The organism is Paenibacillus sp. MAH-35 (assembly GCF_058135425.1).
Genome location: NZ_JBYUPU010000031.1, coordinates 1 through 57,671 on the forward strand (window position 1 = coordinate 1; position 57,671 = coordinate 57,671).

The window sequence follows — 57,671 nt, forward strand, 5'->3', positions numbered from 1 at the left end:
CGGGGTTTGCCTTCGCTACCTCCGCACCCATCCTCACGGACTGAGCACTATGCGTCAGCTACTACTTCCGCCGCCACGCGGTGTAGAGGAGACTTTCACTCCTTAGTCGAAGCGCTGCCAAGCGCACAAAAAGCATCCGCAAAAACATCCGTTTTTGAAGATGCTCTATCCGAAGCCGGGGCAGCGTCACGAAACTCGTCTTGTGCATCCGGTCGTCTCATTGGCGGAAATGTTCACACAGACTCTTTACCGCGGACTCGGCAATGATTCGTTTGCCGTATTCGTCCAGAACTGCCGTCGTGACCGAAGTCGCTTCGCCGAATTCGGATAATATGGCGATAAGCGCCTGATCGCGCGACTCATCCGATTCGCTCGGAAGAATTTGCAGGATATACTTATCTTTATAGTGGTAGAGGGCACCGTCGGTAATCCCTATTCCAAATGCTATATGAGACGCCTTCAACAAGTGCTCGAAATCGTGAAACGCATACGAGATCACGTCGCTCTGCTCAAGCGTCACTTCCATCTCGTATACCTCTTCAGCCTCTTCCTCGTCGACCGCATCGGTGCTTTGTACCTTGCCCCGGGTCACGATGACGACCATACCCTGAGCGGGCAGCTGAAACACTTCTACGGCCAGAGGGCCTGAAGCGTCAAATCCGAGTTCCGTATAGGCTTGCTCCATCATTTCGCTAAACAGTTCATGGACTTTCGGAATTTCGCGCCACATATCTTCCTTCTGGATGCCGCGTTCCGTCAGATCGTCGAATGTCAGGAAAATCCTAATCTTATCTAAACTCAAGCGCTCAATTTTCATGACAGGACCTCCCCTTCCACTCCCACTTCCACTTCTGTGATAACAGAGTATGACGCCTTGCAACGAATGGTGAACCTCGAATGCTGGCTTGTATCATCATGTTACCATGTTTTCAAGGAGGATGCACTATAAAGTTGGCTTTATGCAATCGTTCCGGGCTTGCTGGAAGCCGTTTTCGGCTACTATCAATATAGTCGGAGACGGAGTAAAATAACCCCGTTTTTTACACTTTTCATCACCCTGAATAGAAGTTTTCTTATGTATATTGGAAAGAAGCGCTTACAGTTCCATCGGGTAACCGAATATAGCGAAAAATCCGGCTCCCTCTGGGACGCCGGACTTTTCTTCCGTTTGCTTTTGTATTTATAAAAGCAATGTGCCTGCCTGTCCGAAAGTGTTATTGGGTCATGTAGCTGCTCTCGGATTTGTTCAGAATTTCGTCCACTTGGCTTTTTACGGCCGCATCTTGCGCGATCAGTTCCTCCACCTGGCCGAGACCCGACTCGCTGCGGCTGGAATTGGACGAAGACGAAAACTTATCCGAATGACTGCTGCTTGAGGCAAATTTAACCGGCTTGGACGAGGTCGGTTTGCTGAACATGTCGCTCGTCTGGCTCGTAAGACCGGCAAACGACATATGTTTGCCCCGCATATAATAAACGACGGCTGCTGCCCCGACTACGCCGCCCAGCAGGAATGCGCCCATTCTCATTGCTGTCCCTCCCGTTGTTGTGATCAAGAATCGTTTATAGGTTGTCCGAACCGCTTCGCTGGCATCCGTGAAAAAATAGGAAGACCGCTCCGTTTAGGAACGAATCCGCTATGGTACAATAAGTCAGTACATCTGTATTCGACGTCCGGCCGGGCTTGTCCATGTTGTCTCAGGAAGGCTTGACGGGCGACGTTATGCTGCACAATCCAAAACAGGGAGTCGATGCGCACCATGACGATACGAATCTGGAGCAAACCACTGCTGGTTGCGGCCTTGTCCTCGCTTCTGCTGTCCACGGCCGCTTGCCGGCAGACGCCCGGGCCGGAACAACCGCCCTCAACCGCCCTGCCTGCGGACGGCACGGTTAAGGAAGACCGGGCGGGGCGACCGGCGGACGAACCTGCGTCCCCTCCTCCGGCAGCGCAACCGTCTTCAGGCGAGCCGGCTGGGGAAGCGGATACTTCTGTCGTACCAGCTCCCGACGCCGTCAGCAAAACGTATAAGATGAACAAAAATTACGATATCGTGCCCATCGGCCCTGACGGCAACAAAAAGGTCGTCCTGCTGACGTTTGACGACGGGCCGAAGGACAAAGATCAGCTGGAGAAGCTGCTGGGCGCGCTGGACAGCCATCACGCCAAAGCGATATTTTTCGTCAACGGTTACCGGGTGCAGAAAAATCCGGAGCTGTTGAAGCTGATTCACGAAAGAAGGCAAACGATCGGCAATCATTCGTGGGATCATATCGATTTGAAAAATGAACCGAAGGAACGGGTGAACAGCCAGATCGGAGACGTTCAGCGCATCGTAAAAGAGACGGTCGGGACGGTCCCTGCGTTTTTCCGCCCGCCGTTCGGTTCCGCGAACGATTACGTCAAGAAGCAGGCCGCCAAGGAAAATTTGCTGTTCATGACGTGGTCGAACGGCTCGGAAGACTGGCTCTCCACGAATCAGAAGCCGGAAGGCGTCATTAAGCGGGTTTTGGAGCAGCTGCATCCGGGAAGCAACATCCTAATGCACGAACTGCCTTGGACGGCCGATGCGCTGGGCGATCTTTTGACCGAGCTGGAGAAACGGGGCTATTCGTTTGTAGATCCGGCACAGATCGATACCGGACTGGAGCCGTAGGTTCATGTATGCGGCAATACGCATTTGGAAAAAACCTTCAAATTCCGTCCGGACGGAGCTTGAAGGTTTTCGTTTCATTTGGAATATTCGTCTTATTGGCCGTACATCTGATACCAGAAAATGATGCCGATAGTCAATAAAATTAACAGGATGACCAGACTGGCCTGAAATATTTTCGTTGCTTTGGCGTTGTCCGACGAATGGATCACACGTCTGGGCGGAAGCCGCATGTCGTCTTCATCAGGAAGCGAGTGCGTCGTGTCGTTTGAAGATTTAGCGTTCTCCATCTACCTCATCCTTCCGATAACGTATCATACACCCCATCACAAAATCGATTATAAAATGCGCGGCGATCGGAGCCCAGAGCGATCCGGTAAACAGGTACAAATGGCCCAGACCGTAGCTGATCAGAAAAACCATCCCCGTCATCAGCCAATGCCGCAAGTAACGGACATGGATCGCCGCGAACAGGATGCTGGTCCAATAAGGGCCGAAGGCATACTGAATCGCTCCGCGAAAGAGCAATTCCTCGCAAATTGCGACAATAAGCGATATAACGCCGATATGCCACAAAGGCCGATTGCCGAACAGTTTTTTGTTAATTCCCCCGTCGTCGGTCACGTCCTCCGGCACCCATCTGGCGATCAGCCAGTCAAATACGAGCACCGCTGCGGCAAAAACCGCGCCCCACCCCAGCACCGAGATCCCGCCCGGAAATTTCATCACCTGAAAAAGCGTCTGGGACTGAAAAAAAATGATCAATATGCCGATAAAGAGAGTAATGGCTTGGGTGATATACAAATTAACCAGGAGCATACGGTCGTCCAATTCGCTTGGGTCGACTTTACGGATGCGGATGTTTCTGAAGTTTATTTTTTTCATAGTTCCTCCGGCCTATGCAGTTCACAATTTGGGTACTTTCCCCTATACTTTAGGGAGGAAACTGGACAAGGAGTCGTGACATGAATAAGCGTCTAAACCGCTCGGACTACATTTTATCGCTCTTAATCGTCTTTTTACTTGTTTGCGTCTCAGGCGCCTTCTTCTTCGGCGTCAATATCGGAACCAGCCGTGCCGAAGCCCGGTTCGCCTCGCTCCTGGCGGGTCAGGAGGAAGCTTCCAAGAAACCCGGAGCGTATGATCAGCAGCATCTCGTATCGTTTTATCATACGATCTACTCCCCTTATCGCGAATTTACGAACCGCTGGTTCGATCAGTTGAAAGAGCTCGACCAGCCTTCGGTGGACGCCTCCGCGGTCATGAAGGAACTGGCCAAGGCGGCCGACGATAAATACGGCGAAATGGCCAAATCGACGACATCCGAGACGTCCCCTCTGCTCGGCGAAGCTCATCAGAACCTGATGAAAGGGCTGAAGCTGTTCGCCGACAGCGCGAAGAAATTTCAATCCAAGGCGAATTCGATGCACCCGAGCGTGCTGCTTACCGAGCTCGATAAGGATGCCTTCATCCGGGAAGCGAAGAAATTCTCGCTGCAAGGCCAGCAGCAATACTATACAGCCATCGTCAAGTGGAACGAAACCATCGATAAGCAGGTTAAAGGGGTCTCTCTGCTCGATCAGCCGGCCCTCACTCCGCAGGACTGGTCGCAGATGAGCCTGAACGTGAAGAACAGCTACATATCCTCGATCTTGTGGAAAGATATCCGTTTCATGCCGTTGTATCCGCAGGATCTTACAGTACGGATCGATGAGATAATCTCAAGCGGTCAGGTCAAAAAGCTGAACCTTAGCGACGTCCAGTCGATCGTCGATCTGCTCGGCGATACGAATGCGGCACGCAAAGGCGACTTCTTGTCCCGCAAGGATAGATGGTACGGCGGCGAGACGATGCCCCAGCTTCCATTCTTTTACGAAAACAAATAAGGCCGGTTCCACCCTTCCGCTGCCAGGTCAATCGCGATCTGGCAGTTCGTCTGCCCGCACGGATTGTCTCTACTAGAAGATAACGAAAAACACCGGCAAGTTCAAGGGATCGGGCGGTGAAAACCCTGTTTGCCAGTTGTGTCTATTTTATGTCGGCCTGCCTCTCCCGTCACAAATATGTCTCTAAATGATTGACACTCTCAGGCGGTCATGATACATTAGGAGCAATGAAATGATGGAACGACAATGACGGAGAATAGCATCTACGATCCCTTCAGAAAGCCGGTGGCCGCTGCGAACCGGTGGCGGTCGTGATGTGATCCACTCCCGAGTCGATGCGCGAAATGAGCCGTAACGAAGCGCAGCCGGGCGGACCCCGTTATCAATCCAGGTCAATCGACCAAGCAAGGCTGGGCGCGTGAGCGTCCGGCGAATTAGGGTGGCACCGCGAACCAGACTCTCGTCCCTATATACGGTTTCCGTATGTGGACGGGAGTTTTTTGCATTTCCTGCATCATCATTTGCAAGCAGACAGAGGGAGGAACCTGAACATGTACAAGGTGTTAGTATCCGATCCGATCAGCGATATGGGACTGCAGCAGTTGACGGACGCAAGCGATGTTGAAGTAGTAAAGAATACCGGATTAAGCGAGGACGAGCTCGTGGCGATCATCGGCCAGTTCGATGCGCTTCTCGTTCGTTCGCAGACGAAGGTGACCCGCCGGATTATGGAAGCCGGGACAAACCTGAAAGTAATCGGGCGCGCCGGCGTAGGTGTCGACAACATCGACCTGGAAGCGGCTACCAGCCTTGGCATCGTCGTCATCAATGCGCCTGACGGCAACACGATTACCACTTGCGAGCATGCGTTCGCAATGATGATGGCGCTCGCCCGCCATATCCCGCAAGCGTATATGAAAACCGTCACCGGCGAATGGGACCGCAAGTCGTTCGTCGGGGTCGAACTCCGCAACAAAACGTTCGGCGTCCTCGGACTCGGCCGCATCGGCACGGAAGTCGCCAAACGTGCGATCGCCTTCGGCATGAACGTCCTCGGGTACGATCCGTTCATGACGGAAGATCGTGCCGAGAAGCTCGGCATTAAGCTGGCATCGGTCGACGAGATCGTTCGCAGCGCCGACTTCATGACGGTTCATACGCCGCTGACGAAAGAAACCCATCATATGATCGCAAAACCTCAATTCGAGGTTATGAAAAAAGGGATGCGGATCGTGAACTGCGCCCGCGGCGGCATCATCGACGAGCTTGCGCTCGTAGAAGCGATCGACGAAGGGATCGTGGCCGGCGCCGCATTCGACGTATTCGAGCACGAACCGCCGAATCCGGACCATCCGTTCCTGAAGCATCCTAAAATTATTGTAACTCCGCACTTGGGCGCATCCACGATCGAAGCGCAGGAAAATGTGGCGATCGACGTGTCGGAACAAGTCATTAATATTTTGCGCAACGAGCCGTTCAAAAACGCGGTGAATATGCCGCCGATTCCGGCTGAACTGCTGAATAAGATCCAGCCTTACTTCAAGCTGTGCGAGAAGCTCGGCAGCTCGCTCGCCCAGATGACCGAAGGCGCCGTCCGCGAGATTACGATCAACTATTCCGGCGAGCTGGCGGATCTGGATACGAATCCGCTCACTCGTTACGTACTGAAGGGCATCTTGTCCCACCATCTCGGGGCCGAGCAGGTGAACGCCGTCAACTCGATGCATCTGGCCAAACAACGTGACGTCAACATCGTCATTCAGAAGTCGTCCGCAACCAAAGGTTTTACAAACCGGATCACGCTCAGCATGAAGACGAAAGCCGAGGAGCGCTGGGTGTCGGGTACGCTGCTAGCCGGATTCGGCGAACGGATCGTCCAGATCGGACCTTACCCGGTCGACGTGCCTACGGAAGGCCATCTGCTCCTTATCTCGCACTCGGATAAACCGGGAATCATCGGTCGCGTTGGCACGCTGCTCGGCAGCAACGATGTCAACATCGCTACGATGCAGGTTGGACGTACCGATATCGGCGGCTCGGCGATTATGGTGCTGACGATCGACAAGAAGGCGCCGAAGACCGTTCTCGAGCAATTGTCGAACTTGCCCGAAATTAAACGGGTGCGCGAGATCGGCCTCGTATAATCGCCGTATATTCGTGATTGTTTCACGTACAACAAGATTTGTCGCGGTCATTCAACACGTTCTACTGAAAAGCGCGGAAAGTCGGGTCCGCCGATTCGGTACGATTCGCCTCCGTTCGATCCATACCGCTTCACGCACAAAAGGCTATCCTCTTCACCGAGGATAGCCTTTTGTGCGTCTTATACGTGCTTATTGGGCAGTTTTATAGTAAAAGTCGTGCCCTCTCCAAGCTCGCTTTCGGCAGAAATCGTGCCCTGATGGGCGTCCACGATATTTTTGACGATCGCGAGACCGAGTCCCGTTCCGCCGGAAGGGCCGCGGGTTCTCGCTTTGTCGGCTTTGTAAAACCGCTCGAAAATGTAAGGCAAATCTTCGCGCGGAATGCCTTGCCCCCCGTCCTGGATCTCGATCTGCACGATCTCGTCCTTCCTACCGCCGGCCCGGGACACGCAGATAGCGATCCACGAGCCGGAAGGCGTATGGCGCACCGCATTGTCGAGCAAATTCGTCAAAACTTGTTCGAGTCTGTCTTCATCGGCGAGATAAAGCGTGATCGGCTCCGCCGGCATCTCCAGCTTCAAGGCGAGGCCCCGGTCTTTGCACAACGCGGAAAACTTGCGGTGTACCCGCTGGATCAGCGGCTCCAGCTCGAACTCCCGGAAGCTGAGCTCGATATGTCCCGCTTCCATTCGGGCGAGGTCGAGCAAATCTTTGACCAGCCGCCCCATCCGCAGCGACTCGTCATGAATGACCTGCGCCAGCTCGCGGCGTTCTTCCGGCGTCGCCGCGATATCGTCGAGCAGCGCTTCGCTGTAGCCCTGCAGCATCGACAGCGGCGTCCGCAGCTCATGCGATACATTCGCTACGAAATCTTTGCGCAGCTTGTCCAGCCGGTGCTCCTCCGTCACATTCCGCAATACCGCAACCGTTCCCCTTAACCCCTCCGGCGAATACAGGGGAGCCATAACGACGGAATACACGTTGTTGCGGACGTGAATATTGGAGATCATGTCCTTGTTGCCTTTAACCACTTCTTCGAACAGCGGCTGAAGCGGCTGCGGAACCGTCGCTCCTTCATCTCCCCCAGCCTGATCCCAGCCGATCTCGCTCCATTCGGCCACCAGCTTCTCGCCCTGCGGGTTGGCCAGCAGCAGCCGGCCGTCGGCATCCAGGGTGATAACGGCGTCGGTCATACTTCGCAGCACGCTCGACAGATGCTCTTTCTGATGATTCAACGCATGAATCGTCTCGTCCAGCCGGCCGGTCATATGATTGAAGGCGACCGCCAGCTCGCCGATCTCGTCGGAGGAAGTGACCGGCACCCGGTTTTTGTATTCGCCGAGCGTAATGAAATCCGCCGCCTTCTTCATCTGCAGCAGCGGCTGCGTAATTCGGCTCGACAGGAAAAAGGCGAACAGTGTCGTCAGCAGAAAACCGATTACGCCGGCGATGACGAACAGATTTTGAAAATACGCCTGCGTATAATCGAGCGCGATTTGGGCTTGGTACAAAATGATGACACCGTTAATCGTCTCGGTGTTTTTCTCGCGCTGCGGGACGGCTACGGCCAAAAATCGTTTGCCCGACTGCGGATCGTAATAAATGGAAGGAAACGTTCCTCCCTGCAAAACCTGCTCCAGCTTATCTTTGCCGAACAGGTCGAACGCCTGCAGCTTTGGAACCTGGGTGCCCGAAGCTGGCGGAAGGCTCTCCTCGAACCTGGAATTTAACGATAGCACCGCCGCATCCTGGGCGTCCAGCAGCTCCGCCACCGCCGTAATATAATGGATGTCTTCGCGATGCAGCGACAGGTCGGCCGATACTTTGTAAGCCATCTTCTGAAGGCTTCGTTCCTGATCCTTCGAGTTGGCGAAGTTGGTAGTGAGAAACTGCCCCATAAAAACGCCGTTGATCAAAAGAACAACGGCGACTAATCCGATAATGGTCATCCACAGCTTGCCGACGACGCTTTTCCACAGTTTCACTTTATTTCGGCACCTCGAGCTTGTAGCCTACGCCCCAGACCGTAGTAATCATCGAGGCCGCCTCCGGCGAAACTTTGTTCAGCTTCTCGCGCAGCCGCTTGACGTGGGTGTCGACGGTGCGGAGATCGCCGAAAAATTCGTAATTCCATACGTCTTTTAACAAATCTTCCCGCGAAAACACTTTGTCCGGCGAAGTCGCCAAGTAGTGAAGGAGCTCGTACTCCTTGGGCGTCAGCGCCACCTCTTGCCCGCCCGCCGTTACGCGGTGAGCGTCATGTTCGATCACGAGATGCGGGAATACGATGTTGTTGCTCGCATGAATCGCATCCTTGGCCAGATAAGCGGTCGCCGACGAACGGCGCAGAATCGCCTTCACCCGGTAGATCACTTCCCGCGGGCTGAACGGCTTGACGACATAGTCGTCCGCTCCGACCTCGAAGCCTTGAACCCGGTTGGCCTCTTCCCCTTTGGCCGTCAGCATGATGACAGGGGTCGCTTTCACTTGACGCAGTCTCGCGCACACCTCGGTCCCGTCGATGCCTGGCAGCATGACGTCCAGAAGGACCAGGTCGTAATCGCCCTCCAGCGCTTTCACGAGCGCCGACTCCCCGTCTTCCGCTTCGTCGATCGTGTACCCTTCCTTCTCCAAGTACATCCGCAGCAGTCTGCGAATCCGCTCCTCATCGTCAACTACCAGAATGCTCGCTTTCATATCCATCATGAACCGTTCACTCTCCTTTGGGAGCATCGATTGAAACCATTACACGCCTGCATACGAATGAAGACCGGCTATGATCAGATTAACGCCGATCAGCGTAAACATCACGACGACGAATCCGATAACCGCCATCCAGGCCGATTTGCGTCCCTGCCATCCGCGGGACAGACGGAAATGCAAGTAAGCGGTATAAAACAGCCAGGTGATCAGAGCCCATACTTCCTTCGGGTCCCAGCCCCAGAACCGGCCCCATGCCTCGTGCGCCCAGATCATGGCGAAGATAAGCGCGCCTAGCGTAAAGATCGGAAATCCGATCGCAATCGCCCTGTAGCTGATTTCATCCAAATCTTCAGCGTCCATTCCGCTCATGGCCGGATGAATCGCCGCACCGATCTGCTTGCGGAGAATAAGCCGGAGCAGCATGTATACGATGAATCCGGCCAGCAGCGCCCAGACGAACGTATTCAATTTCCTTCCCGCATTAACCCCGTTCATCCAGGACGGAGCCGTAAATAACGGTTCTTTCATGCCAAGGAACGGTTGCATGCTCTCGGTCGCACTGTTAAACGGCTTCACGATCGGCGGCAGCACATAATCGACCTTGTTCGTTTCCACATATTCCTTGCCGGTCTGGTCGACCTTCGTTACTTCCTGTATGAAGGACGCTTCGTAGTTGATTCCTTTAAACACATACACACTGACGATAAACGAAACGATCATCAAAACGACGAAGATGACGATTTCGACTCCCCGCCGCTCCCGGCGGTCCGACTTGGACTGCCCGGAATAATTGATGACACGGATCAGGTACATCAGACCGGCCGCAAAGCCGACCGCGAAGAACGCCTCTCCGAGCGCCGCTGTCGTCACGTGAATTTTCAGCCAGTAGCTCTGCAGAGCCGGAATGAGCGGCTGAATATCCGGAGGAAATACGAGCGCGTAGGAGAGGATGATCACGCCAACCGGCATGGCGAACATGCCGAGAACCGCTGTACGGTAGATCAGATAGACGATGATAAATGCAAGTACAATCATCATCGCCAAAAAGGTCATGAATTCAAACATGTTGCTCGTCGGAATATATCCGGCCGCATACCATCTTGTAATGAAGAAAACCAGCTGAGCGGCAAATCCGGTAATGGTGGTCGCTAAGCCGATCTTCCCCCATCGCTTCGTATGTCCCTCCGGGTCGCGCTCGCTCCACTTCTTCCCGATGACCGCGATGACGAAGCCGAAAAACGACAAGGTGTACAAGATTAGGGCGATCAATAAAAAAGTTCCGCTGACAGTTTCCATATTAAGCTTTGCTCACCTCATTGGCCAGCTGTTTGGGTTCGACGCCGATGCCCATCTGTTTGAGCATTCCCGCCGTTTCGCCGCGCAGTCCGTACCAGTTTTTATTCGTATGTGCGCCCAGCGTCAACCGGTTGCCTTCGTCAAATCGGAGCCAGATGCGCCGGTGCTGCCAATAGATGCCCATCACGACACCAATCATGAAGATAGCCGCTCCCGTAAAAATATAAGGCAGCGCAATGTCTTTGCGAATATTCAAATAGCTGGTGTAGGCGGCAATCTCGACGTCTTCCATCGAGTCAACCGAGATGTCCCAGCTTTCGGCGAAAGCGCCGTTAATTATGTCCTGGCTGAATTTCACCTTATCGATTTCCTTCGGGAAATAGAAGTAAGGCTGTCCGCTCTCCGGCAGTTGCGGCCCGGTAATCATAAACAAAAATGCCGGCGCATTCGGTTCGTTCGATACGGTAATCGGCATTCCTTTGTCATTAACGGAGAAGTCGGGGAAATACTCCTTCAGCTCCAGCTTGTAAGGACCAGCCTCGTAAGACATCGCGGGGTTTTTCATCCTTACTTCAAAAGGCCCGTACGATTCCCCGGTCTGTTTGTTTTTGAGCTTCGGATTCACAGCGAGCAGCTTGGGCGTCTCCGCGTAATCGAACTGGTAGACGAGCAGACCTTTGTAGGAAAGCGGATGGTTTACCGTAATATTTTGCCGCGACACTTCCTTGAGCTGAGGCGGCTTGTCCGGGCTGTCACAATCGCTTTCGCATTCGTACAGTACGGCTTTCGTTTCATACAGTTTGGCGACGATTTTGCCTTGCTCGCGGAACGATTCCGTCATCTCCGTCTCGTCATAAAACGACACGTTGAACTGTTCGTTCATTAAATAGTAGTTCGTCTTCGGTATTTTGGTAGGCTCGCCTTCCAGAAATTCGGAATACTGATCCAAATGCCAGCCCGGAAGCCCTCTCATCAGCAGCGCCAGCAAAAAAATAATCAGACCGATATGGTTGACGTACGGTCCCCAACGGCTGAACCGGTGCTTCTCGGCCAGCAGAGCCGAACCGTCGGTATGAACCTTGTAGCCCTTCTTCCGCAGCTTCTCGGCGCTGCCGGCGACCCAAGCCTCCGGATCGGAAGCGGCTTGCCCTTCCCCCATCGGAACGGTTCCTTCATAGACAACCCTTTGCCTGCGCAGGAAGCTCAGATGTTTGCGGATCTGCTGCTTGCTAAGCGCACGGTACAGCGGGAGCACGCGGTCGAGACTGCATATGACGAGCGACGTGCCGATCATCACCAGCAGGGCGATAAACCACCACGAGCCGTACGTGTCGGACAATCCGAGCTTATAGTACAGATCGCCGGACCAGCCGTACGTACTCTTGTAATATTTCGCCGGGTCGACGTTGACGAACGTGTTCTCCTGCGGGTAAATCGTGCCCAGCATCGAGCCGAGCAAGGTGGCCAGGATCAAATAAATCGCAATCTTGACCGAAGAGAAGAAATTCCACACTTTGTCGAGAATCGACGGATTCGCCTTCTGGGAACGCCTCGCTACTCCGTCGTACCGCATCTCTAACGGCTCATTGTCGGCGCCGTCCTCAAACAGCGGTTTCCCGCACGCCTCGCACAAGACAGTCCCCACATGATTTTGGTGACCGCACTCGCATTTTGTGTTCGCAATCACGGGGTTATCGCTCCTTTATTGCTTCAGCATCGGCTGGATCGTCTGTTCGATAAAATTGTCGTCCATCTCGATGGAGGCAATTTTCACGATCTTTCCTGCCGAGTCAACGAAAAATGTCGTCGGATACGAACGAACGGCATAGCGGTCCCGCATACGAAGCTCCTTGTCGAACAGGACGGGAAACGTCATGTTGTACTGACGGACGAAACTTTGCACCGTCACTTTGCTTTCATCCAGATTCAGAGCGAGCACGACGAGCCCTTTGTCTTTCCACTTGTCGTATTGCCGCTGGATCGCCGGCATTTCCCGAACGCACGGCTCGCACCAGGTCCCCCAAAAGTTGACCACGACCGGCTGACCCTTGAAATCGGATAGCGTGTACGATGTGCCGTCAAGCCCTGTTAACGTAAAATCAGGAGCAGCGCTCCCTTCCCGCGGAATCTCGTCCTCGGCGAACAGGCTGCTCCCGATCGTGTACCCGCCGATCAGTAGAACCGCGGTTAATATGATGGCCTGAATCCATCTCCTATGTTGTTTCATCGCGGATCACCTTCGCTTCGTATTGTCAATCCAACTACTCACATTATAGCGAAACTTGACGCTGAAAAAGGGGCGTCATGGCCGCCCTTTTTGAACATTATGTGACTGGAGCGCGGTTCTGCGAAGTTCCTCCACTTCCGCATTCGTCAGCTTCCTGTATTTCCCTCTCATCAATCCGTCCAGCTGAACGGAACCGAATTGAACCCGCTTCAACCGTTCCACCGGAAAATGAATCGCCTCGAACATCCGGCGCACTTGCCGGTTCCGGCCTTCATGGATCGTGATCGATACGATCGTCTCGTTTTTGTCGGGGTTGATATCTACATATTCGACTTCCGCCGGCGCCGTCATCCCGTCCTCCAGCTGAATGCCCTGGCGCAGCTTGTCCAGCGAGTCTCCGTGCGGCACGCCTTTGACGGTCGCATGGTACGTTTTCGCCACATGATGCCTCGGATGGGTGAGCAGGTTGGCCAGCTCCCCGTCGTTGGTCAGCAGCAGCACGCCTTCGCTGTCGTAGTCGAGCCTTCCGACCGGATAGATCCGCTCCTTCACGTCATGTATGTAATCGCTGACGACCTTGCGGCCTTCCGGATCGGAGGCGCTCGTAATGACGCCCTTCGGCTTGTTGAACAGCAAATACGTCATCTGCTGACGGTTGATCGGACGCCCGTCCACTTTTATGACATCGACGGCGGGGTCGACCTTCACCCCGAGCGTCGTTACCGTCTCGTCGTTCACTTCCACTCGACCCGCCGTAATGATCTCTTCGCACTTCCGGCGCGATGCTACGCCCGCTTGGGCCAGCACTTTTTGCAATCGTTCCATTATAATGGTCACCTCAAACCTAATGATAACCATCCTTTGGCGAAATCACAAGTTCGGACCATGGAAAAAACGAGCCGGGACAAACGTCGCTGTGCGACAGCGAATGGTTCGGATCGAACCCGAACGTTTCGGCGAGTCGGAGCACCAGCTTCTGCAGAACGAAAAACTGTTCCTCCATCAGTCCCGACATCGCTTCCTCCGGACGGGAGAAGTCCCCCTCTACGCAAATATGAATCATCGCCGGATCGGTCGCCTCGGATGCCGGGATAATCGTTCCGCGGCGCGTTATATAAAAGTCGTAGCCCTTTCCGTTAATCGCGGAGCAAACGGATTGATGAATCGTAATGCCGGTTGGCCGCATCCGGCCTCACCTCGCCTTCTCATGCTACCTTATTATATGTAGGCGGAAGGAAGGGGTGCGCAGATGCGCCCGGGACAGGGTGGATGAGGGAAACCTTTGTCTGCGAGGAGAATAACAGTCTCTAGCACCCTCTATTTTCTGCAGATGGAGTAGACAGAGACGAATAGAGGCGGTTTGGACCCCTTATTTCAGCCAACTCGTGCGGTCAACCCTCTTATCGCGGATTTTAGCAGCTTCAAACCGCTCCTATTCCGTATCCCGGCCGGTTTTCGCACAAAATAAAGGGTGCAAACCGCTCCTATTCGGTTTCCCTTACCCGCCCCATAACCAGACCCACACCAGATCGATCGAACGTCCACGTTGAACGCCTGCCCGCCCTCCATGTTGTCCGGATTGCCTGCAACTTCGGCGAAGAAATCAAAAGCCGGTGACTTCGATACCGCCCCTCCACCAAGCCGAGCAGAACGCGTTCAGCGGCTGAAACAAAACGTATACGTTACTAGAACTAAAAAAGCCCGCCGCCGAAACGGAAATCTCCGCTTCGCGACGAGCCCGGAATACTTCTGGTTACCCCGCTGTGCCGAAAATAATCAAACAGATGGCGACGGCCGCCACAAAACCGACCAGGTCGGAAAACAAACCGACCTTTAACGCATATCGCCCCTTCCGTATGCCTACGGCACCGAAGTAAACCGTTAGAACGTACAAGGTCGTATCGGTACTGCCCTGGATCGTCGATGCGATTCTGCCGATCATCGAGTCGGGCCCGTACTCGCCGATCAGGTCGGCTGTAAAGGCCAGAGAGCCGGAGCCGGTAATCGGACGCAGAATCGCGAGAGGCAGCACCTCCCCGGGAACCCCGATATATTGAAGCATCGGCTTCATCCAGTTGAGCATAACGTCCATAGCCCCGGAAGCGCGAAAGACGCCAATGGCCACCATCATCCCGACCAGATGCGGAATGATTTTGACCGCCGTATCGAAACCGTCCTTGGCCCCCTCGACGAACGATTCGTAGACGGGCACTTTTTTGTATACCGCATACAGCGGAATGAGTACGATTAATACCGGAATCGCCCAGGCGGACAATACGGAGACGAACGTGTACAAGCGCATTCACCCTTTCGGGACAGTTTTGGCGAGCAGCCGCCTTCGGCACCATCTGTCGGCGACGATCGCAGCCAGTGTGGCGACTGCCGTAGCGAGCAGCGTCGTCCCTACAATTTCGGCCGGATTGGCGGAATTGTAGTTCATCCGGATGGCGATCAAAGTAGTCGGAATGAGTGTTATGCTCGCCGTATTGAGCGCAAGCAGCGTGCACATGGCCGGGCTCGCCGTGTCCTTGTCCGGATTCAGCGTCTGCAGCTCCTGCATCGCTTTGATTCCCATCGGAGTCGCCGCATTACCCAGTCCCAACAGATTGGCGCTCATATTGGACATGATGTAGCCGACAGCCGGATGATCTTTAGGAACGTCCGGAAACAGCAGGCGCACGACTGGGCGCAGCAGCACGGCGATTTTGCGCAGCAGGCCGGAGTCTTCGGCGATCCGCATCATACCGAGCCAGAACACTAATATGCTGATCAGACCGAAGCTGATCGTCACTCCGCTTTTCGCCCCGTCAAATACCGCTTTCGTGACCGCCTCGACATTCCCCTGCGCTGCGGCAACGGCAAATCCGGCAGCTATAAAAAACAGCCATATCCAGTTAACGATACCGATCCCCTCCCAATAGAGACGGCCACCTTTATTCCGATAAGACGAACAGCCGACGCACCGTCTCCTTCAGCGTCTGCTGCCACAACCCAAGCCCGGTGACCCTGTACTTGTCGCTTTCCCGGAAGCTGAAGGCCGACCGGTCTTTCGCTTCCAGGCGCGGGCTGCCTTCCGCATACAGCGGAACCGATCCGATCGGCGTGCCCGACAAATAAAAGAACAACGTTCCGCGCTCTCCAAGCCGGTACTCAGACGCCGCCGGATCGAGCAATACCGCCTCTTTGCGGATCAAGCCGGACTCTTCCTCGTACAGCGGATAGGAGAACGTCCGGCCGACCGCCACAGGCAGATTCTCGATCTTATCCCCTCTGTGAACGAGATCGCGCAGAGGATAATTCGCAAATCCGTAGTCCAGCAGCTTCTTATGGTCGAGCCAATCGTTCGGATCGTTTAAGGTGACGACTGCAATCTGCTGGCCCTCGCGGGTAGCGGAGGAGACGAGACACCTTTTGGCCAGCTTCGTATACCCGGTCTTCACCCCGTCCGCGCCTTCATAAATCGACAGCATCTTGTTTTTGTTCATCCATGTATAGTCCCAATCCTCGTGCGGGTTCGGCGCCGATTTCGTTTTCGTTTTGACGATATCGCGAAATACGGGATTGCGGAGCGCATAAGCGGTCAGTTTGGCCATATCCGACGCTGTCGAGTAGTGGCCTTCCTCGTCCAGGCCGCTCGGATTTTTGAACTGCGACCGGGTCATACCGGCCAGCTCCGCTGTCTCGTTCATTAAATATACGAACCCTTCAAGCGACCCGCCGACATGTTCGGCAATCGCCGTAGCCGCATCGTTGCCCGAACGGAGCATAAGCCCGTACAGCATATTTTCCAGACTCATCTTCTCCCCGGCTCTCAGGTAGATCGACGAGCCCTCCTTGCCGGCGGCTCTGCCGCTGACCTCGACCTGATCGGACAACGTTCCGTGCTCGATCGCTACGATTGCCGTCATAATCTTCGTCAAGCTTGCGATCCGCATCTGCTTGTCACCGTTTTTGGATACGATCAACCGGCCCGACGTCACGTCAACCAGCGCCGCCGCTTCCGCACTCGTCTGCACGCCGGTCGGCGCGGCCATGGTCCAGTGCGGCCATATAAGCAGCAGCGCGAGCGACCCTAAGGCGAAACGCCGCAACATTTTGCGATACCCCTCCATCTTCCGTTTCTCACCCCGATCTTGGCGTTATCCGCCGGTTGGTACAAGTATATGCTTATCCGATTCGGATATGAACGGATTGTCCGGACAATCACGGGAAAGGAATGGTGAGACGGAGGCACACAACCGCCCGGCGCGGCTTATAATAGTTAAAATGAATCATGTCCCGGAGAAAAGACACCTTTCGAAACCGAAGTAAAAACGGTTCAATCGGGCTTGTTTATGCGTTATTACGGGCTTTCCGGCACGTTCCGACAGAGTATATTCTGTCAGATGAAAAATAATGGTTTCACATCCTTCTACTTATTGACTTTCCTCCCCAAACATGAATAAATAGTATGGTGACGACTTTACCGGAAAGTGGGAACCCCATTGAACATCATACGCATCGAACGCTCCGGGCCGTTAAGCGGCTCCGTCAAAATACAAGGCTCCAAAAACAGCTCTCTCGCCCTGATGGCCGCGTGCTGCTTATCCGACCAGCCGATTACTTTATCGGGCATTCCCGACATCTACGACATCCGAATCATTTGCGACATCGCCGGCGACATCGGGATGGGTGCGGCGCGGCTCGCGAACGGCGACATCCGGCTTCATCCCGGAACGATCCATAACGCCAACATCGACAAGGACAAAGCTTCGTCCTACCGGGCTTCCTATTACTTTGTCGGCGCGCTGCTCGCCAAGTTCGGCAAAGTAAGCATCGGGTTTCCCGGAGGCGACAATTTCGTCTCCCGCCCGATCGACCAGCATATTAAAGGCTTGAAAGCAATGGGCGCCGAGTTCTCGTTTCATGAAGATCATTACACCGTAGAAGCGAAGAAGCTGAAGGGCGCCGATATTTATTTCGATATGATCACATCCGGCGCCACGATTAACTGCATGCTCGCCGCCGTGCTTGCCGAAGGACGCACCGTGCTGCGCGGAGCGGCCAAAGATCCGGAAGTCGTAGATACGGCTATTCTCCTTAACGAGTTGGGCGCCAAAGTATCCGGAGCCGGCACGGATACGATCCGCATCGACGGGGTGCGGTCGCTCGAAGGCGGGCACCATACGGTCATTCCGGACCGGTTGATCGCCGGCGCTTTTCTCATGTCGGCGGGTGTCGCCGGCGGGTCGGTTACCGTCACCGACGTAATTCCGGACCATCTGGGCTCGTGCCTCGCCAAGCTGACGGAGATTGGCATGGAGATCGACTACCGGGATCAGAGCATTACCGTGAGTTCAGCCGGCAGGCTGAAGGCGGTTCGCGTGCGGACGGCCATGTACCCCGGCTTCGCCACCGACCTGCAGCAGCCTTTGACCGCCCTGCTTACCCAGGCTTCGGGCAGAAGCATCATCGCCGAGAAAATTTATCCGAAGCGGTTCCAGCACGTAGCTCAGCTGCGCCGGATGGGAGCCGACATCGACGTGCGCGGCAGCACGGCTTATATTCGCGGAGGCGCGCCGTTATCCGGCAGTTGGGTGCACGCTACCGACATCCGGGCCGGAACCTGCCTGCTGCTGGCCGGTATGGCCGCCGAAGGAACTACGTTCCTTACCGGTGTCGATCATATCGAGCGGGGTTATGAGGATGCGCTCACCGCGTTCCGCTCACTCGGCGCCCTTATGAGTCTGGAGCAAGTCGACGCCGCCCACGCCGAAGAGAAGCTCCGCATCGGCAATGCCAAGCTGTAACGCGATTCCTTTTTTCCGCTTCATACGAAATAAAGAACCTTCATGCTCCTTTCGGCTTCGAAAGGAACATGCAAGGTTCTTTTTGGGTTTCGCAGCGAACCGCTCAAGGCGGCCAGCCTATAGCAATTCCGTGCGTGCTATGTATTTGATTCGGATAAGGCCCGGCGCACGACATTTTCAACCTTAAGCAGGTGGGTCCGCATCGCCTCATGCGCCCGTGTCTCGTCCTGCTCCCGAACCGCCTCGAAAATATCGGAATGCTCTCTCAGCAGCCGGGTCGCCTCCGCCCGCTCCCCGTAAAACCACAGCTTTCTCGATTCTCTCATACTGTCGTGAAGACGCTGCGACAACGATTCCATCATCGGGATCAGCAGCGAATTGTGCGTAGCTTCCGCCAGCTTCAGATGAAACCGGACGTCCGCCTCTTCGCCTTTCGCTTCGTCGTTCAGGTACAGCTCCATCAGCTTCAGCTCGTGCCCGATCGCCTCCAAGTCCTCGGCGCTCCGGTTTCGAGCAGCTAGCGAAGCACAGCCGGTCTCCAATATTTTGCGGACCTCCAGCAGCTCCTGAATCGATTCCGCACTGGCAAATAAAGAGTTGCCTTCGCCCGGCGCCTGTTCCTTCGGAAGCTCGGCGCTGACGTACGTCCCCCCACCCTGGCGGATTTCCACAAGTCCCATCGCCTTCAAAGCGCTTAACGCTTCGCGGATCGTCGATCGACCGACCCCAAAGCTCGACGCCAGATCAACGACCGAAGACAGCTTCGTGCCGGGTGCGAATTCCCCGTTTCTAATTCTCGATTTGATTTGCTCCATAACGAGCTCATAACCTTTAAGCGGTTTTACCTGGTCAAATACCATCGGTCCGGTCCTCCTGTTCCTTTGACTATACGGCCCGTGTCCGGTTCGGAGTCAAAAGGGGAAACTTCCACATCTATTGGGCAATCGCTGCAAACAGTCTCGCAGGAACCGTTGCAAAGCGATACGGCGAAAAATTCGGTGTTTCCCTTCACTTCATGACGAAAAAGGATATACACACATTCTATAGTAAGCTATAATGAGAGAAAAGTCATCTGATGACCTGATCAATTTCACATTAATAGGAGGATTCGGGATGCTGAATCAATCAATCCGCGCCAAGCTTATCGAGATCGTCGGTGAATCGTGGTTTAAGGACGATATGGAAGCGCTGGTCAGCTATTCTTACGACGCTACGCCGATGCAGCAGGCGCTGCCGGACGGCGTTATTTTCCCTTCGACTACCGAGCAAGTATCCGGCATTCTGAAAGTTGCCAACGAGCATCACATTCCGATCGTGGGCCGCGGCGCGGGAAGCAACCTGTGCGCCGGCACCGTGCCGCTGGAGGGCGGGATCGTCATGGTGATGAACCGGATGAACAAGCTGATCGAGATCGATACCGAAAATTTGACGGCAACGTTCCAAGCCGGTCTTAATACGAAAATGTTCCATATGGAGGTCGAGAAGCTCGGCCTGTTCTACCCGCCCGATCCAAGCAGCATGATCATCTCGACGCTTGGCGGCAATATTATGGAGTGCGCCGGAGGGCTGCGCGGTCTGAAATACGGGACGACCAAAGATCACGTCATCGGCCTCGAGGCGGTTCTTCCGAACGGCGAGATTATCCGGACCGGCGGGAAGCTGTACAAGGACGTTGCGGGATACGACTTGACCAAGCTGCTGGTTGGCTCCGAAGGGACGCTTGCGATCGTCACCGAAGCGACGGTGAAGCTGATGCCTGCGCCCAAGTACCGGAAAACAATGGTCGCCATGTACAGCGACATTTATGCGGCCGCCCGCTCTGTATCGGCAATCGTCGGCAACCGGATCATCCCGGCTACGCTCGAATTTTTGGATAACGCCACGATCCGGGTCGTAGAAGGTTTTAACAAAATCGGACTGCCCATCGACATGGAAGCGATTCTGCTGATCGAGCAGGACGGCTTGGACGAAAACGTCGTCGAGAACGACATTAAGGAAATCGTAAGGATCTGCAAGGAGCAGGGAGCCGTAGAAGTGAAGATGGCGGCGGACGCAACCGAAGCCGAGAAGCTGATGCTGGCCCGCCGAAGCGCCTTGTCTACTTGTGCACGCATCCGCCCGACGACGATTTTGGAGGACGCCACCGTCCCTCGTTCCAAAATCGCCGACATGGTTATCGCGATTAACGAGATCGCCAAAAAATACAATGTGCAAATATGTACGTTCGGCCACGCCGGAGACGGCAATCTCCATCCGACCTGCACGACCGACGCTCGCGATACCGAGGAAATTCATCGCGTAGAGCAGGCGTTCGAAGAAATTTTCGAAGCTGCGATCCGGCTCGGCGGCACGATTACTGGAGAGCACGGTGTAGGCGTCGTTAAGGCGCCTTATCTCGAATGGAAGGTCGGCGCGGCAGGCATCGAGGTGATGAAGGCGATCAAGCATGCCTTCGACCCGAACAACATCATGAATCCAGGCAAAATATTCGCCAAACATACCCGGAAAAGAGTGGTGATTGACAATGGCAGCCGTTAAAGAACCCGCTAATCATTCCCATCATCCGACTCCGTCCGGTTCGACACTTGAGAAAAAGCCGTTAAACCCGCTTGCCCAAACGATGAAAATGCAGCTCAGCTATGACGAGCTGACCAACTGTATGCGCTGCGGCTTCTGCCAAGCGGCTTGTCCGACCTTTATCGAGACAGGGCTTGAGGCGGCTTCGCCGCGCGGCCGGATTGCGCTGATGAAGGCGGTCGTCGACGGCATAATGGAGCCGGATCAGAAGTTCCAGAATCAGATGGATCTGTGTCTCGGCTGCCGCGCCTGTGAGCCGGTATGTCCCGCCGACGTCAAATACGGCCATCTGCTGGAGGCGACGCGCGATTCGGTGGAGCAGCACGTCGAACACCGCTGGTTCATTAAGGCGGCACGCAAAGTTGCCTTCAAGCAAGTATTCCCGAAACAAAACCGGATGAAGCTGGTAGGCAAGCTGCTGCGGACGTACCAAACATCCGGTCTGCAAAAAGTCGCGCACGGCATCGGGGTCATGAAGCTGTTCCCGAAAAATATGAGAGAAATGGAGCCGATCTTGCCGGTAGCGTCCGGCCGCGGCGTATTCGAGACGTTCGGAACGCGCGTCCCTGCCAAAGGCGAGAAAATCGGCACTGTAGGCATGTTCCGCGGCTGTCTGATGGACGTGTTGTTCACGGAAACGAATCTGAACACCGTTCGTCTGCTGACCGAAGCCGGGTTCGAGGTCATTATTCCGGAGACGCAAAACTGCTGCGGCGCGCTTCACGCTCATGCCGGCGAGATGAGCCAGGCCAAGGAATTGGCGAAAAAAAACGTGCGCGCATTCCGCGAAGCGAACGTCGATTATATCGCGTCCAACGCGGGAGGCTGCGGTGCGCTGCTGGTCGAATACGATCACCTGCTGCATGACGAGCCTGAATATGCCGACGACGGCAAATGGTTTGCTTCGCGCGTGAAGGACATCAGTTTGCTCCTGCTCGGAAAAGGCCGTCTCCCTTCGTTCGAGGAACCCAAAGCGGCACAAGACGACGGCAAGCCGCTGACGATCACGTACCAGGATTCCTGCCATCTGCGCAACGTGATGCGGTCATCCGGAGCTCCCCGCAACCTGATGAACCGGGTCGCCAACGTCAAATTCGTCGAGCTCCAGGGCTCCGACCGCTGCTGCGGCTCCGCAGGCATCTATAACATTGTGCAGACCGAGATGGCCAACCAGATTCTGGAACACAAGATGGAGCATGTCAAGGAAACGAACGCTCATCTTATGATTACGAGCAATCCCGGCTGTCTGCTGCAAATGAAGCTCGGGATCGAACGCGAGAAGCTGTCGGATCAGATGGAAGCCGTTCATATCGTCGACTTTTTGTACGACCGGTTGAAATCGGATGACCGCTCTCCGGACTCCGCTTCAAAATAAACTAAAAAGCTGCCCCGTTGCGGGCAGCTTTTTGCTACTAATAGCCAAATTTACACGATCACGTTCGTCTCGTTGGAAATGATTCCGCTGTCGCTTGGCGGGATTACGCCGCTCATCGTGCTTTTGTTCGCTTTCAGCATGCTCTGGATTTTGTCGACGACGTGCGGAGCCGAATCGATCAGCCGTTCATACAGGTGAGTCTGGTTATCCAGCGGAACGACCTTCACTCCGTGCTTGCCGACGACAAGAAACGCGATTGGCGTAATCGATACGCCGCCGCCGCTGCCGCCGCCGAACGGAAGCGCCGGCTGCCCGTACGAATCGGTGCGGTGCTGCTGGCTTTGGCCGCCATTTTTGTGCTGTCCGCCTGCATGATGATGATCCTGGTTGTCGGTTGGTTCGACGGAAAACTCACTTCCGCCTGCGGCAAAGCCGAATCCAACCTTGCTGATCGGCATGATGACGCTGCCGTCGGGGGTTTCGACCGGATCGCCGACGATCGTATTCACGTCGACCATTTCTTTAATATTTTCCATCGCGGTCTTCATTAGACCTTGAATCGGATGTTCACTCATACGTATTCCTCCTCCGGTTGGCTCTATGCTGATGAATGACGACTTCTCATACAGGCATAGGTTACCCAAAGGAGTAACGGTTATGTACCCGGAAACCTTATTAATTCATTCCTCTTCCGACATTATGGCCAGACCGTGGCCTTCCTTCAAGACGGCTTGAACCAGATCTTCCTCCAAGTCCGCAGCCCGCCCTTAGCCCGCAGTATACGCACCAGCAGCCGGAATGCCGCATATACGGCATACAGCGCCTTCAGCTTGAATTTGCATACCGCCTCCGTCGAGAACATCGTCCGGTTGAACTGGGGCTGCACGTTTAACGACGGTCTGGCTTCGAGACGGACAAATCGCAGCAAATAGCCGAGTATCGACGTTTTGATTCCCCATACGACGCCGGTCGTCACGGCGGTATCCGCCGCGTCTCCGAGTCCGATCCGCGTCACCCAGCTTAGCTCGGTGCAGACGGTGCGGGACAATACGGATTTGGTCCATTCCACAAGCTCGGCGGTATGAGCCAGCAGCATTTTCGTTTTATGAAAAAATTGTTCGATTTTCTCCCGGGTAATAACGGTTTTGTGTTCGTCCAGCAGTTCGTTTAATTTGCGGTTCATTTGCTCCAAGCGCAGTCTGAAGCCTCTGCCTTCCCATTCGATCAGCGGGACTTTATAATGCAGCCGGAGCAGGCCGAACATTCCCCGGATATCGACGGCCAGCGTATCGTCGTTTTCCACCCTCGAATACCGGACTCGAATATGAATATCGCTGAAAACGAACAAGAGCATTCCCGCAACGAGAATGCCCGCGACAAGCCATATCCATAACATGGCGCCCGATCCCCCGTCATCCTAAAACTCTGGGCGTCAAATGCGCCCGTGTCAAAGTTTAGTATGACCTTTCCATCGGACCGTATGCGTCAAACGACGGATTGCCGGTACGGCGGGATCGGAGTTTGCTCCTCCTCGTCGTGCAGTAACAGACGGCCCGTTTACGATCAGCCGTTGCGTTCCACATCGTCGATCGTAAGCTGCTGATGATTGTCCAGCTTCTCGAACAGCATGCGCGTTTCTTCCTCGAGATCGTCCGGATTTTGGAACAGTGCCGCTTCCGGCAGCTCCTGAAGGCCGGCCAACCCGAAATAATCGAGAAACGACTTGGTCGTGCCATATAAAATCGGCCGGCCTACCGCATCGGCGCGACCGACTTCCATGATCAGATTTTTGGCTACAAGCGTCTGCAGCGCCCGATCCGCTTTCACCCCGCGGATTTCCTCCACCTCGATCCGGGTGAGCGGCTGCTTGTAGGCGACGATCGCAAGTGTCTCAAGCGCCGCCTGAGACAAGCTCGAACGGGTAGGCGATTGCGCCAATCGTTCGAAATACGGGGCGTGCGCAGGAAGCGTCGTCAGTTGGTAAGCTCCGGCAATCTCGACGATTTGCACGCCGCGCTCCTCGCGGCGGAAATCCTCGGTCATTTCCTTAAGCAAGCCGGACACCGCCTGAGGCTGCATCTCGACAACCTCGGCGATCTGCTTCACATCCAGTCCTTCGTCTCCTGCCGCGAACAGCAGCCCTTCAATAACCGATTTCATCTGACGGTAATTCAACCGCCGCCCCCTCCTCTTTCGCCTGGATCACAATGTCGTCGAACAGCCGGTTTTGAAAACATACGATCCGTTTGGTCTTCATCAGCTCGAGCAGCGCCAGAAACGTAACGACGATCTCTTCCCGCTCCGCGCTATGATCGAACAGTCTGGAGAACAACACTTTCCCTCCGCGATCGACGAGCAGCGTCAGCACCTCGCGCATCCGTTCCTTGACCGATACTTCGTCGCGCCTGATCTTGGCGACCGTGCTGCGGGACTTCGCCTTGCGCAGCGCACGCTGGAAGGCGATCACAAGATCGGCGATATCGAGCCCCTCCACCGGGTTCACTTCGACCTCCCGGACAAACGGGGTCAAATCCTCCGGCTCTCGCGTATAAACCAGGCTGCGTGCCAGCTCCTTATCCCGCAGTTCCTCGGCGATCGCTTTGTACTTGCGGTATTCGAGCAGCTTCTGCACGAGTTCAGCCCTCGGATCGTAGTTTTCGTCCTCGTAGAAGTCGTCCTCCAGCTCAAGAGGCGGCGGTTTGGGCAGCAGCATATGGCTTTTGATCGCAAGCAGCGTAGCGGCCATCACGAGAAATTCGCTCGTTACTTCCAGCTCCAGCTCTTGCATCGCAGCCAGCACTTCCAAGTATTGTTCGGTTATTTCGCTGATCGGAATGTTATATATATCGATCTCCGACTTGTCGATCAGATGGAGCAACAGGTCGAGGGGACCTTCGAACGTCTCCAATTTGTAATGCGGCTTCATTCCCGGGTCCACCTCATCTTGCGAATGCGAATCTCAGTCTAATACCAGCCGCCGGCTTCCGGAAGCGGTGTTATGCTCCTGCTTATGCTTCCAGCTGTTTCGTCAGGTTGGCCATCTCGATTGCAGTAACGGCAGACTCCCAGCCTTTATTGCCGGCCTTCGTTCCCGCACGCTCGATCGCCTGCTCGATCGAATCGGTCGTCAGCACACCGAATACCGTCGGTACGCCCGTTTTCAGTCCGATCGCGGCTACTCCCTTGGCGGCTTCGTTGCACACGTAATCGAAGTGGGGCGTCGAACCGCGGATGACGGCGCCGAGCGTGACTACGGCGTCGTATTTGCCGCTTGCGGCCATTTTCTGCGCGATCAGAGGGATTTCAAACGCTCCCGGAACCCATGCGATATCGATATCGTCTTCCGCCGCCCCGTGACGCTTAAACGCATCCAGCGCGCCTCCAAGCAGTTTGGACGTAATGAATTCGTTGAAACGGCCTACTACGATTCCGTATTTTAATCCTTGCGAGATTAAGTGTCCTTCAAAATGTGCCATGATCTGTAATCTCCTTTAAGTTAAGTTGGTCCGTTGGTAGAGTTCGGTTGTATGGTTCGGTATAGGCTGATCGATTAGATTCCGGCTCCGGTATCCTGCTGGATGTTCAGCATATGCCCGAGCTTCTCCTGTTTGGTCCGCAAATAGCGCCGGTTGTCCTCGTTGGCTTCCATCTGGATCGGGACGCGTTCGACAATTTCCATGCCGTAGCCTTCGAGCCCGCGGATTTTTCTCGGATTGTTCGTCAACAGGCGGATTTTCCGGACGCCCAAATCTTTCAAAATCTGTGCGCCGATTCCGTAATCGCGTAGGTCGGGGGCAAATCCTAATTGTATATTCGCCTCAACCGTGTCGAATCCCTGCTCCTGGAGCACATAAGCTTTTAATTTGTTGATCAGGCCGATGCCTCGTCCCTCTTGACGCAAGTACACGAGAACCCCGTTGCCTTCGTCGCTGATCTGCTGGAGAGCCGCGGCAAGCTGAGGACCGCAATCGCAGCGGTGCGAGTGGAAGACGTCGCCGGTTAAGCATTCGGAGTGCATCCTGACGAGGACAGGACGGTCTTGATCGATCGTTCCTTTCACCAGCGCCACATGCTCCTGGCCGTTCACTTCGTTGGAGTAAGCGATAGCGGCGAAATTGCCGAAGTCGGTCGGCAGCTTGATCTCAACCTCCCGCTTGACGAGCTTCTCCTTCTCGTTGCGGTAATGGATCAGATCTTTGATCGTGATCATCTTCAGCTCATGTTTTGCGGCAATATCGGCGAGATCGGGCACACGTGCCATTGTACCGTCTTCCTTGATCACTTCGCAAATGACCGCCGCCGGATAAGAACCGCACATCCGGGCGAGATCGACGGCCGCTTCCGTATGACCCGCCCGGCGCAGGACGCCGCCTTTTTTCGCGATCAGTGGGAAAATATGACCCGGACGCCGGAAATCGTCAGGTCCCGTCTGCGGATCGATCATCGCGCGGATCGTATGCGCCCGTTCAAAGGCGGATATCCCCGTCGACGTTCCGGCATGGTCGATCGATACGGTAAACGCCGTTCCGTGATAATCCGTATTTTTGGCGACCATCGGCGGCAGGTCAAGCTCCCCGGCACGCTCTTCGGTAATCGGAACGCAGACCAGCCCGCGGCCTTCCTTGATCATAAAATTGATCACATCGGGAGTCGCCTTATCGGCCAATGCGATAAAGTCGCCCTCGTTCTCGCGGTCCTCGTCGTCCACGACGATAATCACTTTCCCCATCATCAAATCATAGATCGCTTCTTCGATCGTATGCATCTTTACGGGTTGCTGCATCGCTTTCACCTCATTATATACATCGTAGTCTATAACACTCCGCTGTCTGTCCGCCTGTCCCTCACATAAACCCGTTCTTCGCCAAAAATTCCATCGTCATCCCGCCGCCGGTTTTTCCTTGAGGCGAACCGTCCGCTTCTTGACCACGGAACGACAGCAGACGGTCGATATATTTGCCCAGCAGATCGTATTCGATGTTGACCAGATCGCCCGGCTGTTTGTGCTGCATGACAGTTTGCGCGAGCGTATGCGGGATAATCGATACCGTAAACGAGCGATCGTCGACCCGGACTACAGTCAGGCTGATTCCGTCGAGCGTAATCGAGCCGTGCGGAATTACGAACTTCATCTGGTCCTGATCTTCCGGCTCCAACCGGAACACAACCGCATTTTCTTCGTTGTGACGAGATACGATCCGCCCCGGCGTATCGACATGGCCCTGCACGATATGTCCGCCGAACCGGCCGGTCGCCGGCATCGCTCTCTCCAGGTTAACGCTCGTTCCGGGCTGCATATGGCGCAGCGTCGTTTTCCGGAACGTCTCCGGCATGACATCGACGGTAAAGGAAGCCCCGTCAAAAGCGATGACGGTCAAACAAACGCCGTTAATCGCGATACTGTCCCCGAGATGAACGTCTTCCAGCACCTTGGACGCCTCAACCGTCAGCACCATCGCTTGCCCTTGTTTGCCGATCCGCCTCATCCGCCCGATCTCTTCTACAATTCCGGTGAACATTCGGTCTTCCTCCCTTCCGTCCGCTTCGGATATCCGGTAATACAACAATCATCGCCGAACCTTTCGATGCTTACACGCTCCAGCATGACGGCCTCCGACATCTTGGCAAAACCGTCCATGGAGAAGGCGCCGGGCGCATCGGCGCCGCCGACGATTTTCGGAGCCAGAAACAGCACGATCTTATCGATCAGTCCGGCTTCCAGCATCGCTCCGTTCAGCTTGCCACCGCCTTCGAGCAGCACCGATCCGATCTCCCGCTCGGCCAGCATACCCATCGCTTTACGCAAATCTACACGCGGCCCTTCCCCGCAGCGGATCACTTCCACACCGAAGGCGTTCAGCCGCATCATTTGCTCAATCGATGCCTGGTTCGTCGTGAATACGACGGTCTTCGCTTCCTTGTCCTGCACGACACGCGCCTCGAGCGGAAGGCGAAGCTTCGAATCGATGACGATCCGCACAGGCTGGATGGAAGGAACGTCGAGTCTGGCGGTGAGCTGCGGATCGTCTGCGATAACGGTATCCACGCCGACCATGATGCCTTGGTGACGGTGACGCAGCATATGCACGTACGAACGGGATTCCGTACCGCTAATCCATTTGCTGTCCCCGGTTTTGGTAGCGATTTTGCCGTCCAGGGTCGTCGCCGATTTCATTGTGACGAAAGGCAAGCGCGTCGAAATAAACGAATTAAACATTTCATTAAGCGCGCGCGCTTCCTGCTCCAGGACGCCAACGTCGACTTGAATCCCGTGGCTCCTCAGCTTCTCGATCCCTGTGCCGGCCACCTGAGGGTTCGGGTCCGTGCAGGCGACGACGACCCGCTTCACCTTCTCCGTCACGAGCCGGTCCGCGCAAGGAGGCGTCCGGCCGAAATGGCTGCACGGCTCCAGCGTTACATAAGCGGTACTGCCCTCGGCTTCCGCCCCGGCCATCAGCAGAGCATGCACCTCGGCATGATGGGAGCCCCGCTGAAGATGAGAGCCTAACCCGACGATCCGGCCGTCCTTGACGATGACGCAGCCTACGACAGGGTTGATCCCGGTCTGCCCCAATGATTTCTCCGCGAGCTGAAGCGCCAGCCGCATGTAATATTCGTCGTTCAACAGTTCCAACTCGATCTCACCGCCTATCCCGTTTCGTACGTGCATTCCAAACAAAAAGCCCCTCTACGCAAGCGTAAAGGGGCGGGAAGTCGGATAGTACGGGCGTAATGCGTCATGAAGACATGCGCAAACAGACGACCCAATCTCGTCTTTTCGGCGGACGTCGCGCACGAGCGCAAACAGGACGCGAAAGGAAGGCCGCAGCTTGTTCCAGCAACGGTCCATACGAAATGGGCGCAGCAAACCGGTGTCGATGTATGTGAAAAAATGCACATGTTAGCGACGCCAAATGCGGCAGTTCTGTTATTCCATTTGCCCGATTCCTTCTCCCATCCAGACTATACTGTCGGTCCCGGATTCACACCAGGTCCACCGGCCAAGCACGCGCTTTAGCACGGGTCACGGACTGATCCGCAAGCAGTCGATTATAACGCAATCGACGCGGAATCACCGCCGGTCGGGATTTTCACCCTGCCCCGAAGGAAAATCGATTCAGTTCCTAGTCTGCCGGTATGTTCTTACACCTTCAGCTCCTAAAGCTGAAAGCCTTTAAATTACACCCAGCATTGTATGAATAGTACCACATTGAAATTGATAAATGCAAGGATTTTCATGCTTTCTTCCGCTGAATCCGCTGTCCGTAATGTAAACTTACCCGGTCTTCCCGGTTCATCCGTGCACACGATCGGGAGTTTCCGTCCATCCGGCTTTGATAATTGGCAAGTTTTCCAGTACAATGGATAAAGCACTTGGACATGATAAGGGAGGAACATTAGACATGACAAAAAAAGGAAGCATCGAGCTCGAAAACGGCGAGAAAGTGTTGATCGATTTTTTTCCGGAGGAAGCGCCGAACACGGTAGCCAACTTCGAGAAGCTGGCAAACTCCGGATTCTACAACGGTTTGACGTTCCATCGCGTCATTAAGGGTTTCGTAGCTCAAGGCGGCTGCCCTAGCGGAACAGGCACCGGCGGACCTGGGTACACGATCGATTGCGAAACGGCCACGAACGTCAGCAAGCACGAGCGCGGCACGCTGTCGATGGCCCATGCCGGCCGGAATACAGGCGGCAGCCAGTTCTTCATCTGTTACCAGCCGCAGCCTCATCTGGACGGCGGACATACGGTATTCGGCAAAGTGGCCAAAGGGATGGAATTCATCGATGCGGTCAAGCCGGGCGACAAAATGAAAGAAGTGAAAGTTTGGGACGAGTAGAACCACAAGTTCAGGAAAGAGCCGGTTTTCCCGGCTCTTTCTTACCATAAAGGGGCGGTCCTAACCGTTTTTTATTTGTTTGAGCCCCGCTTCCCGTTTTCCATTAGTTAGAGCCCGCTTCAAACCATTTCTCTATAGAAAAAACCTCAACCTCCGCTTTACAGTGGAGTGGAAGTTGAGGTTTTTTCGTTTGCAAATTGGGCCGTTCCCGCATCAGGCGAACTTTATGGGGACAGCCCTTTATCGCGCTGTTGATCGATCGCATGCGAGGACGGGAGCTTCCTTGCCTTACAAATTATCGTTTATGTTGTAATCCGTCCGGCAAGAGATGGTTTTTGCAGGTGAGCGCCAATCAATCAGCTGTACCTGCTGTTCGATGATGAACTGCACCGTCTTGCGCCAGCTGCCGCAATGACCGGCTTCCCATACCGCCTGGGAAGCTCTTGCGGAAGTTTCATTTCCGTTATTTGTTGCTAGCAGCGGGAAATGGGCATAGAGCGGAAGTTCTTGTGCCGTTATTTCCAGCATTACCGCTTCTATCCTCTAAAAATCCAAAATAAAGGAAACCAATCTTCCGCTATCACACAAACATGACGTGCACGGCAGGAATAGAGGAAATGACTCTTCCGCTATGTCTACGGCTAACTCTGGATTTCTGACCATCCGCGTCTAACAAGCTTTGCAAATCTGCTTCCCAAGCAAGCAGCAAACCAGCTCAGCTCACACGCAGGAACCAAAAAAAAGCCTCCCGACCGCCGCTAAAACAGGCGGGGCAGGAGGCTTTTTTGCTTTCATTCCTTCTTATCCATCCAAACCGGCTCAGCTTTTGGCGACCGGCTGTTTTTGCATTCTTTCGGGAATGACGTCTTTACCGGCCACGTCCTCGAACGTCTCGCGGCGCACGACAAGATCGGCTTCGCCGTCATGTACGAATACGACCGCAGGGCGGCGCAGACGGTTGTAGTTGCTCGCCATCGAGTAGTTGTATGCGCCAGTGCAGGCGACGGCCAAAATATCGCCCGGAGCGGTCTTAGGCAGTTCCAAGTCGCGGATCAGCATATCACCGGTTTCGCAGCATTTGCCGGCGATTGATACGGTCTCTTCGTTCGGATCGTTGGCACGGTTGGCAAGAAACGCCTCATACTTCGCATCGTACAACGCAGGGCGCGGATTGTCGGTCATTCCGCCGTCGACGGCTACATATTTGCGTACGCCCGGGATGTCCTTCGACGATCCGATGGTGTACAGCGTCGTACCCGCGTCGCCGACGATGCTGCGGCCTGGCTCGATCCATATTTCCGGAAGCGGATAGTCGTGCTTGGCGAAGTTCGATTTGATGGAGTCGGTGATCGCCTGCACGTACTTGGCAAGCGGCAGCGGGGAATCTTCCTCCGTATACCGGATGCCGAAGCCGCCACCCAGATTAATGACCGAGAACGTAACGTCAAGCTCCAGCCGGACGTTCTGGGCGAATTCGGCTACCCGGTCGGCGGCGAGACGGAATCCGTCAACCTCGAATATTTGCGAGCCGATGTGCGAATGAACGCCCAAAATCTCGACATGCTCCAGTTCCTTCGCTTCGCGGATCGCGCGGAAGGCCGAGCCGTTGCCGATGTCGAAGCCGAACTTCGTATCCGTCTGCCCGGTCGAAATAAACTCGTGCGTATGCGCCTCGACGCCCGGTGTTACGCGGAACAAAATTTTAACTTTGACGCCCTTCTCCTTGGCGGTCTCGTTAAGCATATACAGCTCGGTAAAATTGTCGACGACGACACAGCCGATCTTGGCGTCGATCGCCATCTCCAGCTCCTCGAGTGTTTTGTTATTGCCGTGGAAGTGGATGCGCTCGGGCGGAAACCCGGCTCTCAGCGCCGTGTACAGCTCGCCGTCGGATACGACGTCCAGCGACATTCCTTCCTCCTCGGCGATCCGGCACATTGCCATGACGCAAAACGCTTTGCTGGCGTAGGCCACCTGGTACCGCATTCCGGTAGCCCGGAATGCCTCTACGAACTCCTTGCAGCGGCGTCGGATCAGCGCCTCGTCGAACACATAAAGCGGCGTACCGAATTTTGCGGCGAGCTCCGCGGTGTCGCATCCCCCGATTTCAAGTCGTCCGTCCGAATTGATTTGGCTAGTTCCGTGCAAATACATATCTGGTTCCTCTTTCCTTCTATCGATTGTGGATGTCTCAGGCTCGCTGGCTTTCTTCTAAATTACCACAGCTCCGAGCCGATGACAATACGCATGAACAGCCCCTCATGCACAGCAAAAGCCCATGAGTATCGCTCACGGGCTGCCTCTTTATCGTCAATCGACCGGTTGGCGCGTCTCATCGATCGGATTGGTAATGCTGGGACGAAACTTGTTGGCCAAAATCGGACGGCGGACGAGAATCGAGAATAACGCCTTCGCATGGAACGGGATGAACGGCCACATGTACGGAGTATTGTACGATCTTGTCACCGACAAGGCGATCAGCCACACGGTCACGCCCAGCACCAATCCGGGGATTTTAAAGGCGGCCACCAGAATGAGCAGTCCCATCCGGACAAGCCGGTTGGCCAGACCAAGCTCGTAGCTCGGCGTCGCGAACATCCCCACTGCGGCGATCGCCATATACATGATAACCTCGTTGATGAACAATCCCGTCTTCACCGCAATATCCCCGACAAGAATGGCGGCTACCAAGCCCATCGCGATCGATAAGGGAGAAGGGGTATGGACGGCGGCCATCCGCATCAGGTCGACCCCGACTTCAACGAGCAGAAACTGGATAAGCAGCGGAAGCTCGCCTTGCTTCTGGGGTCCGAGAAATTCGAGACCGGCCGGCTTCAGCTCCGGATTTTGCACGAGCAGGAACCACAAAGGCAGCAGGAACAACGAAGTCATAATTCCCAGAAACCGGACCCACCGCAAATAACTGCCGACAAACGGCGCTTGCCTGTACTCCTCCACATGCTGCACCAGATGGAAAAACGTAGTCGGCAAAATCATGACGCTCGGCGACGTATCGGCAAAAACGATCACATGCCCTTCAAGCATATGTGAGCTGACGACGTCAGGCCGTTCCGAGTAACGGACGGACGGATATGGATTCCAGCCTTTGCTGATGATCGCCTCCTCGAGCTGCTTGTCGCCGAGCGGAATCCCGTCGATGTTGACCTTGCTGATCTTGTCGCGCAACGATTCGACGAGCCGCGGATCGGCAATATCGCTTATGTAGCCGATGCATACGTCCGTCTTCGTCCGTTTCCCTACTCTCATAATCTCCAGCTTCAGTCTCGGGTCGCGGATGCGGCGTCTCACCAGCGTCACGTTGGTCATCAGCGTCTCGACGAAGCCGTCGCGGGAGCCCCGCACGACGCGTTCGAGGTCCGGCTCCTCTATCGAGCGGACCGGGAAGCTTTTGGAGTCTATGACAAGCGCGGCCCCGCTGTTTTCGACGAATAAGACAGTAGAGCCCATCAGCGCAAACTGGACGGCCTTGTCGAAATCGTCCTCGGTTTCAACCTGGATATGCGACACATACTTGTTCAGCAAGCTGCTTAACGTGTCCGGTACGAGCTGTTCCCGGTCAAGATGGGTGAGGCGGACGATAATATCGGTCAGCACCGTATCTTTGGCGAAACCGTTCGCGTAAAAAAACGCCGTCCGTTTCGTGCCGAATTCCATCACCCGGAAGACGAGATCGAAGCTGACGCCAAGCCCGACCTTTTCCTCCAGCGCCCGTTTGATCTCTTCCAGTTTGCCCGGAATTTCCTCCATCCGGATCAAGCCGATCTCTTCGTCGGTGAGCAGATCTCGGGCATCGATTCTGCCGTCGTTTCTGCCGTCTGCTCCTCCTCCGTCTTTCCGTCCGTGTCTTCGATCTCTTAAACCGGTACCCATCTATGCGTCCCTCCTGCCGAATATCGTTCATGTGCGGAAGATGATCCATTCAAAAAGCGAACCGGCTACTTTCCCGAGCACCATCGCCATCAGCAGCCAAATAATATAGGGGCCCAGACCGAGCCGTTTGGCCATGATCGGCAGCACGTTCAGCACTTCTGTCAAAGCTCCGGCCAGCATCCCGACGAAGCAGCCTGCGATAAAACCGACCACGGCGGTAACGACGGGAGCCAGCGTTATTTGCCAATCCATAAAGTCGGCCACCGTCCAGACCATAACCCCGGTCACGATCGCCCCTTCGAACGTATGCACGCGGTCGAACGCCCGTGTCATCTGCGCCAGCCTCGGCAAGATGTCCAGGACGACCAGAAACGCCACCATCCCGCCGCCAACCGCAATACCTCCGGACAATCCGACGATCACGACCGCAACGATGCCAAGGAAAACGCTCATGGCGAATCGCCGTCGTTTCGTTTCCCGGAAGAAGCCTGCCCGTCTCCGCCGCCTGCTTCCGCCTGCGCGGCCGGCAGCATCTTTTTGTACTCCTCAGTAATAACGTAATGATTCAGGCTTTCCTGATACGAGAACATCTCCACCTCGAGCGGGCTCGGCTCCTCGCTTAACCGTTTCTTGAACAGTTGGTTGAAAAAGACGACCATCCCTGCACCCAATCCGAACGAGTACGGGATCTGAAGCCAGTACGGATGTTCGGCGCGGCGCCCGGTAATCATCTCGTAGATGCGCTGATGGACTTCCATCATGCTGACGTCTTCATGAAAGTTCATGATCGCCATTCCCGAGCCGATGAACAGCAGCACCCAGACGACGGCAAGCGCCGCACGGTTCGGCGGCTTGGATCGGGTCTGAATATCGATCAGCACATGAGGTTCTCCGAAGTGCTCCACCTGAAGCCGCGGATACAGGGAACGGACCGCCGCTACGATCTGCATCATGTCGATCAGAACGACATGACCGTCGCGCTCGGAAGGCTTGCAGATCGGCAGCTCCAACAGCTTTTTCTCCATGTCCGGCTCCGTCATCAGATGGGCGACCTTGCCCAGCGTCACCGTTTCCCCCGGGGCGGCGGTCACCCGCTTGCGGAGCCGGATATACAAGATCGGCACGAACGAGCGGTTCACCTTGATCCCTCTCCTTCATCATCTTTCCTGTAGTATGCGATACGAAAAATCGCGGTAACCGCTCTATTTTTTGGCAAAAAGAAAAACCGCCCCCACCTCGTCAAGGCGGAAACGGTCTTAGCCTGAAGTCTTTCCTTTATTGAGCGATTTGCTCGCGGATCGACTGCAATATTTTTTTCTCCAGCCGGGAAACCTGCACCTGCGATATGCCAAGCCGGCTGGCCACCTCCGACTGGGTCTGATCCCGGAAGTACCGCAAGTACACAATCAGCCGTTCGCGCTCCGTCAACGTGCCGATCGCTTCGTTCAACGCCAGCTTGTCGAACCATTTCTCCTGCCCTTCGTCGGCGATCTGGTCCATCAGCGTAATCGGATCTCCGTCGTTCTCGAACACCGTCTCGTGAATCGACGAGGGGGGCTTGTTCGCTTCTTGCGCGAATACGACGTCCTCCGGCGTAATGCCGAGGTCTTCGGCCACTTCTTTAATCGTCGGCATCCGGCCGAGCCTTTTCGACAGCTCGTCTTTTTTCTTGCGCACTTTGTTCGCCAACTCTTTCAACGAGCGGCTCACTTTGACCGTACCGTCGTCCCGTAAAAAGCGCTGGATTTCCCCGATTATCATCGGCACCGCGTACGTGGAAAACTTCACGTCATAAGATAAATCGAACTTATCTACAGACTTCAACAGGCCGATGCACCCGATCTGAAATAAATCCTCCGGCTCGTAGCCGCGGTTTAAAAAGCGCTGAACGACGGACCAGACGAGACGAATGTTGCAGCTTACTAGCGTTTCCCGGGCGATCGTATCCCCGGATTGGCTGAGGGCAATAAGCCGCTTGACTTCGGTATCGTCCAGATACGTATGAGAGGCATGTTTCAACTCGCTATCCATATCGCAAAACCCCTAGTTAAACAGCGCTTTTTTGGATTCTATTCGTTTCACCATGACGACCTTCGTTCCTTCGCCCCGCCGGGTCACGATCTCGACCTCGTCCATAAAGTTTTCGATAATCGTAAAGCCCATGCCGGATCTTTCAAGTTCGGGCTTCGAGGTATACAGCGGCTGGCGAGCCAGCTCAACGTCCTCGATGCCTTTGCCTTGGTCCTCTACCGTTAAATAAAAGATGCTCTGCTCGATTTTGGCCGTTATCGTAATAACGCCGTCCGGGGAATTGTCATACCCGTGAATAATCGCATTGGTTACAGCTTCCGACACCACGGTTTTGATATCGGTCAGCTCGTCCATCGTCGGATCGAGTTGGGAGACGAAGGCCGCTACGGTTACACGGGCAAACGACTCGTTCTCGGAAATGCTGGCAAAGCGGAGCTCCATATGATTGTTGCGGCTCATGAAACCACCTCCAGACTGGAAAGGGCGAGTCTTTCATTGTCTTGAATCGATAGAATCTTGAACAGGCCCGACATTTCGAAAAGCCGGTACACCGCCGGATTGACGTCGCAAACGACCATTTTGCCGCCTCTGGACGTAATCAGCTTGTACCGCCCCAAAATGACTCCTAGACCCGAGCTGTCCATGAAGCTCAAATCTTTCATACTGAGCACGACATGATTAACGTCCCCTCTTAAAATCGCTTCTTCCATCTTTACTTTCACCGTATCGGCGGTATGATGGTCAAGCTCTCCCTTTAATCGGACAATCAGCGTTCTCCGTTGATGCTCCAATTCGATATGCAAACTCAAGTCTGGCTCACTCCCTTTCGCGTTGTGTCTACCATTTCTACGAAATGAATGGGAATTCCTGCAAGCCGACAAAACTAGAAGAAAACTGCCATAATAAGAACGTAGATGATATATTTCAACATAATATCCCCGGATTCGCGGGAATTTGCCGTTTGCCAATGTGTAATGAAGGTCCCCGGCACCGTTGTCGGTACGACCGGGGACGTGGTGCGGCGGATATTAGTCCGCCATGAACAGATGCATCGTGGTCCGCTTGAACAGCTTCCACCAGCCCGCCTTCTTCACTTCGACCGGAGATTCGATCGGGAATTCGGAGACGATCCGGTCGCCTTTGTAGACAACCAGCTTGCCAAGCGGCTGCCCTACGGCGATCGGCGCCTTCAAGTTCGGCTCCAGCTGCAGCTCGTGACGGATATCGTCGCCGGCATCGCCTCTTCTCATCAGTACGCTGTACGGGTGAGTCGCCGTAATTTCCAGCTGGGGCAATTCGCCCTTCTCGACGCGAATCGTACCGATCACGTCTCCGGCTTTGAAGATCGGCAAGCTTGTATATTGGGAAAATGCGTAGTCGAACATTTTCGTCACTTCGGCGTTGCGTGTTTTCGTATTCGGTTCGCCCAGCACGACCGCGATGACCCGCAGGTTGTCGCGTTTGGCCGTGGCTGACAAACAAAATTTCGCCTCGCTCGTATATCCGGTCTTCAGCCCGTCCGCCCCTGTATAAAACCGGACCAGCTTGTTCGTATTGACGAGCCAGAACGGCTTTTCCGTATCTTTGCGCAAATAATCCTGGTATTGCCCTGTATATTTCGTAATTTCCTGGTGCTTCAGCAGTTCACGCGACATAATCGCGATATCGTGGGCGGAGGTGTAATGATTGTCCGCCGGGAGACCGTTCACGTTGACGAAATGCGTATCTTTCATGCCAAGCTCCTTGGCCCGCGCATTCATCATACTGACGAACGCCTCTTCGGTTCCGGCGATTTTCTCCGCCATCGCCACGGACGCGTCGTTTCCGGACGCCATCGCGATCCCTTTCAGCATCTCGTCTACGGTCATTTCTTCACCCGGCTCGAGAAAGATTTGCGAGCCGCCCATCGATGCCGCGTATTCGCTCGTGCGCACTTTCTCGTCGGATTTGAGTTTGCCTTGAGCCATCGCCTCCATAATCAGCACCATCGTCATGATCTTCGTGATGCTGGCCGGAGGAAGCTTTTGATTTTTGTTTTTTTCGTACATGACTGTACCGGTGTCGGCATCCATCAGCACGGCAGATACGGCGTTAGGAGCCAGATCGACTTGCGGAGCCTGCTCCTGCGCCTTTTCCGTTTTCTCTTCGGCGTATGCGGCAGCCGGCATAACAAGCGCCAGTGCCAGCATGGCGCAAATGAAGCGCGTCAACCCTCGCTTGAACATAAGATTTAACCCCTCCTGGTCCATGGTGAACTGTTCCATTTCCAAATACGCTTCAAAGGATGGAATCGCTTCTAACCATTATTGACAGAAAAGGGGAAAATTAAACGGCCGGGAAGACCAAATAATGCGTATAAGGCTTTTGTTTTTTAGACTTCATTCGCGGGTTGTCGTACAATTAGAGAAAGAGAATCGATAGATAGAGGATAGGGACGTATTACCGGGGAGGACTGAGAAGTTATGCATACGACAACTAGTAGCAATCCGGCCGGAGAGCCGGGTAAAGAAGGACAAGATGAAGCGCTGCTTGCACGCCGCGCGGCGCTAAGGATGCGGGCGGAAACGATTCTAGCCGTTCCCGAAGGTTACGCGCTCACGATTGAAGAGTACGAGCCTTCTACCGGGCGGGACGGAGCGGCGGCGATGTTTGTCTGGACCTTGCCGGGTACCGATAACGGTATAACGGTCGAGCTTGGAGAACAGGGGGATTTGCTTCACTACTCCGATGATACGGGGAAACCGCTCGGCCTGGCGGAAGAAGTTCTGTCTTTCGAAGAGCTTCGCAGGCGGGCGCTTCGCTTCGTGACGGAGCTGTACCCGGATGCGCTGGACCGGTTCGTGCCGGTACGGGACAGTTCCCCTCCAGGCGGCGGCCAACTGTACGAATATGGGCAAATGGCGATGGACCTGCCCCTCCCCCGCTCCGGATTCCGGGTTCGAATCGCCGAAGACGGCACCGTGACCGGCTTCCGTTATTTTGGCAGCCAGCAGGAGCCGGCAGTTCCGGCGGAGCTGGTGCCGAAGGAAAAGCTGCTGCAGCGGCTTGCCGCCTCTACCGATTTGCGGTTGGAGCTGAGCCTCGTAACGGAGCACGCGGCGGCCCCTGTCCGAGAAAAGCTGCGGCTCGTCTACCGGCCGCATCCGTATGTATCCAGCTTCGAGGCGGATGCCCGGAAAGCCGGAGAAGCGGAGAGTCTGACCGAAGAGTCCGAACAGGAGGACGATATCGAAGCAGCATGGGAGGAAGTAGCCGTGCCGGCTGACGAGCCGGCGGCCGCCTCCGAACCGGATGTTCTTCGCTGGGCCGGTCACGATCCCGGGCAATACGAGCTGCTGCGTCAGGCGGAGATCGACGGCAAAACCGGCTTCGTCTGGCGAAGAACCGATTATACTCCCGCACCCGGCGTGCAGGACGCTCTGTCCATAAACTCGTTTTTCCATAACCGCAACGAGCAGACGATTAAAGCGATGCTCAATCCTGAGAGCGGAAGACTCGTTTCCTTTATGCGGTTCGACAAAGCCTCAGGTCCGTTATGTCTTTCGCGGGAGGAATGCCGGGATATCGCCGTCCGTCTCATAAACCGCGCCGCTCCCGGACTGTTGCCGTATTTGCGGTTGAAGACGGACGACAGCCGGGAGGATTGCGATACCGAGCTGTTTGAGTTTCGGCTGCAGATCGGCGGAGTCCAGCTGGAGACGGATAGAATCCGGATCTGCATCAACAAAACGACAGGTCAACCCGATCAGTTCATAGGGTTGTCTGTAGGGCCCGGGCAGCTGGCCGGTTTCGACCCCGCTCCTCGTGTTAGCGTTGCCGACGTAAAGAAAATTTACATGGATTCGGTCGATCTGCGGCCGGAATGGGCAACCGATTATTCCGACTCCGCTCCCGAGCGCCGCTATAAATTGACGTATCGGCTCGTTGATCGTTTAACCGGCCGGCAAGTGAGACTGATCGATGCCAACAGCGGCGAGCCCCTGTGCTTTTAAAGGAACATTATGCTTTGTAACGGATGTGCATTGCCTTGACGATGGATTACCGTTTAGTCAGATTGGGAGTGCCGCGCAGCTCGGACAAGTTTGCCGCACCGATGCCGAACATGGCGGCACGCAGCTCAAACGATATACGCTGCAGCGCTAGGTCGGTCTCCTCGAGCGAACCGACCGCCGGGCCTAGCAGCGAGCGGCCGAAGCCTGCGAGATCGGCGCCCAGCGCGATTGCTTTAGCAGCGTCCACACCGCTGGACAAACCGCCGCTCGCTATCAGGCTACAGCCCGGCGCGGCCTCATGCACCTCGACAACGCATTGCGCCGTCGGGATGCCCCAGCCGGCGAACGCTTCCGCAGCGGCGCGGCGTACCGGGTCTTGCAGCCGGTACTTCTCCACCTGGCTCCACGAAGTGCCCCCCGCTCCCGCGACATCGACAAACCGGACGCCGGCATCAGCGAGCAGCCTCGCCGTATCTCCGCCGATCCCCCAGCCGACTTCCTTGACGCCTACCGGTACCTGCAACGATCGGCATACGACCTCGATTTGCCGCAGCAAATCTTTAAAATTCGTATTCCCTTCCGGCTGAAACAGCTCCTGCATCGAATTCAGATGCAGCACAAGTCCGTCCGCTTCCGCCACATCGACCGCCCGTTTGCATTCTTCCGCGCCATAGCCGTAATTCAGCTGAACGGCGCCGATGTTGGCGATAACCGGAATCGTCGGAGCTGCGTCCCTGACCCGGAACGTATGGGCAACAGAAGGGCGCTCCACCGCGGCGCGCACCGATCCGACTCCCATCGCCCATCCTTGCCTCTGCGCCGCTTCGGCCAAGTTCCGGTTAATGCGCAGCGCTTCTTCCGTGCCGCCGGTCATCGAACTGATCAGCAGAGGTACGCTTACCGGTTTGCCGAGAAATTCGCAGGTCGTGTCGATTTCGGCAAAATCAATCTCCGGAAGCGCCCGATGCCTGAACCGGTAGTCGGCGAAGCCGCTTCCCGCAGTTGTGCTGCTCACATCTTCCTCTAGGCATATTCGGATATGCTCCGCCTTGCGCCGTTCCGTACTCAATCCAATTACCCCCTGTATTCCCGAATGAGTCTTTCCGCCACCAGTTGTCCACAAGCGGTCACGACCGGAGTACCGCCTCCCGGATGCGTAGTCCCTCCGACAAACCACAACCCGTCAATGTCCCGGCTGCGGTTGCCAGGCCGGAAAAAGGCTTGGCGGAACGAATTGGACGATATTCCATAGATCGCCCCCCGGTATGCTCCCGTGTCTTCGCGCAGCTGTTCGGGAGTATACACGAGACGAACTTCCATATCGGTCCGTATACCGCACAAACCGACTCTCTCCAGTTTCTCTGTCACTTGTTCGACATATGCCTCCCGTTTTTCCTGCCAATCCCACGCCGATTCGCATAAATAAGGCGCGTTAACAAGCACGAATAAAGCACTGCAGCTATCCGGGGCCGTAAGTTCTCCATCCGTCCCGTTCCAGCAAATATACAGAGCCGGGTCGCGAGGCGGAACTTTCCGCTCGAACAAGTCTATAAATTCTTCTTCGTAACGCTCAGGGAAAAAAACGGTATGATGGCTTAGCTGCTCATATTTTCGCTTTACTCCGAGCATCAGCACAAGACCGGAATGGGAAGGCTCGTAACCGGCTATTTTCCTGTCGGGCAGCGACGGCCGCTCCTCTTCGTCCAGCAGCGCACGTGTCATCGTCAGCAAGTCACCTCCGGCTACGACCACATCCGCCGCATAATCTCCGCAAGCTGTGGTAACCCCCGATACTTTCCCGGACGACGTTCGAATCTTGACAACCTCTTCCCCTAAATGGATCGATACACCCAGCTCCTCCGCCAGTCGACCGAACGCGCGAACAAGCTCATACGTTCCTCCCCGGATCCCGACAATTCCCTCGCCCGCCTCCACATGAGCGAGCATGGCAAATACGGCCGGAGTGCGGTACGGAGAGGAACCGATATAGGTGGCATAACGCCCCAGCATCATACGGGTGTTGGGATGCTCGAAGTATCGTGCCAGCAAGCGGTCCAGCGTCGTAAACGGCCGAACGGACAGCAGTCCGGCCAAAAGGCGGGGATCGGCCAGGTCAAGCGGGTCGGTCAAAAGCCGATTTAAAAATCGGCTGCGGGATATGGAGTATAAACGTTTCGCTTCCGCAAGGAACGTTTCGTATCGGGACGCGTCCTTGGCGCTGTAACGCGCAATCTGATCAGCTGTAGCTGCCGGGTCTCGGGTCAAATCGACCTGATGGCCGTCGGCAAACCGGTTGCGGGTATAAACCGGCAGCTTGTAAAAAGATACGTAATCTTCTATTCTTCTCCCTGCGGAGGTAAACACTCGTTCGAACATGGAGGTCATCGTAATCGTGCTCGGTCCCCTGTCGAATGAATACGGTCCGGCTTCCACCCGCTGCAGCTTGCCCCCCAGCGCCCGCTGACGCTCGATCAGCCTGACCTGGAAACCCGCAGTTGCCAGCCGGATGGCGCACGAAAGTCCGCCCAGCCCCCCTCCGATTACGATCACCCGTTTCATGTATACCGTCTCCCCTTCCACTCATAAGTGTTGCCTGTCGCCGCTATTGTCCAGGAAGCGACTCCGATCGCTATTAGCAGACATATGGCAGCCGGAAGCGTCCAGGCGTATTTTGGCGATACGCCGCTGGAGCGGTCCACAATCGCCTTCAATCCGAAACCCAGCGCCAAGGCCAGTATCGAGGGCAGAAACAGATCGGGATGTCCTATCGAGGAACATAGCGTCAACAGCGGAAACAGATATAGAAATGCATAGGAAAAAAGCACACCGAATAAAAGAAGTCCGTTGCGTCCCAGTCCCGGAAATACGTTCTTGGCGTACCCTTTCCAAACTTGTGCCGCGTTTTCGTACATCCGCATATACACAAACCGGTGTATGCTGGCGAGCCGAACGGGATGTCCCGCACGCTTAACTCTTCTAGCGAGCTCCATATCGTCGACAAGGTGGGAGCTGAACGCCGCATGTCCGCCGATCGTTTCGTACGTCATCCGGTGTATGCACATAAACGCTCCGTGAGCCGCAACGAATCGGGGATCGGCCGACCCGGCAACAAGACGGCAGGGCAGATGGCAGGCGACGGTAAACATCATCAGCGGCACGACGAGCCGTTCCATCCAGGTTTCTGTTTCCTGTCGGGGAAAGCCCGTAACCAGCCCCCAATCCCCCTGTGACGACAGCGTGTCGCGCAGCGCGCGGAGACACCCCTTTTCCAGTCTGGTGTCGGCGTCCAAGAACAGAAACCAATCACCGGAGGCACGGGACGCCAGCTGTCGGCAAGCGTGAGATTTGCCGATCCAGCCGGCGGGAAGCGGGGTACCGGCCAACAAACCGATACGTGAATCCCTTTGCCCCATACGCTCGACGACAGTAGCCGTTCCGTCATCCGATTCATCGTCTAGCACCCAGATTTCCACGCCGCAATCGTCCTCCGCCGCTGCGGAGACCGAGGCCAGACAGTCACCGATACGCCCCGCCTCGTTTCTCGCCGGAATCAGGACGGACAACCATATTCCGTTATTTTCGGTTTTCTGGCACGACACTGTTTTTGCCCCAGGCGAACTATAGCTTTTCCGTGAATCTCTGCTCCCCAGTGCCGGAAGCTGATTCAAATTCCACCTCGCGAAAACAATTTGCACAACCAGCAGCATTACGACGGTCCAAATGGCGATCGCCATAGCCCAACTCCTTTCGACTGTGAACCCCGCCCAATTCCTGCGAAACCTTCGGAGCTAAATAAAATGCGCCTCATTTGCCCCGTTTCCCGTTCCGTTTCATCAAGCAACCGTTCGCCCCGAATAATCCTCGCACGCTGCAATTCCAGCTGATCTTCGAGGCTGCGGTGCAGCATCGCGGCAATTCGCCTTCTCCCCATCTCCGGCCAGTCCATCTTCATCAACTTGCCGAATTCGAGCTCAGCCAGCAGCTTTTGGCGGTTTGACACCGAGTAGTACACGGTGACCGGTATGACGGCCGTTTGCGGACAACGGCATAACAGAGCGCCTACACCGCTTTGAAACGCAATCGGCCGTTTCTCCTGATGCTCGATGGCGCCTTGAGGGAACAACCAGACGGCTCGCCCCTGACGCATTAGCGAAGAAGCGTAGTCCAGCGAAGCGGTTATGCCGCCAAGAGACGATTTATCGATGGAGAAAGCGCCGAGCTTGCGAAAAAACGGATAATGTGCGAGCTGTTCCCGGTCCATCATCATATAATGATCGGCGAGCGAGCAGTTTTGGGTCGCATGATATACCAGCAGGCCGTCCCACCAGCTGCAATGATTCATGATGTACAGAACGGACGCACCCGGCTCCGCGTCGACCGCGCCAACAGCTTCAATCGAATGAAAAAAGCGCGGGAGCAGCCAATGCTTGTTGTACAAATAAAACAGCTTATTAAACCACTTTTGTTTGTCCGCGAGGATTAGCGTCCCTTCGCCCGCCGCCCTTAACCGCCTTTCTCCGGGCATCATACAGTCTCCCTTCCGCCGCCGCCGTGATCAGGACAGCCGCAAAGCCCGCTGCCGAAAGCCCCGCCTTCCATGCCAATATCCCGAACAATACAACAAGCGCCTGGTACAACCTGAAAGGAGCTGCGGAAATGCTCGGACCGCATGCCTTGTCGCTCCGTCGTGGCGGATACAGCAGCCAGGCCAGGACGAACGCAATCACGAACCAGGAGGCAAAGTTTTGCCAAGGTATCCCGTAATAATACCCAGAGTCGCTCCACTTCCAAAATCCGCTGGCTTCCGACGCAGGGTCGAGCACGATGTCAAAGCACATCGCCCACAATCCCGTTTGCACCGCGCTCCACAGACGGCTCGCCGACGCAGACATTGCCGAGCATACCGAAACGACCCCAACCCATGCAGCGCCAATTGCCAGCGGCACTCCCCATGCCGTTATACCGAGCACCGGCGTATAGTCGTAACGGCCGAACGGAATAGCTGTCGCGACTCCGTACGCTTCGATCAGCATGGTCGAAATGAAAACGACGGACGCCCTGACGTATAGATATAAAGCGGAGCCCGCCCCGCCCAGCCGGCTTTCCCTGATCTCCATCGATATAGCGTACATGGCAAAAAACAGCAGGAAAAGGCCGTTGGAAAATCCAAGAAAATCCGGCACCCGATAAAACACGAGCAGCCCAAAACCGACGGCATACCAGAACCAGAACAAGTATCCCATTTACGATACAGCCGTTTCTTCCGGAACTGGGGCAAGTCCGGTATATTTCACCCGTATGGCGGATGCCAGCGCCAGCTTGCGGGCGCCTCCGACAACGGCTCGTTTGGTAAACACATCGTAGCCGTTTTCTTTTACCTCATCCAATATCGCCTCGTAATAACGGGCCGCGATTTCGATACAGCAGGCGCTTTCCCGCGGATACGTTTCCAACCCATTCAGACCTCGGGCAAACCAGTCCCGGGCCAGCCGATCGAAAGCGCCGATCAGCCTGACGAACGATTCGTCGATTATGCCGCTATCCAGCCGCCCTTCGCAGTAACCCGCTCTGTCCATCCATTCCTTCGGAATGTACCGCCTTCCCCGTCGCCGGTCCTCGCCAACATCCCGGACGATATTGACGATTTGCATCGCTTTGCCAAGCATGATGCCGGCTTCCGTTACTTTCTCGTCCGGATCGTCATGGAGTACGGGGAGCAGCATCTCTCCTACAGTACCGGCAACCAGATAACAGTACCGGTCCAATTGTTCCATCGTTTCGTATTGAACAACATCCAGGTCGGTTTGCTGACCCTCCATCTGCCGGAAAAACGGCTCTTTGCCGAGCGCCGGAAACGTTTGAAACAGCCACCGCAGCGCCGGCCAGATGAAATGCCCGCCTGCCTGCTCGTACCGGTCGAACTGCTCCTTCAGTTCACCAAGCGTATAGGGAGACTGCTCCGGCTCGTCGACGGCATCGTCGATCATCCGGCAGAACGCGTAGATCACGTACACCGCCTGGCGGCGGGGGCTAGGCAGGGACCGGAACGCGCTGTAAAACGTCAGCGACCCTTTCGCAATCATCGCTTCACACTGCTTCAAGCATTCCATCAAGATCGCTCCTTCATCAATTGGTCGCATAACAGTTTGGCGCCGTGCATAACGATCGGAACGCCTCCCCCCGGATGGACGGAGGCCCCGAGCGCGTGCAGGCCTTCGATCGGATACGGCTTCTGCTGCGGACGGAACGGCCCGGATTGCAGCCATGTCGGAGCGATTCCGAAGCTGCCTCCCCCAAATAACCCTTCCGCCTCCGCATCCTCAGGTGTCTTCACAACCAGATGCCGGATCGAGGCCGTCAGACCGGGCGCCGCTCTTCGTTCGGTCTCCGACAGGACATAATCGACTATCGCCTGCTTCTCCTTCTGCCAATCCATGGTCGAGCCTGTTGGAACCGGCACGAGAAAATAAAGGACCGAGTGGCCCTCAGGGGCCGCCTCCGGCTCCAAGGCCGTAGGGGAAAATACATAAAAAGACGGGTTAGCGGGGACTTTCCGCTGCTCGAATAGTAGACGCCAATGGTCGGATAACGGAGTTGCCGGCAAAAAAAACTGATGACCGGCCAGCCGGGTCCACCTTTTGGCTGCAGTCGCGTACAGCAGCAGACAGCCGGATGAAGGGACGAACGCTGCGCGTTTGGACGGCTTCGCTCCCCCGGGAAGCAACGGAGACAGATGAGGGAAATCTCCGTTGAAGATGACTTGGTCGTGAGGAACGACGCTGCCGTCCGACAGCTTGACGCCGCTGCATCGCCCCTCGCCGATTTCCAGTCGGTTCACCTCGCTGTTCAGCTTGATCCGAACGCCTCTGGAGCGGAGGACGCGCTCGAGTTTCTCTACGAGCGTCGCGTAGCCTCCCGGCATATACCATACGCCGAACGCATGCTCCGCATAGGACACAAAGGAATAAAGGGAGGGCGTGGCGGAGGGAGATCCGCCGATGTACAGCGTTTGCAGGGAAAACGCATCGACGAGCTTATCGTTGGTAAAGTAGTCTGCGGCCAAGGAACGCGCACTCTTGTACGCCTTGACGGCGGCCAGCATCCGCAGCGTATCGGAATGAAGCAGATGCCGTTTGCGAAGCAGCCTTCGGTTCAGTATTTGCCTCTCCCCGATGGAGAACGCTCGATTCATATCGGACATGTACTTGAGAAACCCCCGCTCCGAGCCGGGTGCGAAGCTTTGCAGCTCCTCCAGCTGCCTGCCGGTATTCCGCCATTTGTTCAGAACGGTACCGTCTCCGTAATAAATCCGGTACATCGGGCTGCATTCCAGCAGCGGAACTTCAGAACGGTCGAGGCCCCCTTCTTCAAGTACCGACAGCAGCATTTCGGGAAGCAGCACGATCGTCGGCCCTTCGTCTATCCGACATCCGTCCTCCAGCCTGCGGAAAGCGAGTCTGCCGCCGAGCTTGCCGGCTTTCTCATAAATCGTGACCGCGATCCCCCGCTGTGACAAGAGTAGCGCCAGGGTCAATCCGCCGATTCCTCCGCCGACTATACCTACGTTCATGGGAACACCGCCTTTGCGTGAAGTATGTTTGCCCGGAACAGGGTCACGGGCGGAGTCCTTGAGCCGCTACGCTGGCGGACAGGCCGAACGGTTCCTTGCCGTCTCGAGCCGCCATCATCGATGCCGTAATGCGCGCCGATTCCCATATGGTGGGCAGCCCGCTTCCCGGATGCGTCCCTCCGCCTACAAGCCAGCAGCGATCGGCATCCTCGAACCGGTTGTGGGGCCGGAACGCCATCATCTGGCTGAGCCGGTGCGACAGATTAAAGGTGGCTCCCCTGTATACGTTAAGCTGCTGTTCCCAATCGCGGGGAGTGGCGATCAGCTCGGTTTCGATATCCCGGGTGATACCTGCGAGCTCCGGTTCCTGTTCGAGCTTGCGAAGCACGGACTCACGGAAGCTGCCTGTCGTCTCCTCGTTCCACTCCATAGCGCAGCCGGTGTTGGGTACGGGGACGAGCACATACAGCGAAGACTTGCCCGGCGGCGCCAGCGTAGGGTCCAATGCAGACGGGTTATGGACATAAAAGGAAAAATCGTCGGATACGACGCCGTACCTGCACACCTCCTCCGTATTGCGCCGATAGTCCCGGGCGAAATAAACGTTATGATGGGGCAGACGGACGGGACGGTTCACCCCCATATACAGCATGAACGCCGAGCATGAATAACGGAGACGAGAAACTTTGTCGGGCGAATATTTTCGCAGATCGCCCGGTGCGAACAACCGGCTTGCCGCCGTACCGAAATCGGCGTTGATGACAATATCGTCGAAGGCAAGCTCCTCCCCGTTCTCAAGCAGCAGCCCAACCGCTTTCCTCTCCCGCACCCGCACCTGCTTGACGCCGCAAGACGTATGCAGTTGACCGCCCAGTCCGCGAAATACGTCTGCCATTGCCTCGCAGGTCCGAAAAACGCCGCCCATTGGATGATATAAGCCGTACCGGTGCTCCATGAAGGACAGGATCGTAAAAGCGCCCGGACATTCCCACGGCGACATTCCCAAATATTTCGCCTGGAACGAAAAGGCGAACCGCAAACGTTCATCCTTGAAATAACGGGCCAGCCGGCTGTACACCGTGTCGCCGAGACTCAGCTTCGGCAGCGCGCGAAGGACATCGCGACGGGCATAGTCAAACACCCCGTTAAACGGCCTTCTAAGCAGCGGCTCGAGCATCTTGAACTTGTTCTCTTCCTCCAGCATAAACCGCAGGTAACCGTCGCCGTCCCCAGGGGAGAACGAGTCGATCCGCTCCTTCATCCGTGCGGGGCTCCGCGTCGCCAACAGCTCCTGTTCCCCGAACACTAACCGGTACATCGGGTCCAGCTCGACAAGGCGCAGCTGCTGATGCATATCGGCGCCGGCGTAAGCGAACAGTTCCTCGAGCAGATGGGGCATCATTAAAAAAGTCGGACCGCGATCGAATGTGTATTCGCCCAGTTCAAGTCTGGACGTACGCCCTCCCACCGAGTCATTTTTTTCGAACACCGATACATGGTACCCCCTGCTTGCGAGCAGCATGGCTACCGCCAGCCCTCCCGGTCCTGCACCTACAACGGCAACGGTCGATTTCTTCTTTTCCGGCAAAAGACGCTCACCTCCGAAATACAATTCCATTCACTTTATTTATACAAATACTATACAATACATATACAAAACTGTCACGATAAAAATGTACCGTCCGGAATATTTCTTTTGATCACCTCATTTTTCACAACCTGAAAAGGCCTTTTCGCATAAGCGAAAAGACCCGTTTTCTCCACGATTTGCAGCTTTATTTCCCTACCTGATCCTTAAACCAGCTTTCCCATTTGGCGGGATCGCCGCTTAACACGAATCCAGAGTACGGATGCCCGCCGCCGCTAAACGCACTGCCCCCCAGCACGAAACGGATATCCGGAAACTCGTCCGCTATATGTCGAAGCATCCCTAACGCGGCATTCAGATTGCAATCCCCGGTCAACGATACGCAAACGAAGCGGATCTGCTTGCTCTCGATCACATGCAATACGCCGTCCAGGGGCATGTCGGTCCCCAAATATACGACCTCCATCCCCTTTTTTCGCAAAAACAACACGAAGAGCAGCAAGCCGAGCTGGTGATGCTCACCCGACGGGCAAAAAGCGACCGCCTTCGGCATATTGGACTGGACCGGCAATACACGGAAGAAATAATGAAACCGTTGATACAACATATTGCTTGTGAAGTGCTCCTGGGCGACACTCACCTTGCCACTTTCCCATTCTTCTCCAATTCGATACAAAATCGGTACGAGCACATGATGAAACATATCCTCGTAGGCATACAACGCAAAACCCATATCGATCAAGCTGTTTGCTTCCTCGGTCCGGTACTGGATCAGAGTATCGTATAACGAAGCCTGTAGCTTGTCGAATGTTAGCTGGCGGATATCCGGCGCCAGTGCCGGCTCATTGTCCGCTTCCGGGACCAGCTCCTGACGTCCCGCTTCGTCGCGGCGTTCCGCCTTGGTCTGCTTCAACAGCTTCGCAGCCTGGCTGATGTTCATTCCTCTCTCGTCAACCTGTCGCTTCAGCCAGCGCAAATCCTCGACATCCCGCTCCGAATACACCCGATGACCACCGTCGGTCCGGCCCGGCTCTACGACACCGTAACGGTTTTCCCATGCACGGATCGTGACGGCCGGAATGCCTACCAGCTTGACGACGGTTTTGATGTTGTACATGACGCGCGCTCCTTCCTGTACAGAATGACGTTCAAATTTTATACAAACACTATACAATATTTCGGTTTTGTTTACAAAACGATTTTCCCGTTTGCGTTATTCGCAAATCCACGGAATTTTACCGAACTGCTGCTGCCCCTAGGGAAACGAAAAGAGCACAGCCCTCCCGATCAGGAAGGCTGTGCTTCTGTGTGGACACAAGGGAGCCCGAGGTGCAAGCCGGATTTGCGTGCACGACCCGCGCGTCCGGCGACCGGCCGGTTATTGGACGACTCGGTGGACGACCGGAACTTCATCGGGACGGTCCTCGCCGATCGTATAAGCGTCAAGAATTTTGCCGGAAATGTCCTGATTCTGGTCTTTGTTGCTGTGAATAACCGCCAAAACGTCTCCGAATCGGACCGGATCGCCGACCTTTTTCCGAAGCGAAATACCGACCGAATAGTCGATCGCGTCTTCCTTCCTCGCACGGCCGGCTCCAAGCAGCATGGCGGCGACGCCGATCGATTCCGCATCGACGGCTTGTACGTATCCTTCCTTTTCAGCCCGGACGCTTATCTGAAGAGCGGCCTGCGGCAGCAAGCCCGGATCATCCACGATCCCCGGATCTCCGCCTTGCGCTTCGACGAACTTGCGGAACGTCGCCAAGCCCTGTCCCGACTCCAATATTCCTTCGAGCGCTTCACGGGCTTTCTCGAAGCTAGGATACGCGCCGCCGGCTACGGTCATATGCGCAGCAAGCACCAGACAAATTTCTTTCAGCCTGGCTTCCCCGCCGCCGCGCAGCACCTCGATCGCCTCGGCCACTTCCAAAGCGTTGCCGACTTCAGTCCCGAGCGGCTCGTTCATATCGGACAAAACGGCGATCGTTTTACGGTTCAAGCTTTTGCCGATCGACACCATCGTGGCAGCCAGCTGTTCCGCTTCCTCCAGCGATTTCATAAACGCCCCGGAGCCTACTTTGACGTCAAGCACGATGGCATCGGCGCCGGAGGCGATTTTTTTGCTCATGATCGAGGAGGCGATCAGCGGAATCGAGTTGACCGTCGCTGTCACGTCACGCAGCGCATACAGCTGCTTGTCCGCAGGCGCCAGATTGCCGCTCTGGCCGACGAGCGCCATTTTGTTGTCGTTGACGTTGCGGATGAACTGCTCGTTCGGCAGCTCGATGCGGAAGCCACTGATCGATTCCAGCTTGTCGACGGTCCCTCCGGTATGGCCGAGGCCGCGGCCGGACATTTTCGCCACGGGGACGCCAGCAGCGGCTACGAGTGGCACGACGATCAGACTTGTCTTGTCGCCGACGCCGCCCGTCGAATGCTTGTCGACTTTTACGCCGCGAATGCCGGCCAAGCTGACGGTATCGCCCGAGTTCGCCATCGCCATCGTCAGATCGGCGATTTCCTCCTCGTCCATCCCCTGGAAATAAATCGCCATCGCCATCGCCGACATCTGGTAATCGGGGATCTCCCCCTTGGTGTAGCCTTGAATGGCAAAGTAAAGCTGTTCCCGCGTCAGCCGTACGCCGTCGCGTTTGTTTTGTATCAGATCGACCATTCTCATGACCGTTCCTCCTTAAGATAAGCCGCTCAGACGGGTACGGCGCGCACGAACGATTTGACTAGCAGGGTAAATCTCGGTTTGGTCCGGTTCGCCACTTCCATCACCTGCTCGTGGGACAGCGGCTCCAGCTCCTCCCCGATCGCCATATCGGTTATGCAGGAGATGCCCAGCACCTCGAGACCGCAATGTCTCGCCGCGATCACCTCGGCCACGGTGGACATGCCGACCGCGTCTCCGCCCAGCCTGGCAAGCATCTTGAGCTCCGCCGGCGTCATATAAGACGGTCCGCTGATGCCGCAATACACGCCTTCCTGCAGCTCCAGCGAGTCCCCGTCGTCAGTACGGATCAGGCTCGACAGCCGGTGAGCCAGTTCCCGGTACGATTTGTTGTAGGCTTCGGACATGTCCGGGAAGCGCACGCCCAGCCCGGCATCATTTGTGCCGATCAGTGGATTGTCCCCCGTCATGTTCAGATGATCGCAGATCAGCATCAGATCGCCCGGACGGAACGCCCGGTTCATTCCGCCGGCGGCATTCGTGATGACGACGGTTTGGACGCCGAGCTTGCGCATTACATAAATCGGTACCGCCACCTTGCGCATCGGGTAACCTTCGTAGTAGTGGAAACGGCCTTGCATGACGATGACGCTTTTCCCTTCAAGCGTTCCGATGACGAATCGGCCCGCATGTCCTTCCACCGTAGACACCGGAAAATGCGGAACTTCGGAGAAATCGACGGTTAGCGCATCATCCACCTCGTTCGCCAAATCTCCCAGTCCTGAACCGAGCACAAGTCCGATGACGGGCTCGCGCCCGGCGATCCTGCCGCGAATATAGTCCGCAGCCTGATTGATCTGATCTACGTAGGTCAACTCCATGAAGACAACAACCTCCTGAGCCAATAAGTTATAAATGTAGACGATAATCGTGCCAGACCGTTACAGTTTGGGAATGACGGCCGATACAAGCTCCAGGAAGCTTTCCTTCACCCGGTCCGCCGTTTCGACCACTTCCGCATGAGAAAGAGGCTGATTCAATATGCCCGCGGCCATATTCGTAATGCACGAAATGCCGAGCACCTCGATTCCCGCATGGCGCGCCGCGATCACTTCGGGTACGGTCGACATGCCGACGGCGTCGGCGCCGAGAGTCCGGAGCATTTTGATCTCGGCAGGCGTCTCATAGGTCGGACCGAGCAGTCCGGCATAGACGCCTTCCTGCAGCCGGATGCCCAGTTGATCTGCGGCTTCTCTCGCCGATTCGAGCAAGCGGGCGCTGTACGCCTGCGACATATCCGGGAACCGGACGCCGAGGGCCTCTTCGTTGCGGCCGATCAGCGGATTGCGGAACATCAGATTCAGATGATCGCGGATCAGCATAAGGTCTCCGGGCTGAAATCCTATATTCACTCCACCCGCCGCATTTGTGACGAGCAGCGATTTGACGCCGAGAGCTTTCATGACCCGAACGGGGAAAGCAACCGATGCGACGTCGTAGCCTTCATACAGATGAAAACGGCCCTTCATCAGGACGGCTTTTCTGTCTTCGATCGTGCCGATCAGCAGTTCGCCTGCATGGCCTTCTACTGTGGACACCGGAAAAAAAGGAATTTCTTCGTAATGGATGACGGTTACGTCCTCCATCAAATCCGCCAGCACCCCGAGTCCCGAACCGAGAATCAGACCGACCTCCGGGGCGTACGGAATCTCTTCTTCGATAAAGCGGACGGCTTCCGCGATCCGCTGTTCCATCGTGCTTGCGTTCATACAGCACCTCCGCTATTCGTGAAGCTCGGATAAAAAGCTGCTGCCGTGCTCCGGCGCCGGCAGGCCGAAGTTCTCCGCCACCGTCGCTCCCACATCGGCAAACGTCGCGCGTACGCCGAGCGAAGCGGGCGACTTCAACTTCGGACTCCAGACAAGCAGCGGCACATACTCCCGGGTGTGATCCGTGCCCGGATGAGTCGGATCGTTCCCGTGATCGGCCGTTATCACCAATAGATCTTCCTCGCCGAGCCGTGCCATAATATCCGGCAGACGGGCATCGAATTCCATCAGCGCCTGCGCATAACCTTCGGGGTCCCGCCGATGACCGTATAACGAGTCGAAATCGACCAGATTCGTAAAAACCATGCCGCGGAAAGGCTGCTCCAGCGTCCGGATCGTCTCTTCGATGCCGTGTTCGTTGCTCTTGGTCGGCAGCGAGGCGGTTACGCCTTCGCCCGAAAAAATATCGTTGATTTTGCCGATCGCGATACAATCGTATCCGGCATCCTTCAGCCGGTTCATCACCGTCGGCCCAGGCGGCTTGACTGCGTAATCGTGACGGTTCGCCGTCCGCTTGAACGAGCCGGGCTCCCCCATATACGGCCGGGCGATAACGCGGCCTACGGCGTATTCGTCCAGCGTCAGGCTGCGAGCGATTCCGCACGCTTGGTACAGTTCTTCAAGCGGTATGACCTGCTCATGGGCGGCGATCTGGAAGACGCTGTCCGCCGACGTATATACGATCCAGGAGCCGGTACGTTTCTGCTCTTCGCCGAGCTCCTCTATAATTTCGGTTCCCGAGGCGGGCTTGTTGCCGAGTACGCCGCGGCCCGTGGCCTCTTCGAACTTGCGCAGGAGCGGCTCCGGGAATCCGTCCGGGTACGTCTGAAACGGAATCGTCACCTTGAGCCCCATCAGCTCCCAATGACCGGTCATCGTATCTTTGCCGACGGACGCTTCAGCCATTTTGCCGTAATAGGCAGCAGGCCGGTCCTTCGGGTGCAGGCGCGAAAGCGGCGCGATGTTCGCCAGCCCCAGCTTCTCCATATTCGGCAGCGCGAAAGCGGGCACCCGCTGGGCAATATGGCCGAGAGTATGCGATCCGGCGTCTCCGAAAGACGGGGCGTCCGGAAGCTCGCCAATGCCGACGCTATCCAGTACGATCAGTGCTATCCGTTTAAATTTCATAAGGATCCTCCGTTTTGCAGGTGTACGGGGCAAATGTTTTCCATATTATCTCACGACCCCGGGACGAATGCAAAAGAGCCCCGGATCGCCCGGAGCTCAAGGGATGTTCGGTCGCTTCTTCCTCCTGTTGCCGCATGCTGCCGCCGCTTCGACCCGGCCGTTCCGTTTAGGTCCTCGTTAGACGGGAATCGGCTCGTACGTATTGCTGTCCACGATCGTCGTCCCGGTTATTGGCGTGCCGTCCGGCAGCATCGCCGTACAAGATCCTTTCTTGATCGAGACGATCGCATCCAGATTGTAGCCGGCGGTCCCTCCGTTTTTGACGCTGTATTCCGCGACGCTGGCCGGGGCGTGGTTGCTCAGGCGAAGCAAAAACGAGTTGTTATGGACATGGACGCTGCTGCCTTGGGAAGGCCGGAAAAAGCGGACGCCCAGTTTATTTAACGCCGTGCATATAAACGAATTGCCTTCGATCACGACATGACGAATGTCGCCTACATCGTCGCAATCGAGGTAAATCCCGTAAGCGCTGCCCGTTCCGCTAGCCGAGTAATCCTTAATCGTATTGCCCCGGATGACGATACCGGAATAGTCGCCTCGCATCTGGATCGCCCGGTTGTATCCTTTCAGCACATTGCCCTCGATCGTGATGTCGAAGTTTGAGCTTTTTCTGCCGCTGATCAAAATCGTCTTCAGGTTGATGCCGGTCTGCGCCGAAGTTCCTTCCAGCATGTTGCCTTTGATGATCCCGCTGTTCGCTTGGTTGAAAATATCGATGGAGAAAGCGATATCGTTCTTGACGACATTCCCCTCGATCACAAAATCCTGGGTTCTCTGGGTGACGTTGACCCCGTTGCCGAAGCCTTGGATGGAAAAGCCGTCATAATTATTATCGAGAATATTCCCGATCGCGACAGGTTTTCTCGCTCCGCATAACCGCACCCCGTGCTGCGAGCTGTATCTGACGATATTGCCTTGGATCAGACAGTCTTCTCCGCGGATGACCTCGATCCCCGAGCCTTCCGCCGTATTCGCGAAATCATTAAACAGCACTTTTGTCCCCGACGAATTTCCTCCGGAGCTGTAGCCGACGCGTATCCCCGCATCATCGCAATTGTCGAACCGGCAATACTCGACGATCGTGCGCTTCGCGTTTGCGATCACGATGCCGTCCACCTCGGAGTCCCCGCCTGTATACGCGTCCGGGCTGCATACATTTTTGATTTGCAAATAACCTACGTATACGTCGTCGGCTCCGTCTCCCACGCTAATACCTTTCAAGCCAACCGCCTGATACTGCAAAATCGTCGATACCGATCCTTCCCCGCAGAGGGAAGTCCCCTTCGCCGCCGTCAATCCGGCCGCCATTCTGTAGGTTCCAGCCGGGATATGCAGCGTTTTACCGGCTGCCGCCGTAAGAGCGGCCTGAAGAGCCGAAGAGTCGTCGTGCCCGACGTAAACGTCGGATGCCGCCGAAACCGCCGAATGGATGAGCGTGATCTGATTTCCCGAGATCGTCTGAATCTTCGTAAGGAGGAAGCTGCCGAACTGGACCGGCTCGATTCGGCCGGCTATTCCCGTAGAGCTGAAGCCGACGGTCGCTTGTTGACCGTTCCGGGCCCCGCTATTTTTGGCTATGTAAAATAAAACGTTGGAATTCGAATATCCGCCGGTTTGCCAGTTTACATACGTTTTCTGCTTCAACGCGGCTGCAACTTCCTTTACGCTTGTTCTTGCTCCTTTGGTCATCGTCAGCGTTGCGGCCGCTCCTGTCCCCTGGCTGAAATAAAACGAATCCCGCTTCTTGCCTGGTTGCGCCGCCTGCAGGAGGACGGAAGCCGACCCTGGCAAACCGCCGTTCGTCCAATTCTCCAAGTACCAGCCTCTGATCCGGTCTGCGATCTGCACGGCGCTCTCTCCTGCGGTAACCGCTATGAGGAATTGCACGGAATCCAGAACGAGCGCAATGTTGCCGGATTGCGTACACCCTGACGTTACCGTAATTTCGACCGATTCTTTGGAAGCCGCAACCGTTACGGACTGGGCCGCTTCTCCAGGGAGCTGGACGGTGACCGTCCCGGCAGCTGAAGCCTCCTCCTCCAGGACAAGCGTCAGCACCTCTCGTCTCGCCCCACCGGCGCCGGCGATCAGAATGCCTTGCCCGATCTCGAAATCGACCGGCGACGTGACCGTCAACAAATTGCTGCCCGCTGCCACTGTACCTGTCGTCGACTGGGTAGACCCCGAGACGGGGAAGTCGCCTGCCGACAAAGCTCCCGCAGGCTGAACGGTACTGATCCGCTTAAATCGTTTGCCGGTCGAGCCGACGATGATGCTGTCTCCGTTATCGGCCGACAAGCTGTCAGCGGGATCGTACCGGTAATGAAGTCCCGATTCGCGCATGAAATAAACGTAAGCGGGATCAGGATCGGCATCCGCCCTCAAACCGGTTAAGTCCGTTGCGACGACGAGA

At 55.7% G+C, this 57,671-nt stretch carries 54 protein-coding genes and 1 riboswitch (1 of these 55 running past the window's edge); of the genes, 8 read left to right on the plus strand and 46 right to left on the minus strand.

The window, feature by feature from the left end; translation table 11 throughout:
• Positions 1–217: 217 nt before the first annotated feature.
• Together AC3Y2E_RS24975 and AC3Y2E_RS24980 are read right to left on the minus strand one after the other, a co-directional pair.
• Entirely contained in the window at positions 218–817 is a 600-nt protein-coding gene (locus tag AC3Y2E_RS24975; RefSeq protein ID WP_190925258.1) for a genetic competence negative regulator, read from the minus strand.
• Between the two features lie 397 nt (positions 818–1,214).
• Entirely contained in the window at positions 1,215–1,529 is a 315-nt protein-coding gene (locus AC3Y2E_RS24980) for a hypothetical protein (RefSeq protein WP_379215256.1), read from the minus strand.
• A 231-nt stretch (positions 1,530–1,760) separates the two neighbouring features.
• Here AC3Y2E_RS24980 and AC3Y2E_RS24985 point away from each other — a divergent pair, with 231 nt between their 5' ends.
• Positions 1,761–2,657 (plus strand): polysaccharide deacetylase family protein, encoded by an 897-nt coding sequence (locus tag AC3Y2E_RS24985; protein ID WP_379215258.1) that lies wholly within the window; start codon positions 1,761–1,763, stop codon positions 2,655–2,657.
• A gap of 92 nt (positions 2,658–2,749) precedes the next feature.
• Here AC3Y2E_RS24985 and AC3Y2E_RS24990 read toward each other — a convergent pair whose 3' ends face one another.
• Both AC3Y2E_RS24990 and AC3Y2E_RS24995 read right to left on the minus strand, forming a co-directional pair.
• Positions 2,750–2,944 (minus strand): hypothetical protein, encoded by a 195-nt coding sequence (locus tag AC3Y2E_RS24990; protein ID WP_190925262.1) that lies wholly within the window; start codon positions 2,942–2,944, stop codon positions 2,750–2,752.
• Positions 2,931–3,539: a CPBP family glutamic-type intramembrane protease gene (locus tag AC3Y2E_RS24995; protein ID WP_379215261.1), complete on the minus strand. Its 609-nt coding sequence runs from the start codon at positions 3,537–3,539 to the stop codon at positions 2,931–2,933. The genes AC3Y2E_RS24990 and AC3Y2E_RS24995 overlap by 14 nt, the downstream gene beginning before the upstream one ends.
• Before the next feature lie 80 nt (positions 3,540–3,619).
• Here AC3Y2E_RS24995 and AC3Y2E_RS25000 point away from each other — a divergent pair, with 80 nt between their 5' ends.
• Both AC3Y2E_RS25000 and serA read left to right on the plus strand, forming a co-directional pair.
• Complete coding sequence (locus AC3Y2E_RS25000; protein ID WP_379215263.1) at positions 3,620–4,540, plus strand: hypothetical protein; 921 nt, start codon at positions 3,620–3,622, stop codon at positions 4,538–4,540.
• Between the two features lie 551 nt (positions 4,541–5,091).
• Complete coding sequence (gene serA / locus AC3Y2E_RS25005; protein WP_379215265.1) at positions 5,092–6,684, plus strand: phosphoglycerate dehydrogenase; 1,593 nt, start codon at positions 5,092–5,094, stop codon at positions 6,682–6,684.
• Positions 6,685–6,863: 179 nt separating this feature from the next.
• On the opposite strand, the gene AC3Y2E_RS25010 is transcribed toward serA, so the two are convergent.
• The 10 genes from AC3Y2E_RS25010 to AC3Y2E_RS25055 all read right to left on the minus strand — a co-directional run bounded on the left by AC3Y2E_RS25010 (position 6,864) and on the right by AC3Y2E_RS25055 (position 17,022).
• Positions 6,864–8,669, minus strand: a complete 1,806-nt coding sequence (locus AC3Y2E_RS25010; RefSeq protein ID WP_379215267.1) for a HAMP domain-containing sensor histidine kinase — start codon at positions 8,667–8,669, stop codon at positions 6,864–6,866.
• 1 nt (position 8,670) lies between these two features.
• Positions 8,671–9,390, minus strand: coding sequence for a response regulator transcription factor (locus AC3Y2E_RS25015; protein WP_379215269.1), 720 nt, complete (start codon positions 9,388–9,390; stop codon positions 8,671–8,673).
• A gap of 39 nt (positions 9,391–9,429) precedes the next feature.
• Complete coding sequence (gene ccsA, locus AC3Y2E_RS25020; RefSeq protein WP_379215272.1) at positions 9,430–10,683, minus strand: cytochrome c biogenesis protein CcsA; 1,254 nt, start codon at positions 10,681–10,683, stop codon at positions 9,430–9,432.
• 1 nt (position 10,684) lies between these two features.
• On the minus strand, positions 10,685–12,370 hold the full coding sequence (gene resB / locus AC3Y2E_RS25025; RefSeq protein ID WP_379215274.1) for a cytochrome c biogenesis protein ResB: 1,686 nt from the start codon (positions 12,368–12,370) through the stop codon (positions 10,685–10,687).
• Between the two features lie 15 nt (positions 12,371–12,385).
• A complete protein-coding gene (resA, locus tag AC3Y2E_RS25030; RefSeq protein ID WP_379215276.1) occupies positions 12,386–12,910 on the minus strand; it encodes a thiol-disulfide oxidoreductase ResA in 525 nt (174 codons plus the stop codon).
• 75 nt (positions 12,911–12,985) lie between these two features.
• Entirely contained in the window at positions 12,986–13,735 is a 750-nt protein-coding gene (locus tag AC3Y2E_RS25035) for a pseudouridine synthase (protein ID WP_190925275.1), read from the minus strand.
• A gap of 19 nt (positions 13,736–13,754) precedes the next feature.
• Positions 13,755–14,096, minus strand: coding sequence for a hypothetical protein (locus tag AC3Y2E_RS25040; RefSeq protein WP_379215279.1), 342 nt, complete (start codon positions 14,094–14,096; stop codon positions 13,755–13,757).
• A gap of 567 nt (positions 14,097–14,663) precedes the next feature.
• Complete coding sequence (locus AC3Y2E_RS25045) at positions 14,664–15,206, minus strand: spore maturation protein (RefSeq protein ID WP_190925279.1); 543 nt, start codon at positions 15,204–15,206, stop codon at positions 14,664–14,666.
• Between the two features lie 6 nt (positions 15,207–15,212).
• A complete protein-coding gene (locus AC3Y2E_RS25050; protein WP_379215388.1) occupies positions 15,213–15,812 on the minus strand; it encodes a nucleoside recognition domain-containing protein in 600 nt (199 codons plus the stop codon).
• A gap of 31 nt (positions 15,813–15,843) precedes the next feature.
• Positions 15,844–17,022, minus strand: a complete 1,179-nt coding sequence (locus AC3Y2E_RS25055) for a D-alanyl-D-alanine carboxypeptidase family protein (RefSeq protein WP_379215281.1) — start codon at positions 17,020–17,022, stop codon at positions 15,844–15,846.
• 372 nt (positions 17,023–17,394) lie between these two features.
• Here AC3Y2E_RS25055 and murA point away from each other — a divergent pair, with 372 nt between their 5' ends.
• Positions 17,395–18,699, plus strand: coding sequence for a UDP-N-acetylglucosamine 1-carboxyvinyltransferase (murA, locus tag AC3Y2E_RS25060; RefSeq protein WP_379215283.1), 1,305 nt, complete (start codon positions 17,395–17,397; stop codon positions 18,697–18,699).
• A gap of 137 nt (positions 18,700–18,836) precedes the next feature.
• Here the strand turns inward: murA and AC3Y2E_RS25065 are convergent, their stop codons facing one another.
• Positions 18,837–19,559, minus strand: coding sequence for a FadR/GntR family transcriptional regulator (locus AC3Y2E_RS25065; protein ID WP_379215285.1), 723 nt, complete (start codon positions 19,557–19,559; stop codon positions 18,837–18,839).
• Positions 19,560–19,812: 253 nt separating this feature from the next.
• Between AC3Y2E_RS25065 and AC3Y2E_RS25070 the strand changes: the two genes are divergently transcribed.
• Together AC3Y2E_RS25070 and AC3Y2E_RS25075 are read left to right on the plus strand one after the other, a co-directional pair.
• On the plus strand, positions 19,813–21,237 hold the full coding sequence (locus AC3Y2E_RS25070; RefSeq protein WP_379215287.1) for an FAD-binding oxidoreductase: 1,425 nt from the start codon (positions 19,813–19,815) through the stop codon (positions 21,235–21,237).
• A gap of 82 nt (positions 21,238–21,319) precedes the next feature.
• Entirely contained in the window at positions 21,320–22,651 is a 1,332-nt protein-coding gene (locus AC3Y2E_RS25075) for a (Fe-S)-binding protein (RefSeq protein WP_379215390.1), read from the plus strand.
• A 50-nt stretch (positions 22,652–22,701) separates the two neighbouring features.
• Here the strand turns inward: AC3Y2E_RS25075 and ytfJ are convergent, their stop codons facing one another.
• The 8 genes from ytfJ to ribD form a co-directional block, all read right to left on the minus strand.
• Positions 22,702–23,226 carry a GerW family sporulation protein gene (gene ytfJ / locus AC3Y2E_RS25080; RefSeq protein WP_379215289.1) on the minus strand — a complete coding sequence of 175 codons (525 nt, stop codon included), beginning with the start codon at positions 23,224–23,226 and terminating at the stop codon, positions 22,702–22,704.
• A gap of 146 nt (positions 23,227–23,372) precedes the next feature.
• On the minus strand, positions 23,373–24,047 hold the full coding sequence (locus AC3Y2E_RS25085) for a DUF2953 domain-containing protein (RefSeq protein ID WP_379215291.1): 675 nt from the start codon (positions 24,045–24,047) through the stop codon (positions 23,373–23,375).
• A gap of 167 nt (positions 24,048–24,214) precedes the next feature.
• Entirely contained in the window at positions 24,215–24,826 is a 612-nt protein-coding gene (gene scpB / locus AC3Y2E_RS25090) for an SMC-Scp complex subunit ScpB (RefSeq protein ID WP_379215293.1), read from the minus strand.
• Complete coding sequence (locus AC3Y2E_RS25095; protein WP_379215295.1) at positions 24,795–25,577, minus strand: segregation and condensation protein A; 783 nt, start codon at positions 25,575–25,577, stop codon at positions 24,795–24,797. The genes scpB and AC3Y2E_RS25095 overlap by 32 nt, the downstream gene beginning before the upstream one ends.
• Positions 25,578–25,659: 82 nt before the next feature.
• Positions 25,660–26,127, minus strand: a complete 468-nt coding sequence (ribH, locus tag AC3Y2E_RS25100) for a 6,7-dimethyl-8-ribityllumazine synthase (RefSeq protein ID WP_379215297.1) — start codon at positions 26,125–26,127, stop codon at positions 25,660–25,662.
• A 74-nt stretch (positions 26,128–26,201) separates the two neighbouring features.
• A complete protein-coding gene (locus tag AC3Y2E_RS25105) occupies positions 26,202–27,434 on the minus strand; it encodes a bifunctional 3,4-dihydroxy-2-butanone-4-phosphate synthase/GTP cyclohydrolase II (protein WP_379215299.1) in 1,233 nt (410 codons plus the stop codon).
• A gap of 61 nt (positions 27,435–27,495) precedes the next feature.
• A complete protein-coding gene (gene ribE, locus AC3Y2E_RS25110; protein WP_379215301.1) occupies positions 27,496–28,170 on the minus strand; it encodes a riboflavin synthase in 675 nt (224 codons plus the stop codon).
• A complete protein-coding gene (gene ribD / locus AC3Y2E_RS25115) occupies positions 28,152–29,321 on the minus strand; it encodes a bifunctional diaminohydroxyphosphoribosylaminopyrimidine deaminase/5-amino-6-(5-phosphoribosylamino)uracil reductase RibD (RefSeq protein ID WP_379215303.1) in 1,170 nt (389 codons plus the stop codon). The genes ribE and ribD overlap by 19 nt, the downstream gene beginning before the upstream one ends.
• A 272-nt stretch (positions 29,322–29,593) precedes the next feature.
• A riboswitch (FMN riboswitch) is annotated at positions 29,594–29,764 on the minus strand.
• Between the two features lie 290 nt (positions 29,765–30,054).
• Here ribD and AC3Y2E_RS25120 point away from each other — a divergent pair.
• Positions 30,055–30,492 carry a peptidylprolyl isomerase gene (locus AC3Y2E_RS25120; protein WP_190925305.1) on the plus strand — a complete coding sequence of 146 codons (438 nt, stop codon included), beginning with the start codon at positions 30,055–30,057 and terminating at the stop codon, positions 30,490–30,492.
• A gap of 288 nt (positions 30,493–30,780) precedes the next feature.
• Here the strand turns inward: AC3Y2E_RS25120 and AC3Y2E_RS25125 are convergent, their stop codons facing one another.
• From AC3Y2E_RS25125 to AC3Y2E_RS25165, 9 genes are all read right to left on the minus strand, one after another.
• Positions 30,781–31,020: a hypothetical protein gene (locus AC3Y2E_RS25125; protein ID WP_379215305.1), complete on the minus strand. Its 240-nt coding sequence runs from the start codon at positions 31,018–31,020 to the stop codon at positions 30,781–30,783.
• A 291-nt stretch (positions 31,021–31,311) separates the two neighbouring features.
• Positions 31,312–32,646 (minus strand): diaminopimelate decarboxylase, encoded by a 1,335-nt coding sequence (gene lysA / locus AC3Y2E_RS25130; RefSeq protein ID WP_332071136.1) that lies wholly within the window; start codon positions 32,644–32,646, stop codon positions 31,312–31,314.
• A 156-nt stretch (positions 32,647–32,802) separates the two neighbouring features.
• On the minus strand, positions 32,803–34,383 hold the full coding sequence (locus AC3Y2E_RS25135) for a spore germination protein (RefSeq protein ID WP_379215308.1): 1,581 nt from the start codon (positions 34,381–34,383) through the stop codon (positions 32,803–32,805).
• A 27-nt stretch (positions 34,384–34,410) separates the two neighbouring features.
• Positions 34,411–34,836: a stage V sporulation protein AB gene (locus AC3Y2E_RS25140; RefSeq protein WP_379215310.1), complete on the minus strand. Its 426-nt coding sequence runs from the start codon at positions 34,834–34,836 to the stop codon at positions 34,411–34,413.
• On the minus strand, positions 34,833–35,522 hold the full coding sequence (locus AC3Y2E_RS25145; protein WP_379215312.1) for a stage V sporulation protein AA: 690 nt from the start codon (positions 35,520–35,522) through the stop codon (positions 34,833–34,835). The genes AC3Y2E_RS25140 and AC3Y2E_RS25145 overlap by 4 nt, the downstream gene beginning before the upstream one ends.
• Before the next feature lie 136 nt (positions 35,523–35,658).
• On the minus strand, positions 35,659–36,414 hold the full coding sequence (gene sigF / locus AC3Y2E_RS25150; protein WP_190925314.1) for an RNA polymerase sporulation sigma factor SigF: 756 nt from the start codon (positions 36,412–36,414) through the stop codon (positions 35,659–35,661).
• A gap of 12 nt (positions 36,415–36,426) precedes the next feature.
• On the minus strand, positions 36,427–36,873 hold the full coding sequence (spoIIAB, locus tag AC3Y2E_RS25155; protein WP_190925316.1) for an anti-sigma F factor: 447 nt from the start codon (positions 36,871–36,873) through the stop codon (positions 36,427–36,429).
• Positions 36,870–37,223, minus strand: coding sequence for an anti-sigma F factor antagonist (gene spoIIAA / locus AC3Y2E_RS25160; protein ID WP_332071140.1), 354 nt, complete (start codon positions 37,221–37,223; stop codon positions 36,870–36,872). Before spoIIAA ends, spoIIAB begins: the two co-directional genes overlap by 4 nt.
• A 219-nt stretch (positions 37,224–37,442) precedes the next feature.
• Positions 37,443–38,639, minus strand: a complete 1,197-nt coding sequence (locus AC3Y2E_RS25165; RefSeq protein ID WP_379215316.1) for a D-alanyl-D-alanine carboxypeptidase family protein — start codon at positions 38,637–38,639, stop codon at positions 37,443–37,445.
• Between the two features lie 237 nt (positions 38,640–38,876).
• On the opposite strand from AC3Y2E_RS25165, the gene AC3Y2E_RS25170 reads away from it, so the two are divergent.
• A complete protein-coding gene (locus AC3Y2E_RS25170) occupies positions 38,877–40,406 on the plus strand; it encodes a YcdB/YcdC domain-containing protein (protein ID WP_379215318.1) in 1,530 nt (509 codons plus the stop codon).
• 46 nt (positions 40,407–40,452) lie between these two features.
• Here the strand turns inward: AC3Y2E_RS25170 and fni are convergent, their stop codons facing one another.
• The 14 genes from fni to AC3Y2E_RS25240 form a co-directional block, all read right to left on the minus strand.
• Positions 40,453–41,475, minus strand: coding sequence for a type 2 isopentenyl-diphosphate Delta-isomerase (gene fni, locus AC3Y2E_RS25175; RefSeq protein WP_379215320.1), 1,023 nt, complete (start codon positions 41,473–41,475; stop codon positions 40,453–40,455).
• A 5-nt stretch (positions 41,476–41,480) separates the two neighbouring features.
• Positions 41,481–42,965, minus strand: a complete 1,485-nt coding sequence (locus tag AC3Y2E_RS25180) for a phytoene desaturase family protein (protein ID WP_379215322.1) — start codon at positions 42,963–42,965, stop codon at positions 41,481–41,483.
• Complete coding sequence (locus AC3Y2E_RS25185; RefSeq protein ID WP_379215324.1) at positions 42,962–44,005, minus strand: glycosyltransferase family 2 protein; 1,044 nt, start codon at positions 44,003–44,005, stop codon at positions 42,962–42,964. Before AC3Y2E_RS25185 ends, AC3Y2E_RS25180 begins: the two co-directional genes overlap by 4 nt.
• A 107-nt stretch (positions 44,006–44,112) precedes the next feature.
• On the minus strand, positions 44,113–44,934 hold the full coding sequence (locus AC3Y2E_RS25190; protein WP_379215326.1) for a lysophospholipid acyltransferase family protein: 822 nt from the start codon (positions 44,932–44,934) through the stop codon (positions 44,113–44,115).
• Positions 44,858–45,649 carry a carotenoid biosynthesis protein gene (locus AC3Y2E_RS25195; protein ID WP_379215328.1) on the minus strand — a complete coding sequence of 264 codons (792 nt, stop codon included), beginning with the start codon at positions 45,647–45,649 and terminating at the stop codon, positions 44,858–44,860. Before AC3Y2E_RS25195 ends, AC3Y2E_RS25190 begins: the two co-directional genes overlap by 77 nt.
• Positions 45,650–46,516 (minus strand): phytoene/squalene synthase family protein, encoded by an 867-nt coding sequence (locus AC3Y2E_RS25200; RefSeq protein WP_379215330.1) that lies wholly within the window; start codon positions 46,514–46,516, stop codon positions 45,650–45,652.
• Positions 46,516–47,976, minus strand: coding sequence for a phytoene desaturase family protein (locus AC3Y2E_RS25205; protein ID WP_379215332.1), 1,461 nt, complete (start codon positions 47,974–47,976; stop codon positions 46,516–46,518). Before AC3Y2E_RS25205 ends, AC3Y2E_RS25200 begins: the two co-directional genes overlap by 1 nt.
• Positions 47,977–48,019: 43 nt before the next feature.
• Complete coding sequence (locus AC3Y2E_RS25210) at positions 48,020–49,564, minus strand: phytoene desaturase family protein (protein WP_379215334.1); 1,545 nt, start codon at positions 49,562–49,564, stop codon at positions 48,020–48,022.
• Positions 49,565–49,751: 187 nt separating this feature from the next.
• Complete coding sequence (locus tag AC3Y2E_RS25215; protein ID WP_379215336.1) at positions 49,752–50,681, minus strand: MerR family transcriptional regulator; 930 nt, start codon at positions 50,679–50,681, stop codon at positions 49,752–49,754.
• A gap of 261 nt (positions 50,682–50,942) precedes the next feature.
• Positions 50,943–52,244, minus strand: a complete 1,302-nt coding sequence (locus AC3Y2E_RS25220; RefSeq protein WP_379215338.1) for a pyrimidine-nucleoside phosphorylase — start codon at positions 52,242–52,244, stop codon at positions 50,943–50,945.
• A 26-nt stretch (positions 52,245–52,270) separates the two neighbouring features.
• Positions 52,271–53,122, minus strand: a complete 852-nt coding sequence (locus AC3Y2E_RS25225) for a purine-nucleoside phosphorylase (RefSeq protein ID WP_379215340.1) — start codon at positions 53,120–53,122, stop codon at positions 52,271–52,273.
• A 60-nt stretch (positions 53,123–53,182) separates the two neighbouring features.
• A complete protein-coding gene (locus AC3Y2E_RS25230) occupies positions 53,183–54,010 on the minus strand; it encodes a purine-nucleoside phosphorylase (protein ID WP_379215341.1) in 828 nt (275 codons plus the stop codon).
• Positions 54,011–54,022: 12 nt separating this feature from the next.
• Entirely contained in the window at positions 54,023–55,198 is a 1,176-nt protein-coding gene (locus AC3Y2E_RS25235) for a phosphopentomutase (protein WP_379215343.1), read from the minus strand.
• A gap of 177 nt (positions 55,199–55,375) precedes the next feature.
• Positions 55,376–57,671, minus strand: the 3' portion of a protein-coding gene (locus AC3Y2E_RS25240; protein WP_379215345.1) for a right-handed parallel beta-helix repeat-containing protein. It continues 224 nt past the right edge of the window; 2,296 of the gene's 2,520 nt are visible here — the last part of the coding sequence; its start codon lies beyond the right edge, outside the window; it ends in the stop codon at positions 55,376–55,378.

What these genes read in the sequence shown, in the direction of transcription:
- AC3Y2E_RS24975 (WP_190925258.1), bottom strand. Translation starts at nt 817, where the DNA reads ATGAAAATTGAGCGCTTGAGTTTAGATAAGATTAGGATTTTCCTGACA.
- AC3Y2E_RS24980 (WP_379215256.1), bottom strand. Translation starts at nt 1,529, where the DNA reads ATGAGAATGGGCGCATTCCTGCTGGGCGGCGTAGTCGGGGCAGCAGCC.
- AC3Y2E_RS24985 (WP_379215258.1), top strand. Translation starts at nt 1,761, where the DNA reads ATGACGATACGAATCTGGAGCAAACCACTGCTGGTTGCGGCCTTGTCC.
- AC3Y2E_RS24990 (WP_190925262.1), bottom strand. Translation starts at nt 2,944, where the DNA reads ATGGAGAACGCTAAATCTTCAAACGACACGACGCACTCGCTTCCTGAT.
- AC3Y2E_RS24995 (WP_379215261.1), bottom strand. Translation starts at nt 3,539, where the DNA reads ATGAAAAAAATAAACTTCAGAAACATCCGCATCCGTAAAGTCGACCCA.
- AC3Y2E_RS25000 (WP_379215263.1), top strand. Translation starts at nt 3,620, where the DNA reads ATGAATAAGCGTCTAAACCGCTCGGACTACATTTTATCGCTCTTAATC.
- serA (WP_379215265.1), top strand. Translation starts at nt 5,092, where the DNA reads ATGTACAAGGTGTTAGTATCCGATCCGATCAGCGATATGGGACTGCAG.
- AC3Y2E_RS25015 (WP_379215269.1), bottom strand. Translation starts at nt 9,390, where the DNA reads ATGATGGATATGAAAGCGAGCATTCTGGTAGTTGACGATGAGGAGCGG.
- ccsA (WP_379215272.1), bottom strand. Translation starts at nt 10,683, where the DNA reads ATGGAAACTGTCAGCGGAACTTTTTTATTGATCGCCCTAATCTTGTAC.
- resA (WP_379215276.1), bottom strand. Translation starts at nt 12,910, where the DNA reads ATGAAACAACATAGGAGATGGATTCAGGCCATCATATTAACCGCGGTT.
- AC3Y2E_RS25035 (WP_190925275.1), bottom strand. Translation starts at nt 13,735, where the DNA reads ATGGAACGATTGCAAAAAGTGCTGGCCCAAGCGGGCGTAGCATCGCGC.
- AC3Y2E_RS25040 (WP_379215279.1), bottom strand. Translation starts at nt 14,096, where the DNA reads ATGCGGCCAACCGGCATTACGATTCATCAATCCGTTTGCTCCGCGATT.
- AC3Y2E_RS25055 (WP_379215281.1), bottom strand. Translation starts at nt 17,022, where the DNA reads ATGGAGGGGTATCGCAAAATGTTGCGGCGTTTCGCCTTAGGGTCGCTC.
- AC3Y2E_RS25065 (WP_379215285.1), bottom strand. Translation starts at nt 19,559, where the DNA reads ATGGTATTTGACCAGGTAAAACCGCTTAAAGGTTATGAGCTCGTTATG.
- AC3Y2E_RS25070 (WP_379215287.1), top strand. Translation starts at nt 19,813, where the DNA reads ATGCTGAATCAATCAATCCGCGCCAAGCTTATCGAGATCGTCGGTGAA.
- AC3Y2E_RS25075 (WP_379215390.1), top strand. Translation starts at nt 21,320, where the DNA reads ATGAAAATGCAGCTCAGCTATGACGAGCTGACCAACTGTATGCGCTGC.
- ytfJ (WP_379215289.1), bottom strand. Translation starts at nt 23,226, where the DNA reads ATGAGTGAACATCCGATTCAAGGTCTAATGAAGACCGCGATGGAAAAT.
- AC3Y2E_RS25085 (WP_379215291.1), bottom strand. Translation starts at nt 24,047, where the DNA reads ATGTTATGGATATGGCTTGTCGCGGGCATTCTCGTTGCGGGAATGCTC.
- AC3Y2E_RS25095 (WP_379215295.1), bottom strand. Translation starts at nt 25,577, where the DNA reads ATGAAGCCGCATTACAAATTGGAGACGTTCGAAGGTCCCCTCGACCTG.
- ribH (WP_379215297.1), bottom strand. Translation starts at nt 26,127, where the DNA reads ATGGCACATTTTGAAGGACACTTAATCTCGCAAGGATTAAAATACGGA.
- AC3Y2E_RS25105 (WP_379215299.1), bottom strand. Translation starts at nt 27,434, where the DNA reads ATGCAGCAACCCGTAAAGATGCATACGATCGAAGAAGCGATCTATGAT.
- ribE (WP_379215301.1), bottom strand. Translation starts at nt 28,170, where the DNA reads ATGTTCACCGGAATTGTAGAAGAGATCGGGCGGATGAGGCGGATCGGC.
- ribD (WP_379215303.1), bottom strand. Translation starts at nt 29,321, where the DNA reads ATGCACGTACGAAACGGGATAGGCGGTGAGATCGAGTTGGAACTGTTG.
- AC3Y2E_RS25120 (WP_190925305.1), top strand. Translation starts at nt 30,055, where the DNA reads ATGACAAAAAAAGGAAGCATCGAGCTCGAAAACGGCGAGAAAGTGTTG.
- AC3Y2E_RS25125 (WP_379215305.1), bottom strand. Translation starts at nt 31,020, where the DNA reads ATGCTGGAAATAACGGCACAAGAACTTCCGCTCTATGCCCATTTCCCG.
- lysA (WP_332071136.1), bottom strand. Translation starts at nt 32,646, where the DNA reads ATGTATTTGCACGGAACTAGCCAAATCAATTCGGACGGACGACTTGAA.
- AC3Y2E_RS25135 (WP_379215308.1), bottom strand. Translation starts at nt 34,383, where the DNA reads ATGGGTACCGGTTTAAGAGATCGAAGACACGGACGGAAAGACGGAGGA.
- AC3Y2E_RS25140 (WP_379215310.1), bottom strand. Translation starts at nt 34,836, where the DNA reads ATGAGCGTTTTCCTTGGCATCGTTGCGGTCGTGATCGTCGGATTGTCC.
- sigF (WP_190925314.1), bottom strand. Translation starts at nt 36,414, where the DNA reads ATGGATAGCGAGTTGAAACATGCCTCTCATACGTATCTGGACGATACC.
- spoIIAB (WP_190925316.1), bottom strand. Translation starts at nt 36,873, where the DNA reads ATGAGCCGCAACAATCATATGGAGCTCCGCTTTGCCAGCATTTCCGAG.
- AC3Y2E_RS25165 (WP_379215316.1), bottom strand. Translation starts at nt 38,639, where the DNA reads ATGTTCAAGCGAGGGTTGACGCGCTTCATTTGCGCCATGCTGGCACTG.
- AC3Y2E_RS25170 (WP_379215318.1), top strand. Translation starts at nt 38,877, where the DNA reads ATGCATACGACAACTAGTAGCAATCCGGCCGGAGAGCCGGGTAAAGAA.
- AC3Y2E_RS25180 (WP_379215322.1), bottom strand. Translation starts at nt 42,965, where the DNA reads ATGAAACGGGTGATCGTAATCGGAGGGGGGCTGGGCGGACTTTCGTGC.
- AC3Y2E_RS25190 (WP_379215326.1), bottom strand. Translation starts at nt 44,934, where the DNA reads ATGATGCCCGGAGAAAGGCGGTTAAGGGCGGCGGGCGAAGGGACGCTA.
- AC3Y2E_RS25195 (WP_379215328.1), bottom strand. Translation starts at nt 45,649, where the DNA reads ATGGGATACTTGTTCTGGTTCTGGTATGCCGTCGGTTTTGGGCTGCTC.
- AC3Y2E_RS25200 (WP_379215330.1), bottom strand. Translation starts at nt 46,516, where the DNA reads ATGGAATGCTTGAAGCAGTGTGAAGCGATGATTGCGAAAGGGTCGCTG.
- AC3Y2E_RS25205 (WP_379215332.1), bottom strand. Translation starts at nt 47,976, where the DNA reads ATGAACGTAGGTATAGTCGGCGGAGGAATCGGCGGATTGACCCTGGCG.
- AC3Y2E_RS25215 (WP_379215336.1), bottom strand. Translation starts at nt 50,681, where the DNA reads ATGTACAACATCAAAACCGTCGTCAAGCTGGTAGGCATTCCGGCCGTC.
- AC3Y2E_RS25220 (WP_379215338.1), bottom strand. Translation starts at nt 52,244, where the DNA reads ATGAGAATGGTCGATCTGATACAAAACAAACGCGACGGCGTACGGCTG.
- AC3Y2E_RS25225 (WP_379215340.1), bottom strand. Translation starts at nt 53,122, where the DNA reads ATGGAGTTGACCTACGTAGATCAGATCAATCAGGCTGCGGACTATATT.
- AC3Y2E_RS25230 (WP_379215341.1), bottom strand. Translation starts at nt 54,010, where the DNA reads ATGAACGCAAGCACGATGGAACAGCGGATCGCGGAAGCCGTCCGCTTT.
- AC3Y2E_RS25235 (WP_379215343.1), bottom strand. Translation starts at nt 55,198, where the DNA reads ATGAAATTTAAACGGATAGCACTGATCGTACTGGATAGCGTCGGCATT.